The organism is Mycolicibacterium sichuanense, assembly GCF_033741125.1.
Lineage (GTDB): Bacteria > Actinomycetota > Actinomycetes > Mycobacteriales > Mycobacteriaceae > Mycobacterium.
In genome coordinates, this window is record NZ_JAWQPU010000010.1 from 1 (window position 1) to 57,671 (window position 57,671).

Here is a 57,671-nt window from a genome sequence, read left to right on the forward strand (position 1 = left end):
AGTCCAGGTCGGCGAGTTCGGCGACGGCGGCCACCATCGAGGCGAGCGCCGCGGTGACCCGATCCGAACTCATACCCGAACCCTAGTACGACCCATCGACAAGGAATCGGTCTGCGTTACTGCTGAAACCGATGTGGCACAGGGGGATACGGGTTGTGGACTACTGCCGGGCTTGTGGATGAGTTCGGCGCGTCACCGCCAATTCTGGTAATGCGGCAGGCTGATGGTCGTGAGCGGTTCTTTCGGTCGCCCGTGCCCCTGCGACACCGGCGCGCCATACGAGGCGTGCTGTGGCCCGCTCCACCACGGCGAGCGCCACGCCGCGACCGCCGAGCAACTGATGCGCTCCAGGTACGCGGCCTACGCCACGGGGCACGCCGACTACCTCTTCCGCACTTGGCATCCGCGCACGCGGCCGGCGGAAGTCGCAATCGACCCGGCCGTGGTGTGGAAGGGGCTGGCGATCACCGACGTCGTGGCCGGCGGCCCCGGCGACGAGGCCGGCGAGGTCGAGTTCACCGCCGCCTATGACGGCGGAGCGATGCACGAGCGCAGCAGCTTCGTGCGCCGCGCCGGGCGCTGGGTCTACGTGGATGGCGGGTAGTCAGATCGCCATGCGCCGGTCGACGGTGCCCTGCCACGCCTGGGCGGCCTGCGCCACGGGCATGCCGAGGGCGGTGCAGAGCCCGATCACCGTGCCAAAACTTGGGCTGGGGATGCGGCCGACCTCGATCTTGCGCAACGTCTCGGGGGAGATGCCGGCAACGCGGGCGATCGCCTCGGGGTCGCGGCCGGCCCGAGCGGCTCTGATCAGCGCACCGAGGCGCTGTCCGGCTGCAACCTGCTCGGGACTTAGGGGTACGCGCACCATGCGGACGAGCATAGTCGGTATTCATATACCGGTACTGCTACCGTGATGTCGGTATAACAATACCGAGGCCGGGAAGAGGCATGCATGATCGAACTCAAGTCCGCCAACGAGATCGACAAGATGGCAGTGACGGGGGAGTTCGTCGCCGAGACGCTGGCCACCCTGTCCGGCGAGGCCCAGCCGGGCGTGAACGTGATGCAGCTCGAATTGCATGCGCGTCAGCTGATCGAGGACCGCGGCGCGACGTCCTGCTACTGGGACTACGCCCCGTCATTCGGGCGCGGACCGTTCCGGAACGTCATCTGTCTGTCGGTCAACGATGCCGTGCTGCACGGCAAGCCGCGTGACTACGCGTTGCGTGCCGGCGACGTGCTGAGCCTGGACTTCGCGGTGTCGATCGATGGCTGGGTCGCCGATTCCGCGGTCACCGTCATCGTCGGCGGTGAGGCGGATCCCGCCGATCGGGCGCTCGTCGCCTCGACGCGGCGGGCGCTGGACGCGGGCATCGCCGCGGCCGTTCCCGGGGGGCGGCTCGGCAACGTCTGCGCTGCCATCGGCGACGTCGCGGCCGAGGCGGGGTACCGCGTCAACGTCGAATTCGGAGGCCATGGACTGGGTCGCACCATGCACGAGGATCCGCACGTCCCCAATCGCGGAACGCGTGGGCGCGGAATGCTGCTGCGGCCGGGGCTGACCCTGGCTCTCGAACCGTGGTGGAGCCGCGGAAGTGACCGGCTGACCCTCGACGCGGACGGCTGGACGCTGCGCTCGGCGGACGGTTCGAACACGGCACACACCGAGCACACCATCGCCGTCACCGAGAACGGCCCCCGGGTCCTCACTCAGTGCGCGGGTACGCCACAGACCGAGTAGACGAACTTGGGCGGAACGTCGAAGGTGAATTCGCGCTCGGGCAGCTGGGCCAGCACCTCGGCCGACAGCGGCGTCTTGTAGTGCAGTGACACCGAGCCGGCGAAGGTCGGGTCGATGTCGGACAGATCGGCCCCGCTGAGCGTCAGGCCCGACTCGTCGAGAGTCGCGGTGATCATGCTGCCGCCGGGCGTATTCCACTCGTGGTCGACGGTCCGCGTCGCCTTGTTGGGTACCGACGACAGCGTGCCTAGGACGCGCCGGCGGGTTAGCGCCAACGCGCCCACGTAGCTACTGAGGTTGCCCTTGGCGACCTTGCCGGGCACCTTTCCGGAGAAGCGGTAGGTCACCGGGACGAACTCGGCCAGGAATAGCACGCCCTCGGCGTCGACCTGGGCGCGCATGTCCTCGGGCAGTCCGCCGATGCCGAGCATCTTGCGCAAGAAGACGGCCATGGTCGAAGGATATCGACCATGGCCGCCGTCTCGCGTGCGATCTAGGTTTGCGCCGGCAGGACGTTCTCGCCAGTCTTGTCCGTCGATAGGCACAGCGAGCAGATGTAGCCGTCGACGCTCGCCGACTTGATCATGTCTGGTCGCTCGTAATCATGATGGCAGACATGGCATTTCAGATGAGCATCAGACGGGTTGCCGTACTCGTCGAGCATCGGCGAGTCGATGCCGTCGTCGGTGCGGCGCAGGTAGTACTTGCCCCTGGTCGCCACGGCGATGAGGGGCGGCAGCACCAGCGCCAGGCCGATGGCCACCAGCGGAGAGTACGGCCGGATGGCTTCACCGAGGCCGCCGAAGAACGCGATCACCGAAAGGCCGGCGGCGATCAACATCGAGCCGAAGCCCACCGGGTTGAAGGAGTACAGCATGCCCCGGCGGAACTCGGGCTGGATCGGCGACAGCTTCAGCAGGAACTTGTTGAACACGATGTCCGATGCCACCACGACGACCCACGCCATGCCGCAGTTGGCGTAGAAGCCGAGGATGGTGTTCAGGAAGTCGAACATGTTCGCTTCCATCAGGATCAGCGCGATCAGCAGGTTGAAGCCAAGGAAGACCAGCCGCCCCGGGTAGGTCTTGGTGACCCGGGTGAACGAGTTGGTCCACGCCAGCGAGCCGGAGTAGGCGTTGGTCACGTTGATCTTGACCTGGCTGATGACGACGAGCACCACGGCCAGCGTCATGGCCAGCCACGGCGGCAAGAAGTTCTGGTAGATCTCCAGGAACTGGTGCACCGGCTGGTTGGCGATGCCCGCGCTGTCGGCGACGTTGGCGATCAGGTACACCGCCAGGAACAGGCCGACGATCTGCTTGATGGCGCCGAAGATGACCCAACCGGGGCCGGCCAGGAACATCCAGGTCCACCAGCTGCGCTTGTTCTCGGGCGTCTTGGGTGGCATGAAGCGCAAGTAGTCGTTCTGCTCGGCGATCTGCGCGATCAGCGACAGGCAGACGCCGGCGGCCAGCAGCGTCGAACCGAGGTCGAAGCCCTTGACGCCGTTCTCCCCCTGGTAGGCGAAGAACTGCCCGACCGACTCGGGATGGGTGATGACGAGGTAGCCGAACGGAGCCACCATCAGGATCAGCCACAGCGGCGTCGTCCACACCTGCAGTGTCGAGAGCACCTTCATGCCGTAGATCACCAACGGGAAGATGATCAGCGTGGATGCTGCATAGCCGAGCCACAGCGGGATGCCGAGGCCCAGCTTCAGGCCCTGGGCCATGATCGAGCCCTCTAGGGCGAAGAAGATGAACGTGAACGTCGCGAAGATGACGTTGGTGACCACCGACCCGTAATAGCCGAAGCCGCTGCCGCGGGTGACCAGGTCGAGGTCGATGTTGTAGCGCGCCGAGTAGTAGGCCACCGGGAATCCGGTCGCCATGACGACGACCGCGAAGATCAGGATTCCCCACAGCGCGTTGGTCGTGCCGTAGGCGATGCCGATGTTCGCTCCGATGGCGAAGTCGGCCAGGTATGCGATGCCGCCGAGTGCCGAGATGCCGACCACGCGCGTCGACCACTTGCGGTAGCTGCGGGGGGCAAACCGCAGCGTGTAGTCCTCCAAGGTTTCCTTGGTGGCAGTCATCTGATCGAGGCCGGCGTCGGGATCTGCCTCGGCAATTCGGGGGCCGTCTGGCGCGTCCGGTTCCTTGCTGAGCTCTTGAGTCATGGTTTGCAAGCTAGGTCCGGCGTGTTTCGACGTCGTGACGACCGTGTTCCCACCAGACGCAAGATGGCCCGCGCTGCCATCAAGAGTCGGGGTTGTGACGGCAGCGCGGGCGCTACTGATCTCTTCGTTGCGGTCGTGCAAGGTGTTACACATGAGGCGACCTGAATTCTCGACCGCCCGCGGCTGGCTGGTCGGCCTGGCCGTGCTGGCCGGTTTGGTGTACCCGATCGCGTGGTTGGGCTGGGTGCGGAATTGGAGCTGGGTGGTCGTCGGCGACGCGTCGACCCTGGATGCGGCCTACCGCATCGGTATCGAGCACCACGCGTGGGTGACGTTCTGGAACACCTGGTGCACGCTGTTCTCCCCACTGTCGTTCCGAGTACTGACGCTGGGGCTCATCGGCTACGCGCTGCTGCGCCGGCGGACCCGTCTCGCCCTGTTCCTGTTCGTCAGCGTCGAGCTGTCCGGCCTGGTCACGGAGGGGGCGAAGTGGTTGGCCGACCGCCCGCGCCCGGTGACGGCCATGACCACCGCAGCATCGTCGTCGTTCCCCTCCGGGCACGCGCTGGGATCGATGGTCGCCGTGTTGGCGCTCGCGGTGGTGCTGCTGCCGCTCGTCGGGCGGTCGTGGTGGCCGTGGCTGATCGCGGCGGGGAGCGTCATCGTGCTCACGGTCGGTCTCGGCCGGGTCGCCCTCAACGTGCACCACCTGTCCGACGTCGTGGCGGGGTGGGCGCTGGGCTACCTGTACTTCGTGCTGTGCCTGCTGGTGCTGCGACCGGCCTGGGTCACGCCACCGGCCGAAACACCGGCAGCGCCCGGTAGCGCACCGTGAAGCTGGCCTCGTCGAGTTCCTCGGCTAGCTCGCCGTCGTGGGCCAGCAGAGTCGGGCCGTCGACCGCCCGGAACCGGAACTCGGGCACCCGGAGTTCGTGGTAGAGCGGGCTGCGGACCAGGCGCCCCAGTGCCAGTGAGGTCAGGATGCGCAGGGTGCTGAAGCGGCGTTCGGTCTCCAGGATCCGCACGTCCATCAGGCCGTCGTCCATCCGCAGCCGTCGGGACGGTGCGAAGCCGGACGGCAGGTAGGACGAGTTGCCGAGGAAGAACAGCGACGTCTGAAGACGCTTGTTGTCGTACTCGATGCGTACCGGCTCCCCGCGGCGCAGCGTGTGGAACATCGCGTACACCCCGGCGAGTGGCTTGCCGATCTTGTGCTCCAGCTTCTCCCTGGTCTGGACGAAGGTTGGGTAAGCGCCGATGCTCGCGGTATTGATCACGGTTCCGGTCTCGTTGAGGCGCAGGACGTCGACGCAGCTGACCTTGCCCTCCCGGATCGCGGCCACCGTCTTGGCGACGGTGTCGCAGCCGATGTCCTTGGCGAAGTGGTTGAACGTTCCGGCGGCGAACACGGCCAGTGGACGACCGGTGGCCAGTGCCACGCCCGCCGCGGCGGCCACGGTGCCGTCACCGCCGCCGACGGCGAGGACCTCGGCGCGGCTGGCTGCCGAGGTGAGCACTTCCTGCAAGTCGTCATCCGCGTCGAGCTCGACGATCTCCATTCTGGGAAGTGCCTGCCGGGCTTCTTCCAGGACGCGGGCACCGGTCCCGCTGCCGGAGGCCGGGTTGATGACGAGTACGACGCCGGCGCCGTCGGGGCGCTCGGGGGTGTCGATGCTCAGTGGGTCGGCGACGGGAATGCGTGCCTCGACGATCGGCGGCACGATCTTGGCGCCGGCCACCGCGACCGCGGCGCCCAGCCCGAACCCCGCCAGCACGTCACCGGGGTAGTGCGCGCCGGTGGCCACGCGGGACACCCCGACCATGCCCGCCAGCAGCGCAAGGGCCAGGCCCGCTGGTGCGCTCTCCAGCCCGACGCCGACGGCGAAGGCCGCGGCGCTGGCGGAATGGCCGGACGGCAGTGAATTGGAGGTGGGCATTCGGCGCGAACGCCGGATCACCGGGACGTCGGCCCAGTTGGGCCGGGGGCGCTTCCACACGCGCTTGGCCAGCTGATTGGTGAGCAGGCTGGTGACGGCCAGGGTGGCCACCCCGCGACCGGCGCCGCGCTGCAGCGACGGGCGCCGGGTCGCCATCAGCACGGCCGCCAGTGCGAACCAGAGCTTGGAGTGGTCGGCAACCGCGGTCAGCCTGGGCATGACGCCGTCCAGCAGGGGGCTGGGGGATTCGGCGATGGCCTCGAAGACCTCCCGGTCCAGGGTGCCCAGGCCCTCACCGATCTGCCGAATGCCGCGATGCCGGGGCCTGCGCAGTAACTCCATGACACCCAACCTAGTGCGATGGCGAAAGAGCTTTGGCCGCAACTCATCTCTGAGGCCGGGCATCGTTGCTAAACCTTTACTTGACCTCGAGTTTGGCGTGTGGTGCCCTTGAAGTCGTGCGCCACCTGCTGACATGCCTCTTCGCGGTGGTCGTCGGGCTGGTCTCGGCGCCCGTCGCCAGGGCTGAGTTGGTGCCGTGGTTCGCATCCGGTGTCGGAGCTGCTACTCAAGTCATTTCCGTTGTGGGCGTGGGCGGTTCAGACGCCAAGGTCGATGTCTATCAGCGGTCGGCGTCGGGCTGGCAAGCGGTGGCGGCGGGCATTCCCGCCCACGTCGGCGCCAAGGGCATGGCGCCGGAGACCCACGACGGGCAGATGCTCACGCCGATGGGCATCTTCAGCCTCGACTATGCATTCGGCACGGCGCCCAATCCCGGCGGCGGTCTGCAATACGTCCAGGTGGGCAAGGATCACTGGTGGGACGGTGACATGAAGAGCCCGACCTACAACACGATGCAGATCTGTCAGAAGTCCCAGTGCCCGTTCGACACCGATCCGAGCAGCGGCACCGAGAACCTCGAGATCCCGCAATACCGGCACGCGGTGGTGATGGGGGTCAACGAGCAGCGCGTGCCCGGCAATGGCGGCGCCTTCTTCCTGCACAGCACCGACGGCGGCCCGACGGCCGGGTGCGTGTCGATCGACGATCAGACGCTGGTGGGCATCATCAAGTGGCTGCGCCCCGGCGCATTGATCGCCGTCTCCAAGTGATCGGAGCAGAACGCTCAATTGCTTACGGCGCGACCGGCTTTCACGTTGAAGTTCAGCGCCGCGGTAGAGAACGAGGCGTCGTAGGTGCGGTCGTAGCCGGTGGCGCTGATCCGCCAGCCGTCAACGGTCCTGCGGTAGCGGTCGTGATAGAAGCCGGCCCCGATCAGCATGAAGTCGAACTTCGGCACGATGACCTTGTCCTGCAGGTACCAGGTCGCGGTGGCCTCGTCCCCGTCGACGTCGATCTCGGGATGTGTCACGCGGTGCTCGGTGATGACGTCGGCGGGCATCGACGTGCGCATGAAGTCCACCAGCGAGGCACGGTCGGTGAAGTGGTGCTCCTCGCCGAGGGACTCGCCGTAGTCGCCGACGACGTCCTCGGTGAGCGTGTCGGCGAACTCGTCCCAGTGCTTGGTGTCGAGCGCACGCAGGTAGCGATACTTGACGCGCTGAATGTCTTCGATGTCACCCATGACGTCATTGCAACACAGTCGCCAACCGTCGTGTGGCGTGATCGATCGACTCCAGTTGACGAACGTGTCGAATCTGGCGGGCTGTTTTCGGCGCGCCGATTCATACGAGATCCAAAGGTTCGCTGCCAGAAGGCCGTTCGAGTGGCGTTCGCGGGGTGTCCTGGCGCCCGACCGTGGTTGGGCGGGTTATGGTTGACGACGTCATGAGCGACCCGTTGGGGTTGTCGATCGGGACGACCAACCTGGTCGCGGCCCGTGTTGGCAATCAACCCGTCACGCGGCGGTCCGTGCTGCCCCTGTCCGGGCAGGTGTTCAGCGGTTTCGTCGAACGCGTCGGAGACCCGGTGCCGCTGATCGCCGTCGACGGCACGTCGCACTCCGCCGACGCGCTGATGGTCGAGGCGCTCGACGCGATGGTGATCGAGGCTGGTGACGAGACCTCCGCGGAGATCGCGGTGGCCGTACCCGCGCATTGGAACGGGGCCACTCTGCGCTCGCTGCGCGATGCCATGCGGACGTCGTCGAGGCTGGCTCCCAACGGTGTGCCGGCCCGCCTGGTCTCCGATGCCGTCGCGGCACTGACCGCGCTGGCCGCCAATCCTGGACTTCCCCCGCACGGCGTCGTCGCGCTCCTCGACTTCGGTGGTGGCGGCACCACCGTCACCCTGGCCGACGCAGCGGCCTCGTTCGAACCGATCGAGACGGTGCGGGTGACGGAGTTCTCCGGCGACCAGGTCGACCAGGCGCTGCTCGCCCACGTGCTCGACGGGATCACCGGAGACGTCGATCCCGCGGGCACGGCATCGGTCGGTTCGCTGAGCGTCCTTCGGGAGGAGTGCAGGCAAGCCAAGGAGGCATTGTCGGAGTCGACGCGGGCCGAGGTCCGCGTGGAACTGCCTGGACATCAGTCGACGATCGACGTCACCAGGGACGAACTCGACGCACTGATGGCCGAACCTCTGACGGCGGTGCTGTCCGAGCTGGACGATCTGTTGTCGCGCAACAGGATCAACACCGGCGACGTGTCCGCAGTGGTGGCGGTCGGGGGTGGAGCACGCATCCCGCTGGTGATCGGCCGGCTGTCCGAGGCCGACCGCGGGCCGCTGGTGACGACGCCGCACCCGGCACTCGACGCCGCCGTGGGTGCCGCGATCTTCGCGGCCTACGGCGCCGATGCCGACGCCAAGACCGGCTTGGCGCCCGCCCCGCCGATCGCCGCCGGGGACGCCGCACCCGATTCGTCGACGTTCCGGGCGCTGGCCTGGTCCCAGGACGACGAAACCGTTGGCGATCCGCTGCCATACACCGGGGAGGACCCCTACGCCGATCCCTATGCGGACTCCGGCACGACGCGTGTGGTGGTTCAATACCACCCACGCCAAGACGACCAACCGCGATCGTGGCAACGTCTGCCACAGTTGATCTTTGGGGTGGTGGCGGTGATCGCCCTAATCGCGGTCGGTGGTGTCGCCGTCGCGCTGACCAGTTCCACGGAGGAAGGTACGCCGACTCCGAAGACGGCGCCCGTCACCGCGACCTCGCCGGCCGCGCCGCCGCCAACGAGCGTGGCGCCGGTGCTACCGCCCACCACCGAGGCACCCCCGCCGCAGGAGGCCGTCGCGCCGCCGACGACGCAGGCGCCTCCGCCTCCGCCACCGTCGACGGAGACCGTCACCGTGGAGCGTCCGGTCACCACGGTCGTCACCACGCAACCGACGACGACCACGACCACGACGGCGACCACCACGACGACCACGCCGCCGACCACGACGACCACCGAGACGACGACCACCCCGACGATGACGACCAGCTACATCACCGTTCCATTCGTCCCGGTTCCGATCCCCATCCAGGTGCCGGCCACCGCTACGACGACCTACGCCCCTTATCAGCCGTATCAGCCATATCAGCCGTATCAACCGCCGGTGTACCAGCAGCCGCAGCAGTCGCCTTACTAGAACCTGGGAATGCCTGTGAGCCCCAAACGGCGACAAGCAAGGTCACAGGCTGATTTCAGGTCTTCTTCGGTTGGGCGGTTCACGATCTGACGATGACCGAGAAGAGATCGCAAGGCAGGCGCCGTGGCCTCACGGCGCTCGGACTTATAGGCGCCGCCGCCTTCATCACCTTGGGGGCGTTGAACCTCGGCCCCGCCCCCGCCGGGCCGAGCGGGAAGATACTCGCCGGCTCGGGCAGCGCGCCGGCGAACACCACGTTCGTTCAGCCCACCGAGAACGCCATGAACATGGGCGCCACGGCCACGTGGACGACGCCGTCTTCGGTCGAACCGGTCGCCAAGGCGACTCCGCCGCTCGGGGCGGGTGGCTGACATGCGTAGCGTGACCGGCGGCTCGGTCCTCGTAGCCACCGCGGCCTCGGTGATGGTTCTCTTCGGTGCCGGGGTAGCGCACGCGGGGTCGGCCCCCAATGTCGTCGGGCAGAAGTACAGCGACGCACAAACGGCCATCAGCGGGGCTAGCTTGAAGCCGGTGGTGTCGACGGTGGTTGGCGATCAGCTGGCGTGGCCTGACTGCATGGTCACGAACCAGGTCCCCAGGACGGTTCCCGCTCCCCCGAATAGTTCCGGCTCGGCTACCAATCAACTGCTGGTCTCGCTGAACTGTGAGGCCAGTGAGGCTTCTGCGACGAAACCGGGATTCTCCGCGGCCAGTCCCGAGGGGCGTGCTGCGGCTGCGGCTGCGGCGTCGTCCTCTGCTGCCGCGGCGGCTTCGGCATCGGCCGCACCCTCGAGCTGATCAGCTCGATTCTGCGGACACCTTCAAGTTTTGCGGGTGGTGGCAAGCCGCCACGTGGTCGGTGACCAACTCCTCCAACCGGGGGTCGTCGGCTTCGCACACCTCGGTGCTCCACGGGCACCGGGTGTGGAAGTGGCATCCCGAGGGCGGATCGATCGGACTAGGAACGTCACCCTCCAGGACCAACCGCGTGCGTTCGACGTTGAGCTTGGGGTCGGGGATCGGTACGGCCGACAGCAGCGCGTTCGAGTAGGGATGCAGCGGCCGGTCGTAGAGGTCTGAGGCAGAAGCACTTTCGACGATGCGGCCCAGATACATGACGGAGACGCGGTCCGAGACGTGCCGCACCACCCCGAGGTCGTGGGCGACGAAGAGGTACGACAGGCCAAGCTCTTCCTGAAGGTCCTTCAGCAGGTTCACGATCTGAGCCTGAACGGAGACGTCGAGCGCCGAGACGGGTTCGTCGGCGATGATTAGCTTGGGTTCCAACGCCAGCGCCCTGGCGATGCCGATGCGCTGGCGCTGGCCGCCGGAGAACTCGTGCGGGTAGCGGCTGGCGTGCTCGGGAGCAAGGCCGACGCGGTCGAGTAGCTCCTGCACCCGGCGATCGACGTCGCGACCGCTCGCCAAGCCATGCAACTCCATTGGCTCGCCGATGATCTGGCCAACGCGCTTGCGCGGGTTCAGGGAGGCGTAGGGGTCCTGGAAGATCATCTGCATCTGTCGCCGCACCGGCCGCAGGCTGCGCCGCGACCGGCCCACCAGTTCCTCGCCGCGGAAGCGGACCGACCCCGACGTCGGGGTGATCAGTTGCAGGATGGTTCGGCTGAGAGTCGACTTGCCGCAGCCGGATTCACCGACCAGGCCCAGCGTCTCGCCCTCGTTGATGGTGAGGCTGACGCCGTCGACGGCCTTGACGTGCGCTACCACGCGATCGACGACGATCCCGGACTTGATCGGAAAGTGCTTGACGAGGTCGGTGACCTCGAGAAGTGGCTCGGTCACGCGGTCTCCACCCTGTTCGTCGGATCGCCGAGATCCGCTGCGCGCAAACCGATTCGCCCGTCGACGTCGCGCAACCGACGCTTGTCGACCGGGTCGAGCCAGCAGCGATCGCCGTCCAGTGGCGGTGGTTCGGCACACTTGTCGAATTCGTGCGGGCAGCGCGCGGCGAACCGGCAACCCGTTGGTGGATTCAGCAGCGACGGAGGCGATCCCGCGATCTGGGCCAGCCGGATCGGGCGGGGCTGGTCGAGCCGGGCCAGAGACCCCAGCAAGCCCCAGGTGTAGGGATGCTGGGGGTCGTAGAACAGGTTCTCCAGCGTCGCGTCCTCGACGATCTGACCCGCGTACATCACGGCAACCCGATCGGCTACTTCGGCGACCACCCCGAGGTCATGGGTGATCAGCACGACCGCGAGGCCACGCTCCCGGTTCAGCCGCTCGAGCAGCCGCAGGATCTGAGCCTGGACCGTGACGTCGAGGGCGGTGGTCGGCTCGTCGGCGATCAGTACGTCGGGGTCCAGCGCTAGTGCCATCGCGATCATCACGCGCTGGCGCATGCCGCCGGAGAACTCGTGCGGGTAGTCGTCCACGCGGCGTTCGGGATTCGGAATGCCGACCGAACGCAGCAGTTCGACGGCGCTGTCGCGGGCCTCGCGCTTGGACACCTCCTGGTGCGCCCGGATCATCTCGACGATCTGTTCCCCGATGCGATAGACCGGGTTCAGTGACGTCATCGGGTCCTGGAAGATCATCGCGATGCGCTTGCCGCGCACCTCGCGCAGGTGCTCGTCGTCGAGTTTGGTCAGATCGCGACCGTCGAACTCGACCGAACCGGTGATGGTCGCGTTCGGGGCCCGCGTCAGACCGAGGATGGTCTGCGCGGTGACGCTCTTACCGGAGCCGGATTCGCCGACGATGGCCAGGATCTCGCCGCGGTCGAGCGTGAACGACACACCTTCGACGGCGCGCACCACGCCGCCGTCGGTGGCGAAGCGGACGCCGAGGTCCGTCACGGAAAGGATCATGCGGGGGCCGCCTCGCCGAGTCGGATGCGTGGATCGAGGAATGCGTACAGGACATCTACGACCGTGTTGAACAGCACGATGAAGAAGGCGCCGAACATGGTGACACCCATCAGCGGGGGTAGGTCGAGGCTGCCGATGGCCTGGCCGGCGTAGAGCCCGACACCGTTGATGTTGAAGACGGTCTCGGTGAGGATGGCCCCACCACCGACGACGGCGCCGAAGTCCAGCCCGAACAGCGTGACGATCGGGATCATCGAGTTGCGCAGCACGTGCTTGATGCGAATCTGGCGCTCGCTGATGCCCTTCGCCCGTGCCGTTCGGACGTAGTCCTCGTTCATCACGTCGAGCATGTTGGACCGCAGCACCCGGCTGTAGAAGCCGACGAACAACACGGCCAACGTGATCCACGGCAGGATCAGGTGATACGCCCATTGGCTGGGGTTCTTGGTCAGCGGTACGTAACTGCTCGTCGGGAAGATCTGCGCCTTGAAGCTCAAGTAGTACAGCAGGATCGCCGCGAGCCAGAACACTGGCACCGAGATGCCGACCAACGCCAGGATCGTCAGCGCGCGGTCGGTGAACTTGCCGGCGTGCACGGCGCTGAGGTAGCCGAACACCACGGCCAGGGCCATCCAGAGCACGGCGGCGCCGATGCACAGTGACAGCGTCGCTGGCAAGCCCTTCCAGATCTGCTCACCGACGTTCTGCGAGCTGGCATACGAAGTGAGTTGACCGGTGAAGATCCGCTTCATCATCGTCAGGTATTGCACCGGCAGCGGTTGGTCCAGACCGAGGTCTGCTCGGACCCTGGCGATGAGCGCCGGATTGGCGTTCTTGCCTGCAATGCGTTGGGCGGGATCGGAGTTCGGAATCACGTTGAAGATGAGGAACACGATCACCGAGATCGCGAACAGGACCGCGATCATCCCCATGATTCGCCGTACGGCGAAGGTCGCCATGGTCTAGTGCTCCAGCCTGATCTTGGCCCGCGGGTCTAGCGCATCCCGCAGTCCGTCACCGAATACGTTGAGCGACAACACCGTCAACACGATCATGATGCCCGGGACGATCGTGAGATGTGGTGCGGTGTAGATGTTCTGATAGCCGTCGGCGATCATCGTGCCCCACGATGCGCTGGGGGGCCGCACGCCTGCACCCAGGAACGACAGTGACGACTCGAGCAGCATGTTGTTGGCGATGTTGAGCGTGAAGAAGACGATGATGGTCGAGACCACGTTGGGCAGCAACTCGGAGACCATGATGCGGATCGGTCCCTTGCCCTGGGCGACGGCGGCCTCGACGAACTCCTTCTCGCGCAGCGCCAGGATCTCACCTCGGATGGGCCGGGCCATGTAGGGCACGTAGACCAGTCCGATGATCATGATCGGAATCCACAGCGAGTCGCCGTGGACCACGAAGCCGCCGATCTTCAAGCCGCCCAACGCCAGAGCGGTACCCAGTGCGATGCCGAGCAGCAGCACGGGGAACGCCCATACCACGTCCATGACCCTGGACAGGATTGCGTCGATCCAGCCCCGGTAGTACCCGCACAGCAACCCGACGAGCACGGCCAGAACGGTGGTGACCACGGCGGCGACGACGCCGATGAAGATCGACGTGCGCCCGCCGTAGAGCAGCCGAACCATGACGTCGCGGCCGTTCTGGTCGGCGCCGAGGAGATAGCGACCGTGCAACCCGGGGCCGATCGGAGTGCCGTCCGGTGAGACGACGTACTCCTGCTGCCCGTCGATCAGTACCTTGTCGGTGATGTGGTTCTCGTCGGGCCCGGTGTGGGCGACGTGGTCGGCCCACAGCGGTGCTGCCAGGCATAGCACGACGATCGCGATGAACAGTGCGCCGAACCCCAGCGCCATCCGGTTGCGGCGCAACCGGATCCACGCGAGGTACCAGGGGCTCCTGCCCCGGACGGCGTCGGGCGCGACGCCGGCCGGGGCAGGAGGAATGCCTGGGGCTTCGATCTCTCCTACCGAACCGGTCACTTCAGGGCGAACGCGGAGTAGTCCTGGGTGAACATCAGGTGCGGATTGGTCTTGTCGAAGTCGATCCGATCGGAGACGAACGTGCTGCGTTCCTCGTTGCCGTACGGCGCCCAGACCGCTTGGTCCATGTAGGCCTTGTCCAAGGCGGCGTACTGCTTCTTGACGTCGTCGGTCAACTGCTCCTTGGCCAGCTCGTCCATCTTGGCGTCGTTCTGCGGGATGGCCACCTGGGAGTAATTGCTGTTGTTGGTCGGCAGGATGTTCGCACCGTTGAGCAGTGGGCGGAAGAAGTCGTCGGGATGCGGGAAGTCCTGGAACCAGTCCACGAATCCGGTGTCGAGGTCAGGCGTGGAGGTGTTGCCGATCGTCGCGAAGTAGACGTTGCCGGCGACCACCTTCAGGGTGGCGTTGAAGCCGAGCTGGGTCAGCAGGTCGTGGTAGTACTCGCCGATGCGCTTGCGCTCCGGTTCGTCGTCGGTCCACACGGTGATGTCCTTGTCGGCCGGATTGGCTTCTGCGATGAGGGCCTTGGCCTTGGCCAGGTCGTAGGGGTATGGCTTGTACTCCTCGTAGCCGGGCATGCCGGGCGGCAGGATCTGCTGGGTGGGATGCAGGCGGCCGCCGAACACCCGGTTCAGCGCCTCCGGGTCGATGGCGTAATTGATCGCCTGGCGAACCCGGATGTCGTTGAACGGCGCCGTCTTGTTGTTCATGAAGAAGTAGTAGGTGTTGATCGACTCGTCCAGGCGGAACCGATCGCCGAACTTGGACTTGACCTCGGCCAGCCGGTCTGCGTCGGGCGGGTCGACCATGAAGTCGATGGTGTTCTGCTCGACGCCGGTCACCTGGGCGGAGTTGCTCTTGTTCTGGGTGACGGTGATCTTGTCCACGTGTGCGTCGGCGACCTCGGTGGCCCCGGCGTCCTTGACCGTCTTGAAATTCGGGTTGCGCTCCATCGTCAGCGTCTGCGGCGCATCGACCTTGGAGATCATGAAGGGGCCGCTGGACGGCGGGGGAGTGTTGGTCGCGTCCTTGTCCAGCGGGGTGCTCGGCGGCACCGGGGCCGCGAACATCAGTGCCAAGACGTTGTTGAACGTGCCGCTGGCTTCGGTGAGCGCGATGGTGATGTCGCCGGTCGCGTCGTCGGTGGTGATGCCGCTGATGGTCGGCGCCTTGCCGTCGGCGTAGTCGTTGGCGCCAACGATGCCGCTGAAGAACACCGAACCGCCGGAGTTGGCCTTGAACAGGCGCTGGATGGCATAGGTGAAGTCCGACGCCTTGATTGGCGTGCCGTCGGAGTACTTCATGTTGGGGCGAAGCTTCAACTTGTAGGTCTTGCCGTCGGGGGAGATGTCCGGCATGGCCTCGGCCAGCGCGGGAACTATCTGAGTGCCGTCCTGACCCTTGGCATGCTTGTACGTCAGCAGCGGCGTGTAGACGTTGTACAGCACCTCCCAGCCCTGGACGGTGTAGGACAGCTGCGGGTCGACGTAGTCGGGGAACGACGTCATCGAGACGTTGATGTCACCGCCTCCGGTGCCTCCGCCTCCGCCGCTGCTGCTGGAGTCACCGCCACACGCGGCAACCCCGAAGCTGGCGAGCGCCGCGATGACGCCAACGGTCACCGCCTTGCGCAAGTTCTTCATGTATTTCCCCTTGGTCTGTATCCCGACGGTGTCCATTACCTGTACGCCTCTGGCCGGGGTGCCATTGCATCTTTTCCGAAAAATCGCGGATGGCAACTCGGGTCTTCAGGTTTGGACCCCCTTCCGCAGCCCGCTGGCCTGCGAAGTCCCAGGAAGCGTCGACCCGGGGGCAGGTCCGATCGGGGACCGCCGGGGTTGCTGTCGCGGCTGTTCGGCGTTCGGTGCAGCAGGGTGTTCGCCGGAATAATTACTGCAACAGGCCATCAAAACAGGAAAATTGACATCAGCGAAACCAACGGCTTCGAGGTAGCGGATGCGTGAACGGCGGCGGACGCCGAGAAAAACCCTCAAAAAAACTGAGCGATCCGGGGTGTCACACCTCGCCAGCGGGGTCGGTGAGCCAAGGCGGCCTGGCTCGCGCCTGCGATCCGCTCCGAATCGGGCAGCACCCCGCGGCCGCCCGACGGGCCCTCGCCCCCCGCGCTCACCGACCTCGACGAGGTCACGACCTGGACTCGCTGGGCAAATGAGTAGGTGACCGCATCCCGCACTCGGTTAGCATCGAACCCCGTGGCGCGTAACGAAGGTCCCGGCGGACCCCCAGACGACCCGTACTACTCCGACAGCGAACCGACGCAGTACGGCAACTTTCCTCGCAGCGAGCCGCAGGCCTATAGCGAGCACACCGCACCCGCCAACTACGGCGCGTACGGCCAGGAACCCGGATACGGTCAGCAACCCGATTACGGTCAGCAGCCGGGCGGTGAGCCGCCCACCCCGTGGTACCGCACCGCCCCCGGGCTGGTCAGCCTCGGCGCGATCGGCGTCATCCTCGTCGCCGCCATCGTCTACGCGATCGTCTCGCTAACCGGCGATGGGTCGAGCTCGACCACCTCGACCACCTCGACCACGCCGAGCACCACGGCCACGTCGACCTCGGCCGGTAGTGCCGTCGTACCCGCTCCAACCGGCGGCACCGAGACGGTGACGCAGACCCAGGATCCCGGTACGAGCTCCGAATCGCCGACGACGACCACCACGACGGACAGCCCGACGACGACCACGACCACCACCACCACGCCAAGTACGACGGTGTCGACCAGCACCAGCACCAGCACGAGCACCAGCACCGTGACCCAGACGGTGACGGTTGCGCCGACGCAGTCCCCCGCCAATTCGGGCGGCGGCGCCGCGAGCGGTGGCAGCGGCTCGGGATAGCCGCTCCGATGAGGGGAATCATCCTGGCCGGGGGCACCGGCAGCCGGCTGTATCCCATCACGATGGGGGTGTCCAAACAGCTGCTGCCGGTGTACGACAAGCCGCTCATCTACTACTCGTTGTCGACGCTGATCATGGCGGGCATCCGAGACATCCAGGTGATCACCGCGGCGGGAGACGTGGCGGCGTTCAGACGGCTTCTCGGTGACGGTTCGGCATTCGGCACCAACATCACCTACGCGGTGCAAGACCGGCCCGATGGGGTGGCGCGGGCCTTCGTCGTCGGCGCCGACCACATCGGCACGGACTCGGTGGCACTGATCTTGGGGGACAACATCTTCTACGGCCCCGGTCTCGGTACCGGTTTGCGTCGATTCCACGACGTCAGCGGCGGCGCGATCTTCGCCTACTGGGTGGCCAATCCCTCGGCCTACGGGGTCATCGAGTTCGCCGACGACGGCCGGGCTCTGTCGTTGGAGGAGAAGCCGGCCAAGCCGAAGTCGCACTATGCGGTTCCCGGGCTCTACTTCTACGACAACGACGTCGTCGAGATCGCCAGGTCGCTGCGCCCGTCGGCGCGCGGGGAATACGAGATCACCGACGTCAACCAGACCTACCTGGAGCAGGGACGGTTGGGCGTCGAGGTGCTGGCGCGGGGCACCGCCTGGCTGGATACCGGCACGTTCGACTCCCTGCTCGACGCGAGCGACTACGTGCGCACCATCGAACGCAGGCAGGGCTTGAAGATTGGCGTGCCGGAGGAGGTGGCCTGGCGGCTGGGCTTCATCGATGACGAGCAGCTGGCCCACCGGGCGCACTCGCTGCTGAAGTCAGGGTACGGCTCGTATCTGCTGGAACTTCTGGAGCAGTGAGGGCCGGCTCTCGAACGTCGTTGGCCGGCAACATTTCCGGTCGATCGGGCAGCGCCAGCTTGAAAACGGTGCGCACCGTCAGCAGATATTGCTTCAGCAGAGGTCCGGTCGTGTACGGCAGGCCGTACTTCGCACACAGCGGGCGCACCCGCCGAGCGATCGCGGCATAGTGGTTGCTTGGCAGATCCGGGAAGAGGTGGTGCTCGATCTGGTAGCAGAGGTTGCCGCTCATGAAGGCCATCACGGGGCCAGCGTGAAAATTGGCGCTGCCCAACATCTGTCGTAGATACCACTCGGGCCTGGTCTCGTTCACCAGCGTCTCCGGGGTGAACTTCTCCGCACCGTCGGCGAAGTGGCCGCAGGAGATCACCACGTACGCCCAGACGTTGCGAAGCACGTTGGCGACGACGTTGGCGCGCAGGGTGCGACGCCACCGTCGGCGACTCAACACCGGGTAGAGGACGTAGTCCTTGGCCGTCTGGCGCCCGATCTTGTGCAGCAGTGCCGTGGCGTCAGCCGACTTCTCGGCGTCGGTGGTTCGGCGTTCCCTCTCGGAGTACAGGTCGTGTAGGGCGATACCCCACTCGAAGCCCACCGCCAGCAACAGACTTCGCAACGGCGCCAACAGGTAGCTCGGCTTCCACTCCTGGTCCGGGGTCACCCGCAGCACCCCGTACCCGAGGTCGTCGTCGACGCCGACGACGTTGGTGTTCACGTGGTGGCGGTAGTTGTGCGAATAGCGCCATTGCGACGACAGACCCGCCATGTCCCACTCCCACGTGGCGGAATGAATCTCCGGATCGTTCATCCAGTCCCACTGACCGTGGCCGATGTTGTGGGCGAGCTCCATGTTCTCGATGCTCTTGGCCGCGGCAAGGCCGACGGTGCCGGCAATCCAGCCGCGCCGGCCCTTCGACGCGGCGATCGTCAGACGGGAGACCAGCTCGAGGCAGCGCTGGAACGCGATCGTCCGGCGGATGTAGGCCCGATCCCTGGACCCACGGCCCTCCTCGACGTCGCGCCGGATGTCGTCGAGGGCGGCAGCGAAGTCGGCGAGGTCCGACTCGGACAAGTGGGCGTATTCGGCAACGTCGGAGATGGCCATGATTCGTCGATTTCTGTCGGTCCGGACGGCCCGCACCGTGCGGTGGGGTTGCGAATCGGCAGGGTCGGGCCCAAGACGCGTGTGCAGGAAGGACGCCACTAGGAGCGCACTCCCCACCCGTTTGTGTGCCCCCAGCCTAGACCGTCGACCACTGCGGCGATCCGGTTCGTTGGGGCCGTGGTGCGACTCCGCCGACGCCGAGGCGGCTAGCAACCTTATTCTCGACACGTGCCGGGGCGCCTCGAACCACAGCCGTCGACCCGGCATTGGCACGGCATCGGCGTGACGGCGTTCCTGGCCATGCTCGTCCTCTACGCCGCGGCGGGATTGCACGTCGACGGTCCCGCGGTCGATCCTCGGCTCTGCTGGACTCTGGCCGTGGCCGCACTGCTGGCGGGGTTGGCCACCGCGGTGGGATGCCTGCGCGGGTGGCAACGGCGGCGGAAGGTTCTGATCGCGTGGCCGGTGGCGTCGCTGCTGGCTACGACGGCCGTCGGCCTCGTCGATCCGGACGCCACCAAGAGCCTGCCCGGCACCATCACGATCACCTTCGCCTATCTCGGGTTGACGGCGGGGCGCTGGCGTTCGTTCGTGCTGCTGCCACTGGGCGTTGCCGCCTTCGTGATCGGCGGCGTCAAGCCTCTGCCGGACGCCCTGCCTACGGTGTTCTTGGCTGCGGTGATGTGGGTCCTCGTCGCGGAGGTGCCGGCATGGCTGATCGCCCGCTTGGAGGAGCAGAGCGCGCTGCTCGACCGCATCGCCCAGACCGACGGGCTGACTCAGCTCCTGGACCGCCGCGCCCTGGGGTCCCGGTTGTCCGAGCACGCGACCCATTCGGCAGTGGTGTTCATCGACCTGGACAACTTCAAGCAGTACAACGACCGCAACGGCCATGACGCCGGTGACGCCCTGCTGCTCGCGTTCGCGGAGACGCTTCGATCGTCGATCCGCGAGCAGGACTTGGCCTTTCGCATCGGCGGGGATGAATTCCTGCTGATGCTGCTCGATGCCGATCAGACGCAGGCCCAGCGCACGCTGGACGTGGTCCGGGGGCGGTGGACCGAAGCTGGATCACCGGTCGCCTTCAGTGCGGGGATTGCGGCCGGCGAGCAGAACCTGATCCGCATCGCCGATGAGCGCATGTATGCCGAGAAGCGGGCGCGGGGCCTGACCGCCGAGTGACCCATGCTGATCGATGGGGCCGAAGGTCCTTCGCGGTCACCCACGGCAGGATTCACGAACCGACGAGCCCGGACTGAACCAGTGCGGCGTCGACGAACCGCTGCACCGGACGGGACAGGAAGAACCCGGTGTGCCCACCCTGGTACCAGACGATCTCCGGCCTGCCCCAGTGCTCCCAGAGGCGGACGACCTGTTCGCGGGGATGAACGAGTTGGTCGGCGATGCCGGCATAGATGAAGCGGCCGCGTGGTGGAACCCGTGGTGTCAACGACAACGGTGACACCATCGTCCCCAGCGGTGCCGCCAGGGCGACGGTCCCGCGACGTGGGTCCGTGCGGCGCATCCCGGCGTGCCGTCGCAGCAGTGCGGTCATGTCGGCGACCGGAACGCCGAGGATGGCACAGGTGAGACCGTCCTCGAGGCTGGCGACCAAGGCGGTGACGTAGCCGCCGAGGGAGATGCCGTTCAACCCGATCGGGGAGTCCGGCTGCTGGGTGCGTATCCAGGACAGCAGGCGTCGAATGTCCCAGACCGCTTGCGCCGTGGCGTGGACGTCGTCGAGAACGTCCTCCCCAGGGAACACCGCGCCCCGCGGCAGCCCGCGGGCGCGCGGGCCGTGCATCGGAAGGACCGGCAGGACGACGTTGCACCCGAGGTCCTCGTGGAGATGCCAGGCGCGGAACAGCACGAGGTCCATCAGGCGCCGGCCCATCACGGCGCCGTGGACGCAGACCAGCCAGGGGCGTGGTTCCGGATGCCGAAGCAGCAGCGCGTATTCGCGATCGTTCGCGGCGTAGCTCAGCCACCGGTCGCGGCCCGGTTCACCGACCTCGGGTTCGTAGCCACTGTCGAAGACCAGGCGTTCGTGGGAGCGTCCACGCGTCCGAGCCGGCTGGGCGGTCACGTCGACGAGGGGCGGCGGGGTCGCGAAGAAGTCCTGAGGTCGGTCGAGATACCCCTGTCGACCGTAGAACTCGAGGGCTGCCCGCACTTCACCGTCGATGCGCTCGAACACGTGCGAATCACCGATCGGCCGGAATGCCCGGAACCCGGTGAGGACGATCTCGTCCCGGAAGGCGTGCGTCGCCAGCGCGATGGTTGGCCGTGCGATGGGGACCTCGGTTGGTCCGCGATCGAGGTAGTCCCGCCAGGACTTGGCGTAGTAGCGCCCCGTTCGTCGGAATGGCCGAACGACGCTCATGAGTGAATTGGGCTCGCGCGCAGCCGGTTCGGTGGCAGCCGCGGGCGGAGCACCGTCTCCGTTGGGAGTTGCCATGCCGCCGGACGCTAGCGCCACGTCGACCGATGACCTAGGGACCTAGGTCCCGCTCGGCACGGCCGGTCGCCACTTGTCGGCTGGTGCCGGTTGGCGCGACGATGACCTGGTACCGACCAGTCGAAGGGGACGGGTCTGGCGGATGGAGCCACTTGAGCCGCTGGATGCGGCGATGATCACCGCGGAGTTGCTCGCCGACCCGCTGCACACCGCCGCGCTGCTGATCCTGTCGCCGCCACCGGAGGCCGGTCCGGACTACGTCGACGAGCTCTACCGCCAGGCACTCACCGATCCGGCCGACCTCGACACGCGGTTTCGACGGCACCCGCACGCCGGAGTCGACACGGCAGGACTCTGGTTGTGGCGCAACGACGATCGGGTGGACATGCGGAAGCACCTGCGGCGCTGCACGCTCCCTGCGGGCACCGACCGCGCCGGGCTGTGGCGATTGATCGGCGAGTTGCACGGCGAACCGCTCGACCGGTCCAGGCCGATGTGGCTGGCCTATGTGATAGACGGGTTGGCCGACGGTGCATTCGCGTTCTACATCAAGGTCCACCACTCGGTGATCGACGGTGTCGCAGGGCTGAAGATGATCACCGATGCGCTGACTCCCGACCCCACGCGACGGTCGATGCGACCGCTCTACGCCGCGCGGCACTCGACCGATGAATCTCGTTGGCGTTCCCGTGGTGGCATTCCCAACCCGTTGGGTCTGGCGCGCGACGGATTGGATCTCGCTCGCCACGTGGCCCTTGGTGAGCTGTCGACGGTGGTGTCGAGCCTACGGTCGCGGACCGCGCTGCCATCCTTCGGCGCCCCCTACACCAGGTTCAACGGCCGACTGGGTCGCGAGCGCGCCGTCACGGGAGCCACCTGGGCCAAGTCCCGTATTCGCGCGATCCAGCAGGCGGCCGGGGTGACCGGCAACGACGTCGTGACCACGGTGGTGGCAGGGGTGTTGCGGGCGTGGCTCGACGCGCGCGGTGAACTGCCGTCCCTCTCGCTGGTGGCGATCTGCCCCGTGACGGTGCGCAGTCGCGATGGGAACGGCGCCGAGGATGGGCACGGCAATCTGTTCGGGCTGCAGCTGTGCTCGCTGGGCACCAACCTGGCCGATCCGGCCAAGCGGCTGGCCCATGTGCATCGCGTGATGGCCCGGGCGAAGGGTCAGGTGTCGAGCCGCGGGGCGAATGCGACGACGCTTCTGCTCGCGCCAAGCATCGTGCCCACGGTTCTGTTGCCGGCGCTACCCGTCGCACCCCGGTTGCGCCGGGCCTACAACGTCTCGCTCTCCAACATTCCCGGGCCGTCGAGCGAGATGTACTGGAACGGAGCACGTCTCGAGGAGATCTATCCGGTGTCCGTGGCGATCGACGGGCAGGCCCTCAACGTCACGGTCTGCTCGTATGCCGACCGGGTGGCCTTCGGGTACGTGTCCGGCCGTGAGGTGATGCCGGACATCGAGTCGGTGGTGCCGTTGACCGAGAGTGCCCTCACCGAATTGGAGGCCGCGGTCGGCGTGTGACCGGACCGCGATGGATCGAGGGGAGCAGACGCAGCGATGGGTGTCTACGTCGTCACGGGATCGGCCTCGGGGATGGGGCGCGAGGTGGCGGAGAAGCTGCGCGCCACTGGGCACGAGGTGATCGGGGTCGACGTCGGGCAGGCGGAGGTCGTGGCCGACCTGTCCGGCGATGCGGGTCGTCGGGCCGCGATCGACGGGGTGCTGGCGGCGTCGGGAGGCAGGCTCGACGGTGCCGTTCTGGCGGCCGGTCTGGGTCCTGGTGACGGGTCGGACCGTCCACGAATGATCGCGCAGGTCAACTATTTCGGGGTCGTCGACCTCCTCCGGGCGTGGCGCTCCGCCCTGGCTGCTGGTGGGCGCGCGAAAGTGGTGGTCTTCGCCAGCAATTCGACGACGATTACGCCGGCGGTGCCCAACCGCACGGTGCGGGCCTTCCTATCCCATGACGTCGACAAGGCGGTCCGGTCGGTCAGGATCTTCGGGAGGAACTCCTCGGTGATGATCTACGCGGCGTCGAAGATCGCCGTCAGCCGGTGGGTTCGGCGCGAGTCCGTGACGGCCGCCTGGGCCGGTGCGGGCATTCGGCTGAATGCGCTGGCTCCTGGCGCGATCATGACACCGCTGCTGCAGGAGCAGTTGGCGTCGCCGACGCGAGGCGAACTGGTGCGTTCCTTCCCCGTTCCGACCGGAGGGTTCGGCGATGCCGGCCAGCTGGCCGACTGGGTGCTGTTCATGCTGTCGGATGCCGCGGACTTCCTCTGCGGTAGCGTGCTGTTCGTCGACGGCGGATCGGACGCCTACTTCCGGGCCGACGACTGGCCCAGGCCCGTGCCGATCCACCGCCTCGGGTCGTACTTCCGAAGGTTCAGAGCGGGTTCGGGCGAGGTTCGGCGTTGATCACGCCGGCGTGCCGAGCCCTGCCGGTGACCGACTTCGCCTCAGAGTCCTAGGGGCGGTAGTCGCCGATCGCAGGTGCGGGTGCCGGCACGATCGGAGCGCCCGAAGCCGGCAGGGGATAGAACCGGAAGTAGTCGACCTGCATGTTCGACGGTGCAAGGCCTCCGGAGTAGAACGCGTCGAGTTGTACGTTCGTCGTCCACTTGGTGCCGGTGATGGCGGCGGGATTGGTGGTGGTCGTCTGCACCTTGCCGTCTACGAACCACGAGATGTGGTCGGGCGCCACCTCGATCGAGTACGTGTGCCATTCGGCTAGATCGAGGGACACCGACGCGTAGGACTGCTTGGCCGTCGGATGGTGGATGAAGACGTAGGCCCGGTCGCTGTTGACGTCTGCCTCGGAGAAGTCGAGATCGCCTGCGCCGTTGTCGTAGGGCACGCCGTACGGAATCAGCGCGACGACACTGTGATAGGGGTTGCCTGCGCCCTGATCGTCGACGCGCATGCTCACCTCCCACCGACCGTAGGCGGGATAGACGGCGCTGCTCATCATGCCGCCCGACGTGGCGTTCGAGGTCCCGGCGATCTGCAGGTAGCCGTTCTGTTCGGTGATCTGCCCCGGCCGGCGCAGTCCGTTGCCGGCGTGGCCGGGCGAATAGTACAGATCCCAGAAGGAAGCGGGGGTTCCGTTGCCGTCGAATTCGTCGCTGAGCGCGGAGTCGGGGGTGCCCCAGCCGTAGATCGTCGCCGCGGAAGGCGTTCCGGTGGAGGGATTTCCACTAGACGGGGGGTTGGGGGTGACGGCGGGGCCGACGACCGACACGGTGGTGGTCGCCGTCGAGCCACGACCAGGGAAGAACAGGCCGAGCAGGCCGTGGACGTGCCAGCCGTTGACGGGGCTGTCGTCGCTCACCGTCACGGTGAAGGTGTCGGCACCGGTGAAGTTGGCTCCCGGCGTGTAGACGAATGCGCCGGTGCCGTCGATCGCGACCGTGCCGCGGGTGGGCTTGCTCGCGGTGTAGGTCAGGACGTCGCCGTCACCGTCCGCGCCCGTGACCATCCCCGTGATCGTGCCGTCGGACTGGATGGCCTGGCCAGCTGGGGCCGCCACCGTCGGTGACTGGTTCAAGAAGGTTCGAAAGATCCAATTGCGGACCAGATCAAAGGGATTGGCTGGAGCTGCGGCGGCGGACAGCACCTGCTGCCGAGCCATCGGGGTGACGCTCGACGTGCTGGTGGCGACGGTCGCCGACGCGGTCATCGCGGAGGCGGTCTGGGCGGCTGCGACGGTCTTCACGGTCGGCGTTGCCGTCGGTGCTGACGTGTGCGACGCCGTACCGCCGGCCGCTTGCCACACCGGTACCGGCTCGGGTTCCTTCGACGTCGTTGCGGTGCCCGCCGAGGGGGACGTGGCGGCTGGGGTGCTGGCGCTGGGCGAGCTGGTCTCCGATGCGGTGGGCTTGGGCGTGGAGTCCGCGGCGGAAGTCGTCTGGCTATCCTTCGCCGGGCTCTCCGAGACGCTCGGCTGCTTGTCGTCCGACGCAGTCTTGGTCGGTGTGGTGTGGGTGGTGCCGTTGCGGCCGTCGCCCACCTTGGTAGCCGGCCCGTCGTCCGACGTCGCGGCGGGCTTGTCGGGCCCGTTCTTCGGGTGCGGGGTGGCGACCGTATCGGAAACGGCCGATGCCTCGTTCGTGGACTGCTCGGTGGAGGACGGCTGTCCGCTCGACGACGTGCCACCCTGTGCACTCGAGCTCTCGGACGTGGAGCCGCCGCTCGAGTCATCAGCCTGCGCCACACCGGATCCCGCGAGCATCGCGGCGCCGATTCCCAGGGTCACGGCGCCCGCGCCCAGCCAGCCGTATGGCACGACGGTCCGTTGCTCCACGGCAAGGCGGCGGATCGACCCTCCCGCGTCGTTCGTCGTCTCCGTACCCCGTGCAGCCGATCGTGCGCCCATACTGCGTCTTCCCTTGAGGTGTGAGTCGTGGTTTGCCCGCCCAGGCGATGAACGGGCGAACGATGTCGTCGGTCTATTGCACGGGGAAATAAGCGTGACCGCTCAGCAAATGCTTAAGCTAAGTTGCATTCTCATCGGATCGCCAACAATGGGGCGGGTTGATGGTGGTACTCAAACCGACTGTGCAGCGGCGTCTTTGACTCGCTGCGAGTCCTGTGCGTGCAACTTTGGCAACCGTCTGCCCAGGGGTGCTGCCCGCTGCCGGGGTGTGGCGACCAGCGCGGTCGGCTCAGGTGAACACCGATCGTGACCCCGGCGGCTCGGTGAGGACCGGTCGCCGGCAAAGCCGACCGCCGGCGGGTCGTCGTTGCCGCGCAAGGGCTCGGACCGCTCCTCGGGAGGAATCGTACCTAGAGTTTCTTAAGGTCGGGAGTGCGAATCAGCCCGCGTCGCAACGCCGCTCGACCCCCGTCGCGGGGCGGCTCACGGTTCGATGACCAGCCGACTGATCAGGTCGCCGGCCAAGGTGAAGCGGTAGTGCAGGTCGGCCACGCCACCGGGAAAGTCCCCCTCCAGTCGCTGGAGGACGTCGACGTGCGCCGGGTCCGACGTCGTGGCACCGGTTAACTCGGTGGTGAAGGTGTACTCGCTGCCCGCGCTTCCCAGCCAGGTGCCGACCGCCTCCCGGCCCTGGATGGTGTGGCCCTCGTCGGTGACGGCCGCATCGGAGGTGAAGGTGCCGATCGCGGTGTCCACGTCGCGGGCCCGGTGCGCGGCGAGGTAGGTCCGCACCACGGCGGGCAGTGCGTTCCATTGGGTTTCGGTGTCGTTGCTCGTCATGCCTCCACCGTGGGGTTTCCCCCTGGGGGAGGGTCAAGCGCGCTAGCCGGAGGCCTGGATCTCGTCGAGGACGGCGCGCTGCCGGCGCTTGAGCTCACGGACGGCCGATCGTCCGCCGCTGCGGCGGGCCTGCTTGCGTAGTGCCCTGCGCAGCTTGCGGTTGGGCAGCGAATCGAGGATCTCGGTGTCCGCGGTCGACGTGTGGCGCAGCGCGGCGATCCGGTCGCTGACCCAACGGGATTCGTAGCGCTGCAACCAGATCGCCCAGGCGAGAAAGATGGCCACGTTGATGGCGATCTTCAGGAAGAAGTGCTCGCGCATCAGCGGAGAATCCCAGAAGAAGTGCATGAACCACGCGCTGGCGAACAAACCGAGCGCGAGCGGCACCCGTTTGGCAAGGGAGAGCTCGGCGCGCTGGGAGAACGACGGCAGCAACAGCAGGACGCCGACCGTCGACAGCGCCGCGAACGCCCAGTGCGACGGCACCGAACTCAGTATGCGGCCCGCCATCTCGCTGGAGGCGCCGGCGACATCGCCGTTGAGGCTGTCCACCGCGCTGCCGGCGGCGTACGTGAGGTCCTCGATGACGTCGAACCCGAGTCCGACGAACATGCCGACCAGAAGGGCATGCGAGATCCGGTTGAACACCGAGGCGCACAGAACCAGGATCAGGGCCCCGCACGTCGCCTTCGCGAGTTCCTCGATGATGGGCGCGGTCAGCGCGGCCGACCACGCGGCGAACGTGTCGGGAGCGATGTAGCGGGCCCAGACCTTCTCGAGGGACTCGTTTCCTGGGATGGCGAATGACACCGCGATGGTGGCGCCAAGCGCGGTACCTGCGACCAGTCCTTGCGGGTAGCGACGCACGCTGCGGTAGGGGTCGAACTCGAAGATGAGCCATACCAGCGCGACGACGAACAGCGCCCAGACCGGGCCGAGGACGACTTGGGCGTCGACCGTCTCACCGATCACGCGGCCGTTGCCCGTGATCAACATGTAGGAACCGATGACGACCGAGGCGACGTACACCCAGAACACGGCCGATTCCGGACGGTAGAGGACGGGTACGCGCGGTGGCGTCGTAGTGGGGTGAGTGTCGAGTTCGGTTGTCATGATCCGCTTCTCGTGATGGTGTCGATGATTTCGGGCATCGGGCGGGCGGCCGCGCCGGGCTTGGCCAGTGAGGTCACCGCGACCACGACGTCGTCGTCGGCGAGGAAGGCGCACGATCCGGTGGCGTCACCGACGATCGCCACGCAGGTGTCACCGCGCAGCGCACCGTCGGTGGAGCTAATCTGGCCGCCGTCCCACGCGGAGGCCCAACCCTGGATCGTCTGCTTGCGCATCACGCGTTCGGCGACCGAGCGGGGGTCGCGGCCTTCGCGGTCGAAGACCGACACGATGACGGTCGCACCATCAGTACGCAGGAAGACGCGGTTGCCGGAGTCCTGGCTCTGCCAGCCGTCGGGTACCGCGACGTCGACGACGTTGCCGTCGACCGAGGTGATGTCGACGACCGGCCCGGTGGCGGCCGTGTCGTCCCAGACCCGCTCTGGGAGAACGGCATCGAGGACGGACGGAACGGCGGGGATGGCAATCAAGGTGGCGGCCAGAGCGGCAGCGGCACCCTTCTGTTGGAGCCGGCGCCGGGGTGGCGGTGCGGTCGTCTGTGCAGTCACGGTGAGTTAGCTTAAGGCGAGCTGGACGTCTTTGGGCGGTGTACGCACCGGCGAGTTGACGCACGCGTTGATTTTTGCCGGGTATGTGGTCGGGAACGTGGCGCGCGAATCCGCTGGGTTCGCGGGCGCCCCGGGTTTGTCGTACCTCTCTGCGATGATGGTGGCATGTCCTCGCCGGCAACGTCTTTGGCTCCGCAGGAGCGGTTGGAGGCGTTGTTCGAGGAGTTGGCGGAGTTGACGGGGCAGCGCAATGCGATCGACGGGCGGGTGGTGCAGATCATCGCCGAGATCGACGGGGACGGGATTTGGGGTTCCACTGGGGCGCGGTCGATCAGTTCATTGGTGGCGTGGCGGACCGGGATGTCGCCGGGCAACGCGAAGACCGTGGCCACCGTGGCGCATCGGTTGGCGGAGTTCCCGCGGTGTGCGGCCGGGATGCGGGCGGGTCGGATCTCGCTGGATCAGATCGGGGTCATCGCCGCCGGCGCGGCGACCGGTTCCGATGACCATTACGTGGAGTTGGCGTCGGTGGCCACGGTCAGCCAGTTGCGGACCGCGGTGAAACTGGAACTCCGCCCGGATTTGGGACCCAAGCCCGAGCCGGAGCGCTCCTTCGTCCGCAGGGAAGGCGACCGCGGTACGACGTGGCGGATCACCCTGCCACCTTCTGAGGCGGCGGTGTTCGACGCCGCGGTGCAGTCGCACCACGACGCGTTGATCGCGCAGTGGAAACGCGACCACGGTGAGGACGGTGAGGACGACCGCGGTGACGGTGGTGATGACGTGCGGGTGCCGCCGTTCCCGAATCGGGTCGATGCGTTCCTGGGTGTGGTGCAGGCCGGCTGGGACACCGACGTCACCCACCGCCCACACGGGCAACGCACCACCGTGATCGTGCACCTGGACGTGGAGAACCGGTCGGCGGCCTGGCATCTGGGGTCACTGCTCTCCGACGACGAGCGCCGCCTGCTGCTGTGTGACACCACCTGTGAGGTCTGGTTCGAACGCCACGGCCGGGTGATCGGTGGGGGACGCGAGACCCGCCAGATCAGCCGCCGGCTACGCCGGGCGTTGGAGCATCGGGACCGGTGCTGCGTGGTCCCCGGCTGCGGAGCCACCCGCGGCCTGCACGCCCACCACATTCGGCACTGGGAGGACGGCGGCCCCACCGAGCTCGAAAATCTCGTCCTGCTCTGCCCGTACCATCACCGGCTGCACCACCGCGGTGGCATCACCATCGCCGGCACCGCCTACGAGCTGGTGGTGACCGACGCCGAGGGCACCCCGCTGACCAACGCCTCGCTGGCCCGCCCACCGACCACACCTCCGCCGGATGTCCCGCCATGCCGCGGGCCGCTCGGGGAACGTGCCGACTGGTGGTGGTACGACCCCTACGAACCACCACCGCCGGACCACTGAGTCGTCGGTTCACGATGGCCTCGCGTGATCGCTGAGGCCGGGTGCTGCACTCTACTTGACTATTGGAGTGAATACCGTTGCAGCTTGCGTGATTCGGTTCATTCGCAGCAAAGCGAGCGGTCACCACGCTAGCGATCACCGAGCCATGAGCTTTCTCGTCGAATTGCGCGTGGCGAGGAAAGAATTCAGGACATCCTAGAGAGTGTGCGCTCTGCCGAATACCTCTCCGGTGTGCTCGCCCATGAGGGCGAACACTTGGCGGATGGGCGTCGAAGGTGGCGGTGTCCGTTTTCGTCGCGACCCGCTGCCAAGCAGATCGCTCACTAACGGAAAACGTGGAGCCGATGACGGGAATCGAACCCGCGTATTCAGCTTGGGAAGCTGATGTTCTGCCATTGAACTACATCGGCCTACCAGCAGTGCTGGTGACCACGAAGGCTAGCACCTCCGGCCGGTGGACAAGGAGCTGGATCCGCCGTCAGGCCAGCGGGGCGAACGCCTCGGCCAGTGCCCGGTAGGCGTCCAGCCGCTGCGCGCCGCCGGACATGCCGAAGTCCGGGACGATCACCTCGTCGACGCCCTCGTCGCGCCATACCGCGGCGGCCTCGGCAATCCGCGCCGCCGGCCCGTAGACCACCGGCTGGGCCATCGACTCCGCGGCGGACTTCGCCCGGGCCTCGTCCTCGGCGCTCTCGGTGACCATCACGACCGCCTGCGTCGAGCGCCACACGGTGGCCGGGTCCCGGCCCTCCTTCTCGCACGCCGCGTCCAGGGCCGCGGAACGCTCGCCGAACTCACCGGGGGCCGACCACTGGTTCCACTCCTGGACGTGCCGCGCGATCAACCGCAGCATCCGCGGGCCCGTCCCGCCGACCAGCAGCGGTAGCGGTGACTGCACCGGTTTCGGCTCGCAGAGCGCATCGGTCAAGTGGTAGTAGTGCCCGTCGAACGTCGTCGTCTCATTGGTCAGCAGCCCGGTGATGACGGCGAGCCCCTCGGCGAAGCGGTCCACCCGCTCCTTCGGCGGGCCCAGCTCCAGTCCGTACTGCTCGTGTTCGGTGATCTGCCACCCCGCGCCGAGCCCGAGCGTGAACCGGCCGTTGCTGATGCGATCGATGGTGACCGCCAGGTTCGCGAGCACCGCGGGATGGCGGAACGTCATCGACAACACCAGGTTGGCCAGCCGGACCGTCGACGTCGACGTGGCCAGCGCGGCCATCACCGCGGTGGCCTCCAGCCAGTCGCTGGTCCGGCCCGGCTCGTCACCGGGGGACATGAAGTGATCCGCGACGTAGACGGTGTGCCAGAACCCGTCGTCGGCGAACTGGGCGAGTTCGAGCACGTCGCCCCACGGTCGAGTCGTCGAAGGCCATACGGAGAAGCGCACGTTTCCGAGTGTAGGGACCAGCCGTGCACGACGACGACGACCAATGCGTCCGGCTAGGCTCGTCGGGTGCTGCTCTCCGACCGCGACATCCGGGCAGAGATCTCCGCCGGCCGGCTGGGAATCGACCCCTTCGACGACGCCCTCATCCAGCCCTCGAGCGTCGACGTGCGGCTAGACAACCTGTTCCGGGTCTTCAACAACACCCGCTACACCCACATCGACCCGTCGCTTCGCCAGGACGACCTGACCACGCTGGTCGAGCCCAAGGAGGGCGAGCCCTTCGTGCTGCATCCCGGCGAGTTCGTGCTCGGCTCGACCCTGGAGCGCTGCACCCTGCCCGACGACCTCGCCGGCCGCCTGGAGGGCAAGTCGTCCCTGGGCCGTCTCGGGTTGTTGACGCACTCCACCGCGGGCTTCATCGATCCCGGTTTCAGTGGCCACATCACCCTGGAGCTCTCCAACGTGGCAAACCTGCCGATCACGCTGTGGACGGGCATGAAGATCGGCCAGCTGTGCCTGTTACGGCTAACCAGCCCGGCCGAGCACCCGTACGGCAGCGCCAAGGTCGGATCGAAGTACCAGGGACAGCGCGGGCCCACCCCGTCGCGGTCTTACCTGAACTTCATCAAGCACTGATTTCGCCGACGCGAGTATCGTCGGGCTACGAGCCGAAATCGACGCGTTCGGTGTAACGATCGCGCTGGTGGGGGCGATGAAACATCGGGGCTCGCCGTGGCGTTGGGTCCTCTGTGAGAAGTAGATACGTAGCGTAGCTAATACTTTGGAGGATTTCGTGGACATCGTGCTTGGTGTGTCCCTTACGCCAAAGACGGTGCGGCTGGTGCTGGTCGAGGGTGTTCAAGGTGACGGAGCGATCGTCGACCACGACACCTTCGACGTCGCTCCGTCGGACGGTTCAGCAAACTCGAGTGCATGCGCGCAGGTGGTGTCCGCCATCCTCGGCACGCTGGAGAGCGCCCGCGAAGGCGGCCACCAGCTGAAGGCCATCGGCGTCACCTGGAGTGACCACGCCGCGGCCGCTGCACTGCGCGACGCGCTGGCCGCCGCCGGCGTCGACGACGCCATCCTGGTCTCCGAACTGCACGCCGCCGGCGCGCTCGCGCAGACCGCAGGCCGGGCGGTCGGGTACGAGAGCACCGGCTTGCTGTTCCTCGATCGCGACGCCGCGACGCTGTCGGTCGTGCGCACCGACGACGGCTCCATCGTCAAGGTCCTCAGCCGCAGCCTGCACAGCACTGACGCGATGGCCGTGCTGACCGACATGGCCTCGGCCATCGACGCGCAGGACTCCCCGCCGCAGGGCATGTTCGTCGTCGGTTCCGGCGTCGACGTCGCCTCGGTCAAGTCCCATCTACAGGACCTGGTGTCGATGCCGGTCAACGCGCCCGAAGAGTCGGGTCTGGCGTTGGCCCGCGGGGCGGCGATCGCCGCCGCCAACGCGCCGATCTTCGACGCCTCGACCGTTGGCCTGGCCTACTCCCAGGACCCCGACGGCGCCACCGCGGGAAACGACTACCCGGTGCTGGCCGGCGCCGCGACCCAGATCGGTCCCGCCGGGCTCGCCGCGCCGCTGGCTGACGACGTCGATCTCGCCGCCTACGACGCCCCCGCCGAGGAGGGTCGCAAGCCGTTCCTGCTGGTGGGCAGCGCGCTGACGTCGCTATTCGTCATCGGCGTGGTCGCCTTGGTGATCTCGCTCGCCGTCAGCATCCGTCCCACGGCTGACTCGCGCCCCGACCCGGGGCAGAGCGCGATCGTGCCCAACGCCGCTGCCCCGGCCACGCCGCTGCCGCAGGTCGCGCCCGCGCCGGCGCCCGCCCCGGTCGCGGCACCGCCACCCGCGGAGACCATCAAGGCACCGGTTCCTGCCGCCCAGGAGCAGCCCGCACCGCAGGCCCCGCGCACGGTGTACGTCGAGAAGCCTGCCGCCCCGGCACCTGAGGCCCCGCCCGCGCCGGTCCCCGACCCGCCGGCCGCTCCGGCGCCGGACCCGGTCCCCGCCGCGGCGCCGCCGGTGCCCGCGGTGGCGCCGCTGATTCCGCCGATCTTCAACCCGGTGCCGCAGGCGCCGTGGCAGCAGTACCCCCAGCGGCAGTACCCGAGTTATCCGCAGCAGCAGTACCCCAGCTATCCGCAGCAGACGCCGCCCTGGCAGCAGGCGCCGCCGTGGCAGCAACAGCCCCAGAACCCCTGGCAGCCCCCGTCCGGGCGCGGCGATGGTGGCAACGGGGGCTGGCCCGGTGGCGGAGGTGACGACGGCCGACCCGGCCGCGGCGGTGGCGGTGGGGGCACGAACTGCTTCCTGATCTTTTGCGCCCCCGCTGGTCACCGCTAGGCGGAGTCCGTTCGTCACCTAGCGTTGGTCTGCCGCTCAGTGTCGCGTTGCGGTTAGCTCATCGCAGCGGCCTATTCAGGCAGTATGCGATGCACTGTGTTCGGTACGGGGTACCTCGGCGCGACCCATGCCGCCGGGATGGCCGAACTCGGTCACGACGTCCTCGGCGTGGACATCGACCCCGGCAAGGTCGCCAAGCTGGCCGCGGGTGACATCCCGTTCTACGAGCCCGGTCTGCGAAAGATGCTGCGCGACAACATCGATGCCGGCCGACTGCAGTTCACCACCGACTACGAGGCGGCGGCCACGTTCGCCGACGTGCACTTCCTCGGCGTGGGGACTCCCCAGAAGAAGGGCGAGTACGGCGCGGATCTTCGCCACGTGCACGCCGTGATCGACGAGCTGGTGCCCCGTCTGACGCGGTCCGCGGTGATCGTCGGCAAGTCGACGGTGCCGGTCGGGACCGCCGCCGAGCTGGTCGAACGCGCCCGCCGGCTGGCGCCCGAGGGCATCACCGTCGAGATCGCCTGGAATCCGGAGTTCCTGCGCGAGGGCTTCGCGGTGCACGACACGTTGCATCCCGATCGCATCGTGCTTGGCGTGCAGGATGATTCGCGGCTCCCCGAGGCCGCGATCCGGGAGCTGTATGCGCCCATCCTCGCCGAGGGCGTGCCGTTCCTGGTCACCGATCTGCAGACCGCCGAGCTGGTGAAGGTTTCGGCGAATGCCTTCCTGGCGACCAAGATCTCGTTCATCAACGCCATCTCCGAGGTGTGCGAGGCGGCCAACGCCGACGTCACCCTGCTGGCCGACGCGCTGGGTTACGACCCGCGCATCGGACGTCGATTCCTAAACGCGGGCTTGGGTTTCGGCGGTGGCTGCCTGCCGAAGGACATCCGGGCGTTCATGGCCCGCGCCGGTGAGCTCGGGGCCAACCATGCGCTGACCTTCCTGCGCGAGGTGGACAGCATCAACATGCGTCGTCGCACCAGGATGGTGGAGTTGGCGACGCAGGCCTGCGGCGGGTCGCTGCTGGGGGCCAACGTCGCCGTCCTCGGCGCCGCCTTCAAGCCCGAGTCCGACGACGTGCGCGACTCGCCCGCGCTGAACGTGGCGGGCCTGCTGCAGCTCAACGGCGCCACCGTCAACGTCTACGACCCCAAGGCCATGGAGAACTCGCAGCGACTCTTCCCGACGCTGAACTACTCCACGTCGGTTCGGGAGGCCTGCGAGCGAGCCGACGCGGTCCTGGTGCTCACCGAGTGGCAGGAATTCGTCGACCTCGATCCTCACGAACTCGCGACCACCGTGCGAGCGAAAGTGGTTGTCGACGGCCGCAATTGCCTGGACGTCGACCGCTGGCGGGACGCCGGCTGGCAGATGCACGCCCTGGGCCGCCGCCTCGCCGCCACCGCGTCGTAACGTGGGGGGATGTCGGTCTACGCACTGAACCTCTTCGACGTCGCCGATCGCGACGAATACCTCGCCTACTCCAAGCGCTCGGTCGCGGAGGTGGCCAGGTACGGCGGACGGGTGGTGGCGCTCGGCAAGTTCCGCGACAACGTCCAGGGTGAGGTCGCCGGGCGGCAGGTGCTGATCCTCGTCGAGTGGCCCGACCGCGACGCCTTCGACGGGTACTGCAACGACCCGACGCTGGCCGACCTGCACGCCCACCGGGAGAACGGCACGTCGGCCTACGTCTGGCAACTCTTCGATCGGTTGGACGATCTGCGACCGGTGCTTAAGCTCGAGGGATGACGCGGGCAGACGGGCCGAAGGTCAAGCAGCGACTGCACTGGTTTGCGCTGCACGGGGTGATTCGCAGTCTGGCGGCCTACGGGGCGAGACGCGGGGACATGCAGGGCAGGCTGATCGCCGATCCCGCGGTGCGCGCCGACCCCGGTCGCTTCGCCGACGAGCTCCACGCGCGCGGCCGGATGGTGCGCGGCCGCGCCGCGTGGCTGACCGCCGACCACGCGCTGGCCCATCAACTCCTGCGCTCCGACGACTTCTCGGTCACGGCGATCGGGCGCACCCTGCCGGGTCCGCTGGGCTGGCTGGAGCAGAAGACGTCGGTCAAGGGACGGCTGCATCCGCTGCTCCCGCCGTCGATGCTGTCGGTCGAGCCGCCGGAGCACACCCGCTACCGCAAGACGGTGTCGTCGGTCTTCACCACCAGAGCCGTTGCCGCCCTTCGAGATCGGGTGCAGGCAGCCGCCACCGCGCTGCTCGACGGGATCGACGCCGCGCCGCAGGAGCGCGTCGACGTCGTCGACCTCTACTGCTCACAGCTGCCCGTCACCGTCATCGGCGACATCCTCGGCGTCCCCGACCACGACCGCCCGCGCATCCTGGAATTCGGTGAGCTCGCGGCCCCCAGCCTCGACATCGGACTGTCGTGGGAGCAGTACCTCAGCGTGGAGCGCGGGCTGGACGGCTTCAACGCGTGGCTGGCGCGGCACCTGGGTCACCTCAAGCGCCACCCCGGCGACGATCTGATGAGCCAGATCATCCAGGCGGGCGACGACGGAACCCGTCTGAACGACGAGGAACTGCGGGCCACCGCGGGCCTGGTGCTCGCCGCGGGCTTCGAGACCACGGTGAACCTGCTGGGCAACGGCATCCGGATCCTGCTGGAGCATCCCGACCAGCTGGCCCTGCTCCTGGAGAACCCCGAGCTCTGGCCGGGCGCCGTCGAGGAGATTCTTCGCCTGGAGTCGCCGGTGCAGCTCAGCGCCCGCATCGCCCGGGTCGGCACCGAGGTGGCGGGCCACCGGGTCCTGGCCGGTGAACCCGTCATCCTCTACCTGGCCGGCGCCAACCGTGACCCGCAGGTCTTCATCGATCCCCACCGCTTCGACGTCACCCGCGAGAACGCCGGCAAGCACCTGTCGTTCTCCGGCGGTCGGCACTTCTGCCTTGGTGCTGCCCTGGCCCGCGCCGAGGGCGAAGTGGGGCTGCGGACGTTCTTCGAGCGCTACCCCCACGCGCGGCTGGACGGTGCGGGCAGCCGCCGCGACACCCGGGTGCTCCGCGGATGGTCGACGCTGCCGATCCGGCTCGGCGAGGCGCGTACGGCGGTACCGTCCTAGCGTGGACTTCCGCGCAACGTTGCTCGGGGAGACCCGGGCCCTCGGTGACGTCATCCGTACCGCCGACCCCGAGACTCCGGTGCCGTCGTGCCCCGGATGGACCATGAATCAGCTGCTCAAACACGTGGGCCGCGGCCACCGCTGGTCGGCGCAGATCATCGCCGAACGCCGCCGCGAGCCCCTCGATCCGCGCGAGGTCCGCGACGGCAAACCGCCCTCCGACCTCGATGGTGCGATCGCGTGGCTCGACGACGGAGCGCAGCTGGTCATCGACGCCGTCGACCGCGTCGGGGCCGAGACCAGGGTGTGGACGTTCACCGGAGCACGGCCGGCGGGATGGTGGATTCGGCGGCGCGCCCACGAGGCGATGGTGCACCGCGCCGATGCCTGCCTGGCCATCGGCAGCGCCTTCGAGGTGCCCGCCGAACTGGCCGCCGACGGCGTGTCCGAGTCGATCGGCCTGTCCATCGCCGGCGCCGACCGGCACCGGCCGCCGCTGCCACGTGGCTCGTCGCTGCACCTGCACGCCACCGACGACGGCCTCGGTCCGACGGGGGAGTGGATGATCTCCCATGACGAGGACGGCCTGCAGTGGTCCCACGATCACGGCAAGGGTGACGCGGCGGTCCGCGGCCGCGCCGTCGACCTGCTGCTGGCGCTCACCCGGCGCCGTCCCGGCACCGATGGAGTCGAGGTACTCGGCGACGTCGCGCTCTGGGAGTCTTGGCTCGGCAGCACGCCGTTCTAGGCCGTACGCGGGCCTGCCGTCGCCAGCACGGCGGCGATGCCGGTCGTCAGCGGCACCGACAACGCCAGCGCGATGCCGCCCACCGCCGACCTGGCGATCTCGATGGCCACGCTCTCGCTGGTCAACACGTCACCGAGGGAACGGTTGGCGACGCTGAACAGCAGCAGCAGCGGCAGCGCGCTGCCGGCGTAGGCCAGCACCAGCGTGTACACCGTGCTGGCGATGTGATCGCGGCCGACCCGCATGGCACCGACGAAGATGGCGCGGCGGCCTGCGCCGTGCTCGGCGATCTCGAACGCCGTGGCCGCCTGGGTCACGGTGACGTCGTTGAGCACGCCGAGGGATCCGATGATGAACCCGGCGAGCAGCAGACCGGTGATCGATACGTTGCCGAGGTAGGCGGCCACCTCGTTGTTCTGGTCCTCCGACAGTCCGGTGAGGTGGGCCAATTCGATTGCCGCCCAAGATAATAGGGCGGCGAGCAGTAACGCACTCAGCGTCCCGAGCAGGGCCGCGCTGGTACGCAGACTGACCCCGTGTGCCAGATAGATGACGGCGTAGAGGATCGCTCCCGAGGCCACCAGCGAGACGGGAACGGCGGGCGCTCCGTCGCGCAATGCGGGCAGCAGGAACACCACCAGGACGGCGAACGCCACCACGATGCCGACCAGGGCGCGCAACCCGCGCCAGCGGGCCACCGCGACGATGACGATCGCGAAGGCCGCGGCCAGCAGTGACAGCGGCCACGCCCGCTCGAAGTCGAAGAACGCGTATGTCGTGGTGCCGTTCTGGTCGACCTGTCGGCTGATCCGGACGTCGTCACCCACCGCGAGGCTCGGCTGACCGGGACCGCCGCTGAACTCGAGCAGCGTGCTGGCGCCGGTGTTCGGACCGGAGTCGATGCGCACCAGCGACTGCACGCACTGTCCGTTCCCTGGCGGGGCAGCGATCGGGGCCGAGGTCAGCACACCGCCTGCCGAAGGGCTGCCGCACGGGGCCTGCGCACTGGACGACACGTGGCCGGACTCCGTGGTGACCGCACCGCCCGCCGCATTCTGGAACGGTAGTGGTATGTCCACGCCCTGGTGGCTGGGCCACAGCAATGCCATCCCCGCGACGACGGCGACGCCCAGCGCGACGAGCAGCCCGACGACGATCTTGGCGGCCAACGGACCCAGCGGCGCGGGTCCGGATGGGAGGGAATGCGAATGCGAGTGCGCCACCCGGACAGGGTAGATGGCGCGGGTGCGCGCTCGACGCGCCCGAAGCCTGCGCAGCCAGATGCCCGGCAACCGGAAGGGTTCTCCCAGAGATGGCGCGGTTGGTGCACTCGTCGTCGGCCTAGGCTTCGATCATGGAACGAGGGGGACATGCCGCGGCCGATGATCGATCGAGTGAAGGATCGGGGTTCGGGCATCGGTTCGAACTCCTGCTGCACGACGCCATCCGTCCGTTCCTCCGGGCGCACGGCTTCACCAGATCCGGCCCGACGTTTCACCGCAACCGGGCGATGCTGCACGACCGGATCGGCTTTCAGCAGGATCGCCTCGACGACGTCGCTCAGCGGCACGCATTTCGCGTCGACGTCGCCGTCGGATCCACCGAGACGGACTACGTGGTTCAGCGCCCGTGGCAGGACGTGGTGCCCGGGTTGCCGGCCGAGGTCCGCTTCGACGATGCGACCGACATGGTGGCGCTCGCGGACGGCCTCTGCGACGGGCTGCTGCGAGTCATCACCGTGCTCGACGAGTTCGACTCCACGGCAGGGCTTCTGCAGTACGCGGCCGATCAGGGGCTGCTCGACGAGGGCTGAGCGTACCTACTGGCGGTAGCTGGCCAGGAAGTTGCCGAGCCGGTCGATGGCGTTGGCCAGATCCCGGGCCCACGGCAGGGTGACGATGCGCAGGTGATCCGGTGCGGGCCAATTGAATCCAGTGCCCTGGGTGACCAGGATCTTCTCCTGCAGCAGCAGGTCCAGCACCAGCTGTTCGTCGTCGTGAATGTCGTGCACCTCGGGGTCCAGCCGGGGGAACGCGTACAGTGCGCCGTCGGGCTTGACGCAGGAGACGCCGGGAATCTCGTTGAGCTTGTTCACCGCCACGTCGCGCTGCTCCAGCAGGCGCCCGCCGGGAAGCACCAGATCCTCGATGCTCTGGTGCCCGCCAAGGGCGACCTGAATGGCATGCTGCGCAGGGACGTTCGGGCACAGGCGCATGTTCGACAGCAGGCTGATGCCCTCGATGAAGCTGGACGCGTGCTCCTTGGGTCCGGTGATGACCAGCCAACCCGATCGGTAACCGGCCACCCGGTACGCCTTGGAGAGGCCGTTGAAGGTCAGGCACAGCAGATCGGGCGCCACCGAGGCCAGCGGAATGTGCGTGGCCTCGCCGTAGAGGATCTTGTCGTAGATCTCGTCGGCGAGCAGCAGCAGCTGGTGCTTGCGGGCCAGGTCCACCATCTGCTGCAGCACCTCGCGGCTGTACACGGCGCCGGTCGGGTTGTTCGGGTTGATCACGACGAGCGCCTTGGTGCGATCGGTGATCTTCGACTCGAGGTCGGCGATGTCGGGCATCCAGCCCTGCGTTTCGTCGCACAGGTAGTGCACCGGAGTGCCGCCGGCCAGTGCGGTCGAGGCCGTCCACAGGGGGTAGTCGGGCGCGGGGATGAGTACCTGGTCACCGTTGTCCAACAGCGCCTGCAGCGTCATCGTGATGAGTTCGGAGACGCCGTTGCCCAGGTACACGTCGTCGATGTCGAACCGCGGGAACCCCTCGACCAGCTCGTAACGGGTGAACACGGCGCGGCGGGCGCTGGGGATGCCCTTGGAGTCCGAATACCCCTGGGCGTACGGCAGGGCCTGGATCATGTCCCGCATGATGACGTCCGGAGCCTCGAAGCCGAACGGCGCGGGGTTGCCGATGTTGAGCTTGAGGATGCGGTGCCCCTCGGCCTCCAGCCTGGCGGCGTGATCGTGTACCGGCCCGCGAATCTCGTAGAGAACGTCCTGCAGTTTGGTCGACTGCGCGAACGTGCGTTGCCGGGGCTGATGGCCGGTGTGCCAGGGCAGCTGGTGCGTGCTCACGGGGTCGATCATCCCACGTGCGTACAACTGCATTTCCTGGCCGACGCCCACAGCCCGGGTCCCCGCGCCCGGTTTGCCGTCGATTCCGCGTCACATCGGACACGATCAGGCGAAACCTGGGTACATTCCGGGGGATCGCGTCCTACTGGCTGTTAACTTGCTGGGTCCCCTTCGATGGGAAGGTGCCGACCCGGAAGGTGCACGCGATGACGCTGCATATCACCCGCTCGCTGGCCACGGCAGCGGCACTCGTGGCGACCGCCGCCGTGCTGGCAGCCCCGGCCTCCGCGGATCCACCATTGCTGAACGGTGCTTACACCGGGGGCGACGATCAGAACGTCTGGACGATCGCGACCAGTTGCGGTGCCGCAGGCTGCACCGGCACGGTGGCCAGCAATCAGGGTTGGACGGTCCCGACGACGTTCGCCAATGGCACGTGGAACTTCACGGTCACCAAGCCCGACGGCGTCATCTGCGATGACGGCAGCTATGCGCCCGCCTACATCTCGCTGGCGGTCGACCCGGTCACGCTGGCCGGAACGATCTCCACCGACTCCAACTACGGCTGCCCTGGCGGTGACATCAGTCAGGTCCCGTTCCAGCTCCGCGCGGCGGGCTGACCGCTCCGTGCCCTAGCGCTTGCCGGGACGGCGAACCCCCGGAGCGATGCCCAGCCCCTTCACCGGCGGTTCGGGCTTGGCGGGTTCGGCGGCTGCGACCGGCTCGTCCGCTGGTTCGGCCTCGGTGGATGGGGTCTCTGGCTCTGGCTGCGGCTTCGGCTCAGCGGCTTTCGCCGGCGCTGCGGCCTTCTTGCTGCCCGGTCGCTTGGCGATCGCGAGGCCCTTGACCGGGGGTTCCTGAGCAGTGGGCTCGGCGGCGGCTGGTTCCGGGGTCGCCTCGACCGCAGTGGCCTCGGCGGGCGCTGCCGCGGCAGCTGCCGGTGCGGCCTCGCTCGTCGCGGGCGCGGCCTTCTTGCTGCCGGGACGCTTGGCGATGCCGAGCCCCTTGACGGGCGGTTCATCCTTGGCCGGTTCGGCGGCGGGTGCAGCTGCCGGCGCGGCTTCGGTGGCCGGTGCGGTCTCGCTGGTCGCGGGCGCGGCCTTCTTGCTGCCTGGTCGCTTGGCGATGCCGAGCCCCTTGACGGCGGGTTCGGCCGATTCGGCCGGCGCAGCCTCGGTAGCCGGGGCGGCCTCCGCAGCCGGCGCGGCAGCCTTCTTGCCACCCGGCTTGCGGGCGATGCCGAGACCGCCCTTGGCCGGGGCGGCGGGCGCGGTGGTGGTCTCGGCCTTGGCGGGCTCGGGCGCGGTGGCCGGTTCGGCCTTCACTTGCTGCGGCTCCGCGGCCGGTTCGGCTTCGGCGGGAGCGGTGGCTGCCCTCGCGGCCGCGGCCTCCGCGGCGGCGCCCTTGGCGGGCAGCGTCACGGAATCCTTGTCCAGCGCGGCGAGCAGAAGCTGGGCCACGTCGAGGACCTCGGCCTCCTTGCCCATCTCCTCCGCGCGGTCGCCGACGCCGTCGGTCATCATCACGCGGCAGAACGGGCAGCCCGTGGCCACCTTGGAGGCGTTGGTGTTGAGGGCTTCCTCGGCCCGCTCGTGGTTGACGCGCTTGCCGATGTGCTCTTCCATCCACATCCGCGCACCGCCGGCACCACAGCACAGGCCGCGGTCGGCATGGCGTGGCATCTCGGTGAGCGTGGCGCCCGAGGCGCCGATCAGCTCGCGCGGCGCCGCGTATTCCTTGTTGTGCCGCCCGAGGAAGCACGGGTCGTGGTAGGTCACGTCCTGGCTGACGGGGCTCACCGGGACGAGCTTCTTGTCGCGGACCAGTCGGTTCAGCAGCTGGGTATGGTGCACCACCGTGTAGTTGGTGCCCAGCTGCGGGTATTCGCGGCCGATGGTGTTGAAGCAGTGCGGGCAGGTGGCGACGATCTTGCGGTCGACCGTCTCGACGCCCTCGAACACGCCGTTGATGGTCTCGACGTTCTGGGCAGCCAGCTGCTGGAACAGGAACTCGTTGCCGGCCCGTCGTGCCGAGTCACCGGTACACGTCTCACCGGAGCCCAGCACCAGGAACTTCACGCCTGCGGTGGCCAGCAGTTCGGCGACGGCCTTGGTGGTCTTCTTCGCGCGGTCTTCCAGGGCACCGGCGCAGCCGACCCAGAACAGGTACTCGAAGCCGTCGAAGGAATCCACGTCCTCGCCGTAGACCGGCACGTCGAAGTCGACCTCGTCGATCCACTTCGTCCGCTCCTTGGCGCTCTGGCCCCAGGGGTTGCCGCTGCGCTCGAGGTTCTTGAACAGGCCGTTGAGCTCACCGGGGAACTCGGATTCGACCATCACCTGGTAGCGGCGCATGTCGACGATGTGGTCGATGTGTTCGATGTCGACCGGGCACTGCTCCACGCAGGCACCGCAGTTGGTGCACGACCACAGGACGTCGGGATCGATGACGCCACCCTGCTCGAGGGTTCCGACGAGCGGACGGGTGGCCTGCTCGGGTCCGGAGCCGAGGATGCGCTCGAAGCCGGACTCGGGTACCGCATGCGTCTCGGCGTGCTTCTCGCCGCGCAACTCCTCGCCGATGCCACCCTCGGAGGTGTTCTCCAGCGGGGTTTCCTTGTCGCCGAGGATGTACGGCGCCTTGGCGAACAGGTGGTCGCGCAGGTTCATGATGACGAGCTTGGGCGACAGGGGCTTTCCGGTGTTCCACGCCGGGCACTGCGACTGGCAGCGGCCGCACTCGGTACACGTGGTGAAGTCGAGGTAGCCCTTCCAGGTGAAATCCTCGATCTTGCCGCGGCCGAGGACGGCGTCTTCGGCGGGATCCTCGAAGTCGATGTACTCACCCTTGTACTCCATCGGCAGCAGCGGGCCGAGGGCGTTGGGCAGGCGCTTGAACGTCACGTTCACCGGGGCGAGACCGATGTGAAGGTGCTTGGAGTGCAACACGATCAACAGGAAGACCAGCATGACGCCGATGTGCAGCATCAGCGCGACGGTCTCGATGATCTCGTTGGCAGTGTGACCCAGCGGTTCGAGCGCCGCGCCGATGCCGTGCGAGAAGAACGCGCCCCAGCCGTACGGCAGGTTGCCGGTGGCGACCGCCGCGCCGCGGAACAGCGCGTAGGTCCAGATGACGTTGAAGATCATGAACAGGATCAGCCAGGCGCCGCCGGTGTGCGAACCGTAGAAGCGGGAGTCGCGGCCGTATTCCTTGGGCTCGGAGCGGAGCCGAATGATCGAGAAGGTGATGATGCCGAACAGCACCGCGAGCGCGAAGAAGTCCTGCAGGAAGCCCAGCGCATCCCAGTGGCCCACGAACGGGATGGCGAACTTGGGGTCGAACAGCACACCGTAGGCCTCGAGGTAGACGGTGGCCAGGATGAAGAAGCCCCACATGGTGAAGAAGTGGGCGATGCCGGGGATGGACCAGCGCAGCAGTCGAGTTTGCCCGAAGACCTCGGTGAACTGGGTGGTGATGCGGGTCTTGAGGTCGTCCTTGCGGGCGCCCTCGTCGATCGTCTTCTGACCCGAGCTGATCAGGTTCACCAGGAACATGACGCGCTTGGCCGCGAAGGCCAAGACGATGGCCGTCATGAGAAGGCCGATGGTCATTCTGATCAGAGTCTGCGTGTCCACGCGCGCCTCCCGGGTTGAAGCTACCGGTCAGTAAGGAGTCGGTTACTGGGCGGTAACTTTCGCTAGATGCCAGCTCATAGTGGCATCCGTGAGTTCGGCATCGCCACGAAGGTTTACCTAACTCACCGGTTGGTTGCCTCGCCGGACCCGAGCGCTCGTGGACCCCCGGAACGGGCTTCGGCCGAACTGTCGCTGCTTGCGACACCCGACTCGGCCCGGCGGTGAGGACGTCCGACGGGCCGAACCTGCCGGGTTGCTGTGGCGGTTGTCACGTTCGCGGAGACTCCAGGATGGCCCGCAACATCGACATCAACTCGGATCGCGATTCCGCACCGAGCCGGCGCCGGATGCGTGCGACGTGATGCTCGACGGTCTTCGCCGAGATGAACAACTGGCTACCGATGTCGCGGTAGGGCATGCCCTGCAGGAGCAGCTCGGCGACCTCGCGCTCGCGATCGGACAACCTCGCGGTCGGCGTGGCGGCGGGTCCCCGCGGTGGCACCGGGGCGGTCGCGGGGGTGACGGGCGGCGCGACGTCCTCCTCCCCGCCGGTCGCGGTGAACTTGAGATCGCGGGCCAGCTGCAGCATCGCCCCCGAGACGCGACCGTCGGGGGTTTGCAGGGCGGCCTGGCTCGCCAGCCGGGTCGCATCCCAGGTCAGCCCGAACTGCGCGAGTGCCCGCGCCGCTGCCGTGACCTCGTCGACGTCGACGTGGTTGGCCAGCACCCGCAGCCACGAGCGGCCGGCGGTCGAGAGCGCGCGTGCGAACGGGCTGTGGACGGCGGCGGCGGTCAGTGCCTGACCATGCGGCGCCACCGAACCGGGCGAGTTCGCCAGGATGCCCGCGTGCACCCCGGACCAATGCAGCGGAACCGACCACAGGGGCGGATCATCTAGCAGGCCAAGCAGTTCGAAGGCCTGGTCGACGGCGGGTTGAATGAGGTCCACCTGCCGCAACCGGGCCGCCGCGACCCACAGCTCGCCGAGCGGGAGCAGCGCATAGAGGTCCATCGAGTAGTCGGCGAGCACCTCCATGGCAGCGTGCCAGTGCTTCTGCACCGCGCCGCTGTCGCCACCGCGGCGGGCGACGGCAGTCTGCAGCGCGGCCGCCCAGAGCGCGTCGCGCCGGTGCAGATCGCGGCCCGCGACCGACGCGGCGTCTGCACCGGCCGCGGTGAGCTGACCGTCGAGCATGCGTGCCCACCCGAGCAGCAGCGTGTGGCGGTACCCGGTGAAACCCCGATCGTCACCGGTGCCGCGCACCGCCCGCCCGATCGCCCCGCGGGCCCGCACTGAGTCACCGGCGTGCAAGGCGACCAGCGTGACGAGCGCCGCGGGCGCATCCGGGGTGACGACGGCCGCCGGCTGCTCGGTCATCGACTGCGCCAGGCGGGCAACGGCATTCGGGTAGGGACCCGACAGCGTCGCGAGTAGTCCCTCGGTCAGACCGCGGGCAGCCCGGGCGGTCGACGTGGGCGGTCCCGACGAGTCGATCTCCGATGCCGCCCGCGCCGTGGCGAGATCGCCCACCCCGAGTGCGGCGACGACCGCGGTGGCTCCGACGACGGCGTCGGCGTACGGCCCCAGCCAGCGGACCAACTCGACCGCCTGCGTGGCACGCCCGTCGTGCATGGCGATGCTGGCGGCGATCCGAACGGCCGCGGCCCGCTCGGCAGCCACCTCGGACCCCAGCAACTCGTCGGCCAGCCGACCCGCGGTGGCGCAGTCACCGGTCAGCGCGAGGGCATCGGCGAGGGCGGCGCTCACCTCGCTGGCGCCGACCCTGGTCGCTGCGCGGTACAACCGGGCGGCGATCGCGGCGTCGTCCCGGTGGCGGACGGCGAACTCGGTCAGGGAATTGGCCAGCCGGGCGTCGCGTAAGCCGTGTTCGGCGAGGATGAGCGCGAGATCCATTGACAGCGTGGACTTCTCGAGCTGGGTGTGGAGCAGCGCCGCTTCGACGTCACGGTGGTGCGCCGCGCCGACGATCTGTGCGAGCGCGCCGTGCAGGGACCGCGTGAACGCGGCGTCGTGCGATGGCGCAATCAAGCCGCTGGCCCTGGCGACGTCGACGAGTCGCCGGGCCTGCTCCTGATCCGTGTCGAGCGCCGCGGCGACGTCGTCGGGACCGATGTCACCGCTGAGCGACGAGAGCAGCAGGGTGTCGAGCACGCGCTCGTCGACCCGTCGCAGGCGCTCGATGAGCGCGACGCGGGCAGCGGTGGCGATCGCCTCGGTCGGGGAGGCGCCGGCACGATCGGCCGCCGCGGCGATGGCGGCGTCGACGAGGAACGGCAAGCCCGCGGTCGCGTGCATCGTCGCCTCGACGTACTCGGTCGTCGGAGCCACCCCGAGGACGTCCAGCGCTCGGCGGTGCACGTCCTCGGTCGAGAGGGGGTCGAGCGAGATGACGGGCGCCTCCCGCGACAGCGCGGTGCGCAGGCTGGCCAGCGCCGGCCGATGGGACAGCGGCTCGGTGGCGATCACGATCGTTCTCGCGGGATCGCCGACCAGGCCGGCCAGCTCACGCAGTTCCTCGTCGGTCAGCAGCTGGGCGTCGTCCACCACGATGGCCGATGCCTGGGGATCGCCGTCGCGCGGCGGTCTGGCGAGCACCGTCATGCCCGCGGCGCGAAGGGTGCTCCGGATCTGGGCGAGCAACGAGGTCTTGCCGGTGCCGACACCGCCGGACACCAGCATCGTCGCGGGCTCGCTCGGCGCCGATGCCATCGCCGCGACCGCGTCGCTCGCGATCACTGACCCTGGGGTACCACCGGGGCGAGCGTCGTCGTCGGCGCAGGCACCACGGACGTCGGGGCGGACGCCTGCGAGGTCGGCGTCTGCGGCGGCGGGGCCACCGTCGTGGTGGTCGTGACGGGCGGCCTCGTGGTGGTCGTCGTCACCGGCTGCGTCGTGGTCGTGGTGGTCGTTGGCGGTGTCGTGGTGGTCGTCGGCGGGGTGGTGGTGGTCGTGGTGGTCGTCGTGGTGGTGGTGGTCGTCGTCGTGGTCGTCGTGGTGGTGGTGCTCGACGTGGACTCGGTCGTCGTCGTCCCGGACGTCGGTGAGTCGGACGTCGACTGGGTGGACGGGGTCGACGTGCCGTTGGACGCACTGCTCTGCGAGGACGGCTCGACCTTGGTGGACAGGCTGGTGGTCACCAGGCCGTTGGCACCCGTCGAGGAGATCGTCACGATCTCGGTAACGGTGCCGCTGTCGGTCGAGTTGCCGGTCAGCGTGACCGCGAAGCCGCCGATGGCCAGCAGCACGGCGGCCGCGGCCGCGCCGAACAGCACGGGGGGCCGTTTGTACCAGGCCAGCGGCGCCGAATCGGGAAGGTCGTCCTCCTCCTCGTGGGCGAACGCGATCTCCGGCCTGGCGCCGGTGGCCGAGTACTCGGAGGCGTAGTCAGCTCCGGCGTAGGGCACGGGCTCACCGTCGGGAGCGTCGTCCTGCGACCACGCCAGTGCACCCGAGTCCGATGTCCCCGCTGGTGGAGCACCCGCCGCCCAGCCCATCGTCGGCGCCAGCCCGGTCGCGGCGTCGGCGGCCGGTGCCATGCCGGTCGGGGCGAGCCCCGTCTGTGCGTCGTCGAAGCCAGCCGCCGCGGCGATGGCCGCGCCCGCGGCGATGCTCAGCACCGGAATGGGGGTGGTGACGACGGGGGCCCGCAGATGCTCGGATAGTCGCTGGGTGACCAACGGGATCGCCGCGCCGCCGCCGACCGTGGCGACCGCGGAGATGGCCGCCGGTGGAATGCGATGGCGCTGCAACGTCTCCGAGATGGCCGACAGCAGGCCGTTCAGCGGCTGATCGACGAGTCGCTCGAGTTCGGGCCGCGTGACTCGGACGTCGGAGGAGTAACCGGGAAGCTCGGCCTGGAGCACGGTGGCGGTCTCGGCCGACAGCCGCTCCTTGGCTGCGCGGCACTCGTCGCGCAGCCGGGCCAGCGAACCCACCGCCGCCGTACTGCCCGGATCCGCCGAGTTGGCCTCGGCGATGCCGGTGACGACGTGGTTGAGCAACGCCTGGTCGACGAGGTCGCCGGAGAAGTCGGGATACCTCACGGTCGTGCCGATGATGGCCAGGCCGGCGGCCGCGTCGGCCAAGCTGATACTGGTGCCACCGCCACCGAAGTCGCACAGCACCACGACGCCGTCGGCGGGCAGGCCCGGGGCAGTGCGCAACCCGGCGAGGGCGGCGACCGAATCGGGGATCAGGGTGGCGGGGACGCCGTTCGGCGAAAGGATTGGCTTGGCCTGCAACGCATTTCGCAGCGTGGCAATGACCGCGGGACCCCAGTGCGCGGGCACCGCGATCGCGACGGGAGCACCGCCGCCGGCCGCCCGAGCTAGCACGTCGAGCGCCTCGACAAGGACGGTCTCGGCGCGATGGGAGGAGCCGTCGGCGGCCACCAGCGGTACCGGGTCACCGACCCGTTCGACGAACCCGGTCAGCACCAGCCCTGGTTCGTTCGGGCCGGGGAGGCTGCCGACCTCGGGCGCGCGATTCGGGTACACCGTCAGCACCGACCGTCGGGTGACGGGCGCGGCGCCAACGCGGGCGGCCACCAGATTGGTGGTGCCGACGGACAATCCGAGTGGCTGGTTCTGGCCGAACGGCTCGCTCATGAAACTGCACATCCCCTTGTCGGGTGGAAGTGATCAGCCCTCACCATAGCGGCTGACCGGTCGAGTACCTGGCGCAATCCCCCTAAGGGTGTCGAGCCCCTAATGGGCGACCCCCTAATGGGATACCGGCGACGGGGGGTCCGGCACCGATCACAAGTGGGTGATCGGTCGATAACATTCCATCTGAACGGAGCTGCCTCGGTCTTCGTCACCGGCATCGGCCCGGGCAAGCCCTCGATCCACCGAGCGAGAAGGAGGTGTCACCGTGGCCAATTCGCTACTCGACTTCGTCATGTCGCTGGTGCGCGATCCCGACGCCGCCGCCCAGTATGCGGCCAATCCCGCGCAGGCCATCGCCGACGCCAACCTGACCGGAGTGACCAGTGTGGACGTCAATCACCTGATCCCTGTCGTCGCGGAGTCGATGTCGACCGTGGTGCCCTCCGGTTCGGTTCCGGCGGGGGCCGACACGCTGCTGGACTCCGCGCACAACGTGTGGGCCAGCGGAGCGGCGACGGCCGCCTTCGACGCGTTCGATGACCACCTGCCGCTTCAGGGTGCCGACGTCGTCGCAGATCACGTGCCCACGGTGGCCAATGTCATCCAGCAGCCGGAGGACTCGGCGCCGGCGATCGTCGACCACGGTTTCGACGTCGCGGACGTGCCGTCGGTCGCGACGGTGACGGATGCGCCGACGGCGTTCGACGCACCCGTCATCGACGATCTGCACGTCCAGGACGTCAGCTCTGCCGACGACGCGCATCACGCGATCGGCGCGGTGGACGACCATGTCGACCACCCGCAGGACCACGGGTTCGACATCTTCACCTGAGCTGGCGCCGACCAGTACGACTCCCCGCAGCGCGGCCAGAAATGGCCGCGCTGCGGCCGTATTGGGGCAGGTTCTCGGCGCCCCCGTAACCCCTGAGCTCAACCCCTAATCCCCTAACGAATTCCCCGGGGGGACCCCGCAATGGCCCCGGCGGGCGAGGGGTGGCGGCCCCGTTACCGAAGTGTCGACGGGGCCCATAACGTAGTCACCAGATCGCCGAGAGACCGGCGACACGACCTGAACACCACGACCGAAGGGCACTCTCATGACGAACCTCATCGACTACATCCTCGACCTGTTCCGCAGCCCCGACGTGGCCGCCACCTTCGTCCGGGACCCCGACGGCGCCCTGCGCGACGCCGGCCTCCCGAACGTCAGCGCCGCGCAGCTCCAGGCGGTCGCCGCGAGCGCTGCCCCGGCCGGGGTGTTCCTCGGCGGCGGCGATCCGGTCTACGGTCTGCAGACCGCGGTCGCGAGCTACCACAACATCCCCGCGGCCTTCTCCCCCCAGACGGCCTTCTCGCCCCAGACCGACTTCGCCAGCCACAACGCCACCGAGGTCGCCAGCAACAACGACTTCATGAGCCCCGACCAGTCCGCCGGAGCGAACGCGCAGAACGGCGCGTTCAACCTCGGGTTCGGCGACATCACCTTCGGTGACAAGACCAGCAACACCGCTACCAACGGCGGCGTCGTGAACACCGGCACGGCCGGCCACATCGACACCACCAGCGTCAACGGTGACGGCAACGTCGTCGGCCACGGCAACAACGCCAATACCGGCGTCATCGAGGCCGGCAGCCACTCCCCGATCATCGTGGGCGAGGGCAACGAGACCTCGGTCAAGGACACCTCCCAGCACTCCGGTGGCGACATCATCGACGGCAATCAGGGCACGGTCATCAAGGACAACGACATGTCCGGCGGACACGGTGGCAGCGCGGGCGCCAGCGGCGGTGGCGGACTCCTCGGCATCGGCACGGGCGGCAACGAGGCCACTGCCGGCAACGGCGGCAGCGGCGGGTCGATCATCGTGAGCGACCACGGCAACCATTCGAACACCTCGGCTACGACCGTCGGCGGAAACCAGACCACCGTTGGTCATGACCTGGGCAGTGGCAACAGCACCAGCGTCGACTCCTCCACCCACACCGCCACCACGGTGCACGAGGACAACACGTTCGCGCCGGACAACTCGACCCACACCGACAGCTCCGTGCACAGCGACAACACCTTCTCGCAGGAGAATTCGCTGCACCAGTCGGCCGACACCCACATCCAGCCCGACACCCACATCGGGTTCTAGGAACCACCCACCGCGACTGGCGGGGACCGCGTCGACGGTCCCCGCCAGTCCGCACGTCTAGCCTTGGTTGGCGAGAAGAGAGACGGCAATGACGCAACCGAACGAACCCGGCAACGGCACGGCCGGTGGACCGGCCAGACCGGTCAAGGTCATCGTCGAATTGATCGACCACAGCAGCAGGATCGCCGGGGACTACGAGCGGGGTGACCTGATCGCCCGGCTCGCCAGGGCCAAGGAGCGCATCAGCGACCCCCAGATCCGGGTGGTCATCGCCGGGCAGCTCAAGCAGGGCAAGAGCCAGCTGCTGAACTCGCTGCTCAACGTTCCGGTTGCCCGCGTCGGTGACGACGAGAGCACCACGCTCGTCACCGTCGTGTCCCATGGCGAACAGGCCTCGGCGCGGATCATCGTCGCCAGGGGTGAGGGTGCGCAACCGGAAGCCGTCGAGATCCCGGTGGCCGAGCTGCGCAACGACCTGCGCCACGCCCCGCAGGCCGGCGGCCGGGAGGTGCTGAGGGTCGAGGTCACCGCGCCGAGTCCGTTGCTGCGCAACGGACTGACCTTCATCGACACCCCGGGGGTCGGGGGCCACGGGCAGCCGCACCTGTCGGCGACGCTGGGCCTGCTGCCCGATGCCGACGCCATGCTGATGGTCAGCGACACCAGCCAGGAATTCACCGAGCCCGAGATGACCTTCATCCGGCAGGCCCTCGAAATCTGTCCAGTGGCAACCATTCTCGCGACCAAGACCGACCTGTACCCACACTGGCGCGAGGTCGTCGCCGCCAACGTCGCCCACTTGGGGCGGGCGGGCGTGGACGTTCCGATCGCCCCCGTCTCCTCGGTGCTGCGCAGCCACGCGATAGCGACTGACGACAAGGAGCTCAACGAGGAGTCGAACTTCCCGGCGATCGTCAAGTTCCTCAGTGAGAAGGTGCTCAGTCGCGAGAACGACCGGGTGCGAGACCAGGTGCTCGCCGAAGTGCGTTCGGCCGCAGAGCATTTGACGATGACCGTGGAGACCGAGCTGGCCTCGATCAACGATCCCGACGCCAGGGACGCGATGAACGCCGATCTCGAGCGGCGCAAGCAGGAGGCGCAGGACGCCTTGCAGCACACCGCCCTGTGGCAGCAGGTCCTCAACGACGGCATCACCGACCTCGTGGCCGACGTCGACCACGACATGCGGGCGCGGTTCCGCGCCATCACCCAACACACCGAGCAGGTCATCGACGGGTGCGACCCCACCCAGCATTGGGCCGAGATCGGCGCGGAGCTGGAGAACGCCATCGCCACGGCCGTGGGCGACAACTTCGTCTGGGCCTACCAGCGGGCCGAGGCGCTGGCCCAGGAGGTGGGACGCACCTTCGCCGAAGCTGGGCTCGACGCGGTCAAGATGCCGCAAATCAACGCCCGCGAGATGGGTGCGGGGCTCGGTGAGATGAAGTCCCTGTCGCGGCTGGAGGCTAAACCGATCGGCAAGGGCCACAAGGTCGTCACCGGCATGCGCGGTTCCTACGGTGGCGTGCTGATGTTCGGCATGCTGACGTCCTTCGCCGGCCTGGGCATGTTCAATCCGCTCTCCCTCGGCGCAGGCCTGTTCCTTGGGCGCAAGGCCTACAAGGAGGACATGGAGAACCGCATGCTGCGGGTGCGCAACGAGGCAAAGACCAACGTTCGACGCTTCGTCGACGACGTGTCGTTCGTCGTCGGCAAGGAATCCCGCGATCGGCTCAAGGGCGTCCAGCGGCAGCTGCGTGACCACTACCGCGACATCGCCAATCAGACGACGCGCTCGCTGAACGAGTCGCTGCAAGCCTCCCTCGCCGCCGCCAAGATGGAGATGGACGAGCGCGACACCCGCGTGCGGGAGCTCGAGCGCCGGCTGAACATCCTCAGGCAGGTCACCGAACACGCAGTCAACCTGTCGCCGAAGCCCGAGGCCGCCACCACCTGACCTCGCAGGCAACGTCGCTAAGCTGGGCAACCGACATGAGCACCAGCGATCGAGTACGCGCGATCCTTGGCGGTGCCATGCAGGCCTATCGCAGCGATCCGGCCTACGCGAACCGGCCCGACGTGCACTCCGAGCTGGACTGGATCGGCAGGCGGCTCAACGAGCCGATCCGCGTCGCGCTCGCCGGAACGCTCAAGGCCGGCAAGTCGACATTGGTGAACGCCCTGGTCGGGGAGGACATCGCCCCGACCGATGCCACCGAGGCGACGCGCATCGTGACGTGGTTTCGCAACGGCGCCACCCCGAAGGTGACCGCCAACCACCGCGGCGGCCGGCGCACGAACGTGCCGATCGTCCGCGAGGCCGGTGGCTCGTCCGAGCGCCGCGGGCTGACCTTCGAGTTCGGCAGCCTGGATCCCGACGACGTCGTCGATCTCGACGTGGAGTGGCCTGCCGCCGAGCTCATCGACACCACCATCATCGACACGCCCGGAACCTCGTCGCTGAATCGCGACGTATCGGAGCGGACGCTGCGGCTGCTGGTTCCCCAGGACGGAGTGCCCCGCGTGGATGCCGTCGTCTTCCTGCTGCGCACGCTCAACGCCCCCGACATTGCACTGCTCCAGCAGATCGGCACGTTGGTAGGCGGGTCGTCGGGCGCGCTTGGCGTCATCGGCGTCGCCTCGCGGGCCGACGAGATCGGTGCCGGCCGCATCGACGCGATGCTGTCCGCCAAGGACGTCGCGACCAGGTTCACCGCGGAGATGGACAAGACGGGAATCTGTCAGGCCGTCGTCCCGGTGTCGGGGCTGCTCGCGCTGACGGCACGCACGTTGCGGCAGAGCGAGTTCGTGGCGCTGGAGAAGTTGGCCGGCGTCGACCCCGGTGAGCTGAGCAAGGTGATGCTGTCGGTCGATCGCTTCGTGCGCGAGGACGATTCGCTTCCCGTCGACGCCGTCACGCGCAGGGCGCTGCTGGAACGCTTTGGCATGTTCGGCATCAGGATCTCGATCGCGGTGCTGCGGGCCGGGATCTCCGATTCGGTGGCGCTGGCCGACGAATTGCTCGAGCGCAGCGGGCTCATCGCGCTGCGCGACGTCATCGACCAGCAATTCGCGCAGCGGTCGGATCTGCTCAAGGCGCACACCGCGCTGCTGTCGCTGCGACGCGTCGTGGAGGCCAATCCGATCTACGCAACCCCCTACATAGTCGCCGACATCGACCCCCTGCTTGCCGACACCCACGCGTTCGAAGAGCTGCGCCTGCTCAGTCAATTGCGTTCGCGGCCAACGACGTTGAACGAGGACGAGATGGCGTCCCTGTGCCGCATCATCGGCGGTTCCGGTACCGATGCCGCCAGCCGGCTGGGGTTGCAGCCGGACGCCCCGTATGACGGTCCGCGCGCGGCGTTCGCGGCGGCCCAGCGGTGGCGCCGGCGCGCCGACCACCCGCTCAACGACCCGTTCACCACGCGCGCCTGCCGCGCGGCGGTGCGCAGCGCCGAGGCCATGGTCGCCGACTTCGCGGCCCAAGGCCGTTGAGGGCCGGACCGCCGACGCAGCCCGGCGCTACCCCTGGGGGCGTGGGTAGAGCGTGCGGGTCTCGTTGAACCTGGGCCGGTTTCGACCGTCGTCGTAGGTCGACGGAGTCCGCGTGTGGGGCAGGTTCGACGGGTTGTAGGACGTGGTGGTCTCCGTGCTGGTGCTCGGGGTGGTCGACGTGTCGCCGGGATTGATGTCGGTCGTCAGCGGGGGACTAGTGCTGGTGATCGTCTCGGTACTGGTGGTGGGCGTGGTCGACGAGGTGCTGCTGTCCCACGAGCTGGGTTCCGGGAGGTAGGGGGCCGCCGGGCTTGGCGCGTCCGACCCGCCGGTGAGGTAGGAGATGGCGAACCAGAGCACCCCGATCGCGGCGAGCGCCCCAAGGCTGGCCCCGACGACGGTCGACGTCCGCTCGTGCCACGCCGGTTCCTCGCGTTGGAACTCGTCGTCGCGGTCGCGGGTCACGACGTCCGATAGTAATCGCGGACGCCTCCTGCGCCCCGAGTCGGACGGTGGCGGGCGCCCCAGGGCCGGCGGAGGGGATCGTGTCACCGTTGCCAGCTCGCGGGCGTACCCGCAAGAGCTGTCGTTCACTCGACGCAGACGTGCAGATGTGGCAAATGAGACGAGGGATGCGGACGGGGTCGGTTGAGAGACCGTTTCCGAACCATTGACCCAGATAGAACTGTCCATTGCGATCACGCCTAGCCGATGATGTGCGTGGGCGCGCGACTTTGGCAATCTTTGGTGCCGACCGAAGAAGTATTGACGGAGGCGTGACAAATTGCGATGCAGGCCTCATGATGTAGCCGGAGGGGCTCGCCATGCCGGGTGGGCGATGAGAAGTCGGGGGACTGATGAGGGTGGAAAGCGTGGCACCAGGGGCGGCGGCGCCGGGACTCGTCGGCGGCGTTTCGAGGAATTGGTCGTTGAGCGCCGGGTGTTCGCGGGGGCCGCAGTGGGTCGATGCCGAGCACGACCTGGGGCCAAGGGCGAACGTGCTGATCGTCGACGACTATGCGCTCTATCGCGACAACCTCGCGGCCGCGGTCACCGCCGACGGCGCCACCGCGGCCAGCGTGGCGTGGGACGAGGAATCGTTGGGCGTCGCCTTCGAGCTGCGGGTCCCAGACGTCGTCCTGGTGAACATGGCGACCCGTGCCAGCGGTGCCCTGCTGCGGGCGGTGTTCGCCGCCCATCCGGGCGTCCGGGTCATCGTCCTGGGCATCTCTGAGGACGACGAGTCGCAGATCGTCGCCTGTGCCGAGGCTGGTGTCGCGGGGTATCACCTGCGCAGCGACTCGCTCGACGAGCTGGTCGACCTCATTCGCCGGGTCTCGCGCGGGGAGTCGTCGTGCTCACCCCGGATCGCGTCGATCCTCCTGCGCCGGTTGTCGACGCTGGCGTCTCGGCGCCAGCCGGAGGACAAGGGCGTGGTGCTGACCTCCCGTGAGCGCGAGATCCTCGGGCTGCTGGACCAAGGCCTGTCCAATCAGGACATCGCCTCGCAGCTGTGCATCGCGGTTCACACGGTCAAGAACCACGTGCACAGCGTGTTGACCAAGCTCGACGCGCGCAGCCGCACCGAGGCAGTGGCCCGGTTCCGCGCGACCCGCGGCCCCGAACTGGCTCAGCTGGGCTAGCGGTCAGGTCGAATTCGCCGGCGCGTCAGCTGAATTGACCGGCGATCTCACTGGCGAAGAACTCGACGTGTTCCAGATCGGACATGTCGAGTACCTGGAGGTACACCCGCGCAACGCCCGCGTCGATGAACGGTCCGAGCTTGTCGACGATCTCCGCCGGGGTTCCGACGGCGGGCGAATTGCCACGCAATTCGTCGACCTCGCGGCCGATCGCCTCGGCTCGCTTGGCGATCTCGGAATCGTTGCGACCGGCGCAGACGACGAACGCCGCTGAATACGTCAGTGAGTCGGCGGCCCGGCCGGCCTTCTCGACCGCGGTGGCTACGCGGCCGAACTGGGCGGTCAGTGTGTCGAGGTCGGCGAACGGCATGTTGAACTCGGAGGCGAACCTTGCGGCCAGGGCGGGGGTGCGCTTGGGGCCGCCGCCGCCGATGATGATCGGCGGGTGCGGGGACTGTACGGGTTTGGGCAACGCGGGCGAGTCCTTGACCGTGTAGGTGCTGCCCTGGTAGTCGAAGGTCTCCCCGATGGGCGTGCTCCACATGCCGGTGAGGATGTCCAACTGTTCGCTCAGCCGGTCGAACCGCTCGCCCAGCGGCGGGAACGGAATGGCGTACGCCTCGTGCTCGGCTTCGAACCATCCCGCACCGACACCGAAATCGACACGGCCGCCGCTCATCTCGTCGACCTGCGCGACCGAGATGGCCAGTACGCCGGGGTGCCGGAACGTGGCGGAGGTGACCATGGTGCCGAGCCTGATGGTCGACGTCTCGCGCGCGATGCCGCCGAGGGTGACCCAGGAGTCCGTCGGTCCGGGCAGGCCGTCGCCCGCCATGGCGAGATAGTGGTCGGAACGGAAGAACGCCGAGTACCCGGCTGCCTCCGCGGTCTTGGCAACGGCCAGTTGGTCTCCGTAGGTGGCGCCCTGCTGGGGTTCGACGAATACGCGGAAGTCCATCTGCTCAGCCTAATCGGCAATCCACCGAACCCCTACGCGGCTCCAGGTCTGGCTAGAGCCCGCGGCTGCTGTCCTGCAGTGCGGCCACTGCGTCGTCGTCGCCGGTGAAGGTGATCCTGGCTTCGTCGCGTCCCGAGATGAACAACAGGAGCTCGCCCGGCTCGCCCGTGGCCACCACGGCGGGTCCCTTGCCCACGGTGGCCAGGGTCTTGCCCGCCGGCGTGCGCAACGACACCTGGACGGGCGCCTTGGACAGCGTCATCCGTGACATCAAACCGACCTGGCGGGCCAGGGCCGAGGTGGTCTCGTCGTCGAGCACCCGTGGCTCCCAACCTGATTCGGCGCGACGGACGTCCTCGTGGTGGATGAACATCTCGGCGACGTTGACGAACGGGTCGAGGAGCTTGAACGGCGACAGCAGGGGCGGGCCCGACGCGATCTTGTCCAGCAGGACGTTCCAGTCGTTCTCGGCGGCCACCTGGTTCTGTACCCTCTCGGTGTAGCCGGCGAAGGCGGGCACCATGATGCCCGGCGCGGCATCGATCCGGCGCTCCCGGATGACGAGGTGGGCGGCGAGATCACGGGTGGTCCAGTCCCCGCACAGCGTCGGGCGTTCGGGCCCGACTCCGCGCATGGTGGTGACGAGCGCGGC

The 57,671-nt window shown here is 68.0% G+C and carries 50 protein-coding genes and 1 tRNA gene (1 of these 51 running past the window's edge); 25 read left to right on the forward strand and 26 right to left on the reverse strand.

From position 1 onward, the window contains the following. The first annotated feature begins 229 nt into the window (after window positions 1-229). Complete coding sequence (locus tag SBI80_RS24220) at window positions 230-604, forward strand: YchJ family protein (protein WP_318977398.1); 375 nt, start codon at window positions 230-232, stop codon at window positions 602-604. Here the strand turns inward: SBI80_RS24220 and SBI80_RS24225 are convergent, their stop codons facing one another. Then, window positions 605-871: a helix-turn-helix domain-containing protein gene (locus tag SBI80_RS24225; protein WP_318977399.1), complete on the reverse strand. Its 267-nt coding sequence runs from the start codon at window positions 869-871 to the stop codon at window positions 605-607. It abuts the gene before it with no gap. Window positions 872-955: 84 nt separating this feature from the next. Here SBI80_RS24225 and map point away from each other — a divergent pair, with 84 nt between their 5' ends. Continuing rightward, a complete protein-coding gene (gene map, locus SBI80_RS24230) occupies window positions 956-1,744 on the forward strand; it encodes a type I methionyl aminopeptidase (RefSeq protein WP_318977400.1) in 789 nt (262 codons plus the stop codon). Here the strand turns inward: map and SBI80_RS24235 are convergent. Both SBI80_RS24235 and SBI80_RS24240 read right to left on the reverse strand, forming a co-directional pair. Continuing rightward, window positions 1,714-2,196 carry a hypothetical protein gene (locus SBI80_RS24235; protein WP_318977401.1) on the reverse strand — a complete coding sequence of 161 codons (483 nt, stop codon included), beginning with the start codon at window positions 2,194-2,196 and terminating at the stop codon, window positions 1,714-1,716. The two genes, map and SBI80_RS24235, sit on opposite strands and share 31 nt — an antisense overlap. Window positions 2,197-2,237: 41 nt before the next feature. Next, complete coding sequence (locus SBI80_RS24240; RefSeq protein ID WP_318977521.1) at window positions 2,238-3,839, reverse strand: purine-cytosine permease family protein; 1,602 nt, start codon at window positions 3,837-3,839, stop codon at window positions 2,238-2,240. A gap of 235 nt (window positions 3,840-4,074) precedes the next feature. On the opposite strand from SBI80_RS24240, the gene SBI80_RS24245 reads away from it, so the two are divergent. Beyond that, window positions 4,075-4,758 (forward strand): phosphatase PAP2 family protein, encoded by a 684-nt coding sequence (locus SBI80_RS24245; RefSeq protein WP_318977402.1) that lies wholly within the window; start codon window positions 4,075-4,077, stop codon window positions 4,756-4,758. Here the strand turns inward: SBI80_RS24245 and SBI80_RS24250 are convergent. Continuing rightward, window positions 4,712-6,202: a bifunctional phosphatase PAP2/diacylglycerol kinase family protein gene (locus tag SBI80_RS24250; protein ID WP_318977403.1), complete on the reverse strand. Its 1,491-nt coding sequence runs from the start codon at window positions 6,200-6,202 to the stop codon at window positions 4,712-4,714. The two genes, SBI80_RS24245 and SBI80_RS24250, sit on opposite strands and share 47 nt — an antisense overlap. A 116-nt stretch (window positions 6,203-6,318) precedes the next feature. Here SBI80_RS24250 and SBI80_RS24255 point away from each other — a divergent pair, with 116 nt between their 5' ends. Continuing rightward, complete coding sequence (locus SBI80_RS24255; protein ID WP_318977404.1) at window positions 6,319-6,972, forward strand: L,D-transpeptidase family protein; 654 nt, start codon at window positions 6,319-6,321, stop codon at window positions 6,970-6,972. Between the two features lie 14 nt (window positions 6,973-6,986). On the opposite strand, the gene SBI80_RS24260 is transcribed toward SBI80_RS24255, so the two are convergent. After that, entirely contained in the window at window positions 6,987-7,445 is a 459-nt protein-coding gene (locus tag SBI80_RS24260; protein WP_318977405.1) for a nuclear transport factor 2 family protein, read from the reverse strand. A gap of 203 nt (window positions 7,446-7,648) precedes the next feature. Between SBI80_RS24260 and SBI80_RS24265 the strand changes: the two genes are divergently transcribed. Together SBI80_RS24265 and SBI80_RS24270 are read left to right on the forward strand one after the other, a co-directional pair. Then, on the forward strand, window positions 7,649-9,403 hold the full coding sequence (locus SBI80_RS24265; RefSeq protein ID WP_318977406.1) for an Hsp70 family protein: 1,755 nt from the start codon (window positions 7,649-7,651) through the stop codon (window positions 9,401-9,403). Window positions 9,404-9,495: 92 nt separating this feature from the next. Next, a complete protein-coding gene (locus SBI80_RS24270; RefSeq protein WP_318977407.1) occupies window positions 9,496-9,774 on the forward strand; it encodes a hypothetical protein in 279 nt (92 codons plus the stop codon). Window positions 9,775-10,201: 427 nt separating this feature from the next. Here the strand turns inward: SBI80_RS24270 and SBI80_RS24275 are convergent, their stop codons facing one another. Genes SBI80_RS24275 through SBI80_RS24295 form a run of 5 tightly spaced genes read right to left on the reverse strand, consistent with a single transcriptional unit; the run spans window position 10,202 to window position 15,877 of the window. Next, window positions 10,202-11,206, reverse strand: coding sequence for an ABC transporter ATP-binding protein (locus SBI80_RS24275; RefSeq protein ID WP_318977408.1), 1,005 nt, complete (start codon window positions 11,204-11,206; stop codon window positions 10,202-10,204). Then, window positions 11,203-12,231: an ABC transporter ATP-binding protein gene (locus SBI80_RS24280; RefSeq protein ID WP_318977409.1), complete on the reverse strand. Its 1,029-nt coding sequence runs from the start codon at window positions 12,229-12,231 to the stop codon at window positions 11,203-11,205. The genes SBI80_RS24275 and SBI80_RS24280 overlap by 4 nt, the downstream gene beginning before the upstream one ends. After that, a complete protein-coding gene (locus SBI80_RS24285) occupies window positions 12,228-13,190 on the reverse strand; it encodes an ABC transporter permease (protein WP_318977410.1) in 963 nt (320 codons plus the stop codon). The genes SBI80_RS24280 and SBI80_RS24285 overlap by 4 nt, the downstream gene beginning before the upstream one ends. Window positions 13,191-13,193: 3 nt before the next feature. After that, entirely contained in the window at window positions 13,194-14,210 is a 1,017-nt protein-coding gene (locus SBI80_RS24290) for an ABC transporter permease (protein WP_413232807.1), read from the reverse strand. Between the two features lie 17 nt (window positions 14,211-14,227). Next, on the reverse strand, window positions 14,228-15,877 hold the full coding sequence (locus tag SBI80_RS24295; protein WP_318977411.1) for an ABC transporter substrate-binding protein: 1,650 nt from the start codon (window positions 15,875-15,877) through the stop codon (window positions 14,228-14,230). Window positions 15,878-16,447: 570 nt separating this feature from the next. Between SBI80_RS24295 and SBI80_RS24300 the strand changes: the two genes are divergently transcribed. Both SBI80_RS24300 and rfbA read left to right on the forward strand, forming a co-directional pair. Beyond that, window positions 16,448-17,095 carry a hypothetical protein gene (locus tag SBI80_RS24300; RefSeq protein ID WP_318977412.1) on the forward strand — a complete coding sequence of 216 codons (648 nt, stop codon included), beginning with the start codon at window positions 16,448-16,450 and terminating at the stop codon, window positions 17,093-17,095. A gap of 8 nt (window positions 17,096-17,103) precedes the next feature. After that, window positions 17,104-17,967: a glucose-1-phosphate thymidylyltransferase RfbA gene (rfbA, locus tag SBI80_RS24305; protein ID WP_318977413.1), complete on the forward strand. Its 864-nt coding sequence runs from the start codon at window positions 17,104-17,106 to the stop codon at window positions 17,965-17,967. Here rfbA and SBI80_RS24310 read toward each other — a convergent pair. Continuing rightward, the gene (locus SBI80_RS24310) at window positions 17,879-19,072 is read right to left on the reverse strand and encodes a fatty acid desaturase family protein (protein WP_318977414.1); all 1,194 of its coding nucleotides are present in this window, start codon (window positions 19,070-19,072) and stop codon (window positions 17,879-17,881) included. The genes rfbA and SBI80_RS24310 overlap by 89 nt on opposite strands. Before the next feature lie 228 nt (window positions 19,073-19,300). Here SBI80_RS24310 and SBI80_RS24315 point away from each other — a divergent pair, with 228 nt between their 5' ends. Then, window positions 19,301-20,254: a GGDEF domain-containing protein gene (locus tag SBI80_RS24315; protein WP_318977415.1), complete on the forward strand. Its 954-nt coding sequence runs from the start codon at window positions 19,301-19,303 to the stop codon at window positions 20,252-20,254. A 52-nt stretch (window positions 20,255-20,306) separates the two neighbouring features. Here the strand turns inward: SBI80_RS24315 and SBI80_RS24320 are convergent, their stop codons facing one another. Next, entirely contained in the window at window positions 20,307-21,530 is a 1,224-nt protein-coding gene (locus SBI80_RS24320) for an alpha/beta hydrolase family protein (protein ID WP_413232802.1), read from the reverse strand. Between the two features lie 142 nt (window positions 21,531-21,672). On the opposite strand from SBI80_RS24320, the gene SBI80_RS24325 reads away from it, so the two are divergent. Beyond that, window positions 21,673-23,058, forward strand: a complete 1,386-nt coding sequence (locus tag SBI80_RS24325; protein ID WP_318977416.1) for a wax ester/triacylglycerol synthase family O-acyltransferase — start codon at window positions 21,673-21,675, stop codon at window positions 23,056-23,058. A 36-nt stretch (window positions 23,059-23,094) separates the two neighbouring features. Further along, window positions 23,095-23,955, forward strand: a complete 861-nt coding sequence (locus SBI80_RS24330; protein ID WP_318977417.1) for an SDR family oxidoreductase — start codon at window positions 23,095-23,097, stop codon at window positions 23,953-23,955. Window positions 23,956-24,004: 49 nt separating this feature from the next. Here SBI80_RS24330 and SBI80_RS24335 read toward each other — a convergent pair whose 3' ends face one another. The 4 genes from SBI80_RS24335 to SBI80_RS24350 all read right to left on the reverse strand — a co-directional run bounded on the left by SBI80_RS24335 (window position 24,005) and on the right by SBI80_RS24350 (window position 28,431). After that, the gene (locus tag SBI80_RS24335; protein ID WP_318977418.1) at window positions 24,005-25,822 is read right to left on the reverse strand and encodes an Ig-like domain-containing protein; all 1,818 of its coding nucleotides are present in this window, start codon (window positions 25,820-25,822) and stop codon (window positions 24,005-24,007) included. 573 nt (window positions 25,823-26,395) lie between these two features. Further along, window positions 26,396-26,752, reverse strand: a complete 357-nt coding sequence (locus SBI80_RS24340; RefSeq protein ID WP_318977419.1) for a nuclear transport factor 2-like protein — start codon at window positions 26,750-26,752, stop codon at window positions 26,396-26,398. A gap of 42 nt (window positions 26,753-26,794) precedes the next feature. Beyond that, window positions 26,795-27,865 carry a PrsW family intramembrane metalloprotease gene (locus SBI80_RS24345; protein ID WP_318977420.1) on the reverse strand — a complete coding sequence of 357 codons (1,071 nt, stop codon included), beginning with the start codon at window positions 27,863-27,865 and terminating at the stop codon, window positions 26,795-26,797. After that, window positions 27,862-28,431 (reverse strand): hypothetical protein, encoded by a 570-nt coding sequence (locus tag SBI80_RS24350; protein ID WP_318977421.1) that lies wholly within the window; start codon window positions 28,429-28,431, stop codon window positions 27,862-27,864. The genes SBI80_RS24345 and SBI80_RS24350 overlap by 4 nt, the downstream gene beginning before the upstream one ends. A 165-nt stretch (window positions 28,432-28,596) precedes the next feature. On the opposite strand from SBI80_RS24350, the gene SBI80_RS24355 reads away from it, so the two are divergent. Further along, entirely contained in the window at window positions 28,597-29,850 is a 1,254-nt protein-coding gene (locus SBI80_RS24355) for an HNH endonuclease signature motif containing protein (RefSeq protein WP_318977422.1), read from the forward strand. Between the two features lie 336 nt (window positions 29,851-30,186). Here SBI80_RS24355 and SBI80_RS24360 read toward each other — a convergent pair. Beyond that, window positions 30,187-30,260, reverse strand: a tRNA-Gly gene (locus SBI80_RS24360). A gap of 68 nt (window positions 30,261-30,328) precedes the next feature. Beyond that, on the reverse strand, window positions 30,329-31,237 hold the full coding sequence (locus SBI80_RS24365; protein ID WP_318977423.1) for an LLM class flavin-dependent oxidoreductase: 909 nt from the start codon (window positions 31,235-31,237) through the stop codon (window positions 30,329-30,331). A gap of 66 nt (window positions 31,238-31,303) precedes the next feature. Here SBI80_RS24365 and dcd point away from each other — a divergent pair, with 66 nt between their 5' ends. The 6 genes from dcd to SBI80_RS24395 all read left to right on the forward strand — a co-directional run bounded on the left by dcd (window position 31,304) and on the right by SBI80_RS24395 (window position 37,433). Beyond that, on the forward strand, window positions 31,304-31,873 hold the full coding sequence (dcd, locus tag SBI80_RS24370) for a dCTP deaminase (protein ID WP_318977424.1): 570 nt from the start codon (window positions 31,304-31,306) through the stop codon (window positions 31,871-31,873). 157 nt (window positions 31,874-32,030) lie between these two features. Further along, the gene (locus SBI80_RS24375; RefSeq protein WP_318977425.1) at window positions 32,031-33,593 is read left to right on the forward strand and encodes a DUF7159 family protein; all 1,563 of its coding nucleotides are present in this window, start codon (window positions 32,031-32,033) and stop codon (window positions 33,591-33,593) included. Between the two features lie 84 nt (window positions 33,594-33,677). Then, entirely contained in the window at window positions 33,678-35,015 is a 1,338-nt protein-coding gene (locus SBI80_RS24380) for a UDP-glucose dehydrogenase family protein (protein WP_318977426.1), read from the forward strand. A 9-nt stretch (window positions 35,016-35,024) separates the two neighbouring features. Next, on the forward strand, window positions 35,025-35,351 hold the full coding sequence (locus SBI80_RS24385) for a DUF1330 domain-containing protein (protein WP_318977427.1): 327 nt from the start codon (window positions 35,025-35,027) through the stop codon (window positions 35,349-35,351). Then, the gene (locus tag SBI80_RS24390; protein WP_318977428.1) at window positions 35,348-36,685 is read left to right on the forward strand and encodes a cytochrome P450; all 1,338 of its coding nucleotides are present in this window, start codon (window positions 35,348-35,350) and stop codon (window positions 36,683-36,685) included. Before SBI80_RS24385 ends, SBI80_RS24390 begins: the two co-directional genes overlap by 4 nt. A 1-nt stretch (window position 36,686) precedes the next feature. After that, a complete protein-coding gene (locus SBI80_RS24395; protein ID WP_318977429.1) occupies window positions 36,687-37,433 on the forward strand; it encodes a maleylpyruvate isomerase family mycothiol-dependent enzyme in 747 nt (248 codons plus the stop codon). Here the strand turns inward: SBI80_RS24395 and SBI80_RS24400 are convergent. Continuing rightward, on the reverse strand, window positions 37,430-38,656 hold the full coding sequence (locus tag SBI80_RS24400) for a YibE/F family protein (protein WP_318977430.1): 1,227 nt from the start codon (window positions 38,654-38,656) through the stop codon (window positions 37,430-37,432). The two genes, SBI80_RS24395 and SBI80_RS24400, sit on opposite strands and share 4 nt — an antisense overlap. A 131-nt stretch (window positions 38,657-38,787) precedes the next feature. On the opposite strand from SBI80_RS24400, the gene SBI80_RS24405 reads away from it, so the two are divergent. Next, the gene (locus tag SBI80_RS24405) at window positions 38,788-39,246 is read left to right on the forward strand and encodes a DUF4304 domain-containing protein (protein WP_318977431.1); all 459 of its coding nucleotides are present in this window, start codon (window positions 38,788-38,790) and stop codon (window positions 39,244-39,246) included. 6 nt (window positions 39,247-39,252) lie between these two features. On the opposite strand, the gene SBI80_RS24410 is transcribed toward SBI80_RS24405, so the two are convergent. After that, window positions 39,253-40,548, reverse strand: coding sequence for a pyridoxal phosphate-dependent aminotransferase (locus SBI80_RS24410; RefSeq protein WP_413232803.1), 1,296 nt, complete (start codon window positions 40,546-40,548; stop codon window positions 39,253-39,255). Window positions 40,549-40,721: 173 nt separating this feature from the next. Here SBI80_RS24410 and SBI80_RS24415 point away from each other — a divergent pair, with 173 nt between their 5' ends. Next, window positions 40,722-41,135, forward strand: a complete 414-nt coding sequence (locus SBI80_RS24415; protein ID WP_318977433.1) for a hypothetical protein — start codon at window positions 40,722-40,724, stop codon at window positions 41,133-41,135. A gap of 12 nt (window positions 41,136-41,147) precedes the next feature. Here SBI80_RS24415 and SBI80_RS24420 read toward each other — a convergent pair whose 3' ends face one another. The 3 genes from SBI80_RS24420 to SBI80_RS24430 form a co-directional block, all read right to left on the reverse strand. Beyond that, window positions 41,148-44,153: a (Fe-S)-binding protein gene (locus SBI80_RS24420; protein ID WP_318977434.1), complete on the reverse strand. Its 3,006-nt coding sequence runs from the start codon at window positions 44,151-44,153 to the stop codon at window positions 41,148-41,150. A 268-nt stretch (window positions 44,154-44,421) separates the two neighbouring features. Further along, the gene (gene iniR / locus SBI80_RS24425; RefSeq protein WP_318977435.1) at window positions 44,422-46,911 is read right to left on the reverse strand and encodes an isoniazid response ATPase/transcriptional regulator IniR; all 2,490 of its coding nucleotides are present in this window, start codon (window positions 46,909-46,911) and stop codon (window positions 44,422-44,424) included. Next, a complete protein-coding gene (locus SBI80_RS24430; protein ID WP_318977436.1) occupies window positions 46,908-48,782 on the reverse strand; it encodes an Hsp70 family protein in 1,875 nt (624 codons plus the stop codon). The genes iniR and SBI80_RS24430 overlap by 4 nt, the downstream gene beginning before the upstream one ends. A gap of 265 nt (window positions 48,783-49,047) precedes the next feature. Here SBI80_RS24430 and SBI80_RS24435 point away from each other — a divergent pair, with 265 nt between their 5' ends. From SBI80_RS24435 to SBI80_RS24450, 4 genes are all read left to right on the forward strand, one after another. Continuing rightward, complete coding sequence (locus SBI80_RS24435; RefSeq protein WP_318977437.1) at window positions 49,048-49,614, forward strand: Rv0340 family IniB-related protein; 567 nt, start codon at window positions 49,048-49,050, stop codon at window positions 49,612-49,614. Window positions 49,615-49,879: 265 nt separating this feature from the next. Next, window positions 49,880-50,920 carry an IniB N-terminal domain-containing protein gene (locus SBI80_RS24440; protein ID WP_318977438.1) on the forward strand — a complete coding sequence of 347 codons (1,041 nt, stop codon included), beginning with the start codon at window positions 49,880-49,882 and terminating at the stop codon, window positions 50,918-50,920. Window positions 50,921-51,008: 88 nt separating this feature from the next. After that, on the forward strand, window positions 51,009-52,877 hold the full coding sequence (locus tag SBI80_RS24445) for a dynamin family protein (protein WP_318977439.1): 1,869 nt from the start codon (window positions 51,009-51,011) through the stop codon (window positions 52,875-52,877). 35 nt (window positions 52,878-52,912) lie between these two features. Then, entirely contained in the window at window positions 52,913-54,418 is a 1,506-nt protein-coding gene (locus SBI80_RS24450; protein ID WP_318977440.1) for a dynamin family protein, read from the forward strand. Window positions 54,419-54,445: 27 nt separating this feature from the next. Here SBI80_RS24450 and SBI80_RS24455 read toward each other — a convergent pair whose 3' ends face one another. After that, window positions 54,446-54,883 carry a hypothetical protein gene (locus SBI80_RS24455; RefSeq protein ID WP_318977441.1) on the reverse strand — a complete coding sequence of 146 codons (438 nt, stop codon included), beginning with the start codon at window positions 54,881-54,883 and terminating at the stop codon, window positions 54,446-54,448. 407 nt (window positions 54,884-55,290) lie between these two features. Between SBI80_RS24455 and SBI80_RS24460 the strand changes: the two genes are divergently transcribed. Continuing rightward, window positions 55,291-56,061, forward strand: coding sequence for a LuxR C-terminal-related transcriptional regulator (locus tag SBI80_RS24460; protein ID WP_318977442.1), 771 nt, complete (start codon window positions 55,291-55,293; stop codon window positions 56,059-56,061). 25 nt (window positions 56,062-56,086) lie between these two features. Here SBI80_RS24460 and SBI80_RS24465 read toward each other — a convergent pair whose 3' ends face one another. After that, entirely contained in the window at window positions 56,087-57,019 is a 933-nt protein-coding gene (locus SBI80_RS24465; protein WP_318977443.1) for an LLM class F420-dependent oxidoreductase, read from the reverse strand. A gap of 52 nt (window positions 57,020-57,071) precedes the next feature. Continuing rightward, window positions 57,072-57,671, reverse strand: partial view of a TIGR03085 family metal-binding protein gene (locus tag SBI80_RS24470; RefSeq protein ID WP_318977444.1) — the 3' portion only. The gene runs 24 nt beyond the window's last position; 600 of the gene's 624 nt are visible here — the last part of the coding sequence; its start codon lies beyond the right edge, outside the window; the stop codon is at window positions 57,072-57,074.

Coding starts and splice junctions, on each gene's coding strand:
- SBI80_RS24355 (WP_318977422.1), top strand. CDS start 28,597: ATGTCCTCGCCGGCAACGTCTTTGGCTCCGCAGGAGCGGTTGGAGGCG.
- SBI80_RS24225 (WP_318977399.1), bottom strand. CDS start 871: ATGGTGCGCGTACCCCTAAGTCCCGAGCAGGTTGCAGCCGGACAGCGC.
- SBI80_RS24280 (WP_318977409.1), bottom strand. CDS start 12,231: ATGATCCTTTCCGTGACGGACCTCGGCGTCCGCTTCGCCACCGACGGC.
- SBI80_RS24440 (WP_318977438.1), top strand. CDS start 49,880: ATGACGAACCTCATCGACTACATCCTCGACCTGTTCCGCAGCCCCGAC.
- SBI80_RS24340 (WP_318977419.1), bottom strand. CDS start 26,752: ATGACGAGCAACGACACCGAAACCCAATGGAACGCACTGCCCGCCGTG.
- SBI80_RS24240 (WP_318977521.1), bottom strand. CDS start 3,839: ATGACTGCCACCAAGGAAACCTTGGAGGACTACACGCTGCGGTTTGCC.
- SBI80_RS24245 (WP_318977402.1), top strand. CDS start 4,075: ATGAGGCGACCTGAATTCTCGACCGCCCGCGGCTGGCTGGTCGGCCTG.
- SBI80_RS24265 (WP_318977406.1), top strand. CDS start 7,649: ATGAGCGACCCGTTGGGGTTGTCGATCGGGACGACCAACCTGGTCGCG.
- SBI80_RS24445 (WP_318977439.1), top strand. CDS start 51,009: ATGACGCAACCGAACGAACCCGGCAACGGCACGGCCGGTGGACCGGCC.
- SBI80_RS24330 (WP_318977417.1), top strand. CDS start 23,095: ATGGGTGTCTACGTCGTCACGGGATCGGCCTCGGGGATGGGGCGCGAG.
- SBI80_RS24430 (WP_318977436.1), bottom strand. CDS start 48,782: ATGAGCGAGCCGTTCGGCCAGAACCAGCCACTCGGATTGTCCGTCGGC.
- SBI80_RS24250 (WP_318977403.1), bottom strand. CDS start 6,202: ATGGAGTTACTGCGCAGGCCCCGGCATCGCGGCATTCGGCAGATCGGT.
- SBI80_RS24270 (WP_318977407.1), top strand. CDS start 9,496: ATGACCGAGAAGAGATCGCAAGGCAGGCGCCGTGGCCTCACGGCGCTC.
- SBI80_RS24325 (WP_318977416.1), top strand. CDS start 21,673: ATGGAGCCACTTGAGCCGCTGGATGCGGCGATGATCACCGCGGAGTTG.
- SBI80_RS24295 (WP_318977411.1), bottom strand. CDS start 15,877: ATGAAGAACTTGCGCAAGGCGGTGACCGTTGGCGTCATCGCGGCGCTC.
- rfbA (WP_318977413.1), top strand. CDS start 17,104: ATGAGGGGAATCATCCTGGCCGGGGGCACCGGCAGCCGGCTGTATCCC.
- map (WP_318977400.1), top strand. CDS start 956: ATGATCGAACTCAAGTCCGCCAACGAGATCGACAAGATGGCAGTGACG.
- SBI80_RS24415 (WP_318977433.1), top strand. CDS start 40,722: ATGACGCTGCATATCACCCGCTCGCTGGCCACGGCAGCGGCACTCGTG.
- SBI80_RS24385 (WP_318977427.1), top strand. CDS start 35,025: ATGTCGGTCTACGCACTGAACCTCTTCGACGTCGCCGATCGCGACGAA.
- SBI80_RS24235 (WP_318977401.1), bottom strand. CDS start 2,196: ATGGCCGTCTTCTTGCGCAAGATGCTCGGCATCGGCGGACTGCCCGAG.
- SBI80_RS24405 (WP_318977431.1), top strand. CDS start 38,788: ATGGAACGAGGGGGACATGCCGCGGCCGATGATCGATCGAGTGAAGGA.
- SBI80_RS24380 (WP_318977426.1), top strand. CDS start 33,678: ATGCGATGCACTGTGTTCGGTACGGGGTACCTCGGCGCGACCCATGCC.
- SBI80_RS24320 (WP_413232802.1), bottom strand. CDS start 21,530: ATGGCAACTCCCAACGGAGACGGTGCTCCGCCCGCGGCTGCCACCGAA.
- SBI80_RS24465 (WP_318977443.1), bottom strand. CDS start 57,019: ATGGACTTCCGCGTATTCGTCGAACCCCAGCAGGGCGCCACCTACGGA.
- SBI80_RS24390 (WP_318977428.1), top strand. CDS start 35,348: ATGACGCGGGCAGACGGGCCGAAGGTCAAGCAGCGACTGCACTGGTTT.
- SBI80_RS24285 (WP_318977410.1), bottom strand. CDS start 13,190: ATGGCGACCTTCGCCGTACGGCGAATCATGGGGATGATCGCGGTCCTG.
- SBI80_RS24345 (WP_318977420.1), bottom strand. CDS start 27,865: ATGACAACCGAACTCGACACTCACCCCACTACGACGCCACCGCGCGTA.
- SBI80_RS24260 (WP_318977405.1), bottom strand. CDS start 7,445: ATGGGTGACATCGAAGACATTCAGCGCGTCAAGTATCGCTACCTGCGT.
- SBI80_RS24410 (WP_413232803.1), bottom strand. CDS start 40,548: ATGCAGTTGTACGCACGTGGGATGATCGACCCCGTGAGCACGCACCAG.
- SBI80_RS24310 (WP_318977414.1), bottom strand. CDS start 19,072: ATGGCCATCTCCGACGTTGCCGAATACGCCCACTTGTCCGAGTCGGAC.
- SBI80_RS24450 (WP_318977440.1), top strand. CDS start 52,913: ATGAGCACCAGCGATCGAGTACGCGCGATCCTTGGCGGTGCCATGCAG.